At 35.8% G+C, this 57,671-nt stretch carries 60 protein-coding genes and 1 pseudogene (1 of these 61 only partly in view); 46 read left to right on the plus strand and 15 right to left on the minus strand.

Going from position 1 to position 57,671, the window contains the following annotated elements; translation table 11 throughout:
* The first annotated feature begins 109 nt into the window (after nt 1-109).
* Complete coding sequence (locus ABH960_RS08000; RefSeq protein ID WP_404444168.1) at nt 110-562, plus strand: hypothetical protein; 453 nt, start codon at nt 110-112, stop codon at nt 560-562.
* A gap of 76 nt (nt 563-638) precedes the next feature.
* Here the strand turns inward: ABH960_RS08000 and ABH960_RS08005 are convergent, their stop codons facing one another.
* Entirely contained in the window at nt 639-1,604 is a 966-nt protein-coding gene (locus tag ABH960_RS08005; RefSeq protein ID WP_404444171.1) for a quinone oxidoreductase family protein, read from the minus strand.
* A 123-nt stretch (nt 1,605-1,727) separates the two neighbouring features.
* On the opposite strand from ABH960_RS08005, the gene ABH960_RS08010 reads away from it, so the two are divergent.
* On the plus strand, nt 1,728-2,621 hold the full coding sequence (locus ABH960_RS08010; protein ID WP_404444174.1) for a LysR family transcriptional regulator: 894 nt from the start codon (nt 1,728-1,730) through the stop codon (nt 2,619-2,621).
* Between the two features lie 87 nt (nt 2,622-2,708).
* Here ABH960_RS08010 and ABH960_RS08015 read toward each other — a convergent pair whose 3' ends face one another.
* The gene (locus ABH960_RS08015; RefSeq protein WP_002190291.1) at nt 2,709-3,242 is read right to left on the minus strand and encodes a GNAT family N-acetyltransferase; all 534 of its coding nucleotides are present in this window, start codon (nt 3,240-3,242) and stop codon (nt 2,709-2,711) included.
* Nucleotides 3,243-3,815: 573 nt separating this feature from the next.
* Between ABH960_RS08015 and ABH960_RS08020 the strand changes: the two genes are divergently transcribed.
* Nucleotides 3,816-4,577, plus strand: coding sequence for a CPBP family intramembrane glutamic endopeptidase (locus tag ABH960_RS08020; protein WP_404444178.1), 762 nt, complete (start codon nt 3,816-3,818; stop codon nt 4,575-4,577).
* Between the two features lie 215 nt (nt 4,578-4,792).
* Here ABH960_RS08020 and ABH960_RS08025 read toward each other — a convergent pair whose 3' ends face one another.
* Nucleotides 4,793-5,281, minus strand: coding sequence for a DinB family protein (locus tag ABH960_RS08025; protein WP_404444181.1), 489 nt, complete (start codon nt 5,279-5,281; stop codon nt 4,793-4,795).
* 204 nt (nt 5,282-5,485) lie between these two features.
* Here ABH960_RS08025 and ABH960_RS08030 point away from each other — a divergent pair, with 204 nt between their 5' ends.
* Nucleotides 5,486-5,941 (plus strand): DinB family protein, encoded by a 456-nt coding sequence (locus ABH960_RS08030; RefSeq protein WP_404444184.1) that lies wholly within the window; start codon nt 5,486-5,488, stop codon nt 5,939-5,941.
* Nucleotides 5,942-6,310: 369 nt separating this feature from the next.
* A pseudogene (locus ABH960_RS08035) lies at nt 6,311-7,347 on the plus strand (DUF4003 domain-containing protein).
* Between the two features lie 190 nt (nt 7,348-7,537).
* On the opposite strand, the gene ABH960_RS08040 reads toward ABH960_RS08035, so the two are convergent.
* A complete protein-coding gene (locus ABH960_RS08040; protein WP_033708377.1) occupies nt 7,538-8,302 on the minus strand; it encodes a DUF817 domain-containing protein in 765 nt (254 codons plus the stop codon).
* Between the two features lie 276 nt (nt 8,303-8,578).
* Between ABH960_RS08040 and ABH960_RS08045 the strand changes: the two genes are divergently transcribed.
* The 6 genes from ABH960_RS08045 (at nt 8,579) to ABH960_RS08070 (ending at nt 13,542) form a co-directional block, all read left to right on the plus strand.
* On the plus strand, nt 8,579-9,613 hold the full coding sequence (locus ABH960_RS08045; RefSeq protein ID WP_404444188.1) for a FecCD family ABC transporter permease: 1,035 nt from the start codon (nt 8,579-8,581) through the stop codon (nt 9,611-9,613).
* The gene (locus tag ABH960_RS08050; protein ID WP_404444191.1) at nt 9,614-10,630 is read left to right on the plus strand and encodes a FecCD family ABC transporter permease; all 1,017 of its coding nucleotides are present in this window, start codon (nt 9,614-9,616) and stop codon (nt 10,628-10,630) included.
* Between the two features lie 21 nt (nt 10,631-10,651).
* A complete protein-coding gene (locus ABH960_RS08055; RefSeq protein WP_404444194.1) occupies nt 10,652-11,560 on the plus strand; it encodes an iron-hydroxamate ABC transporter substrate-binding protein in 909 nt (302 codons plus the stop codon).
* Nucleotides 11,561-11,937: 377 nt separating this feature from the next.
* Complete coding sequence (locus ABH960_RS08060) at nt 11,938-12,489, plus strand: GNAT family N-acetyltransferase (RefSeq protein WP_404444197.1); 552 nt, start codon at nt 11,938-11,940, stop codon at nt 12,487-12,489.
* Between the two features lie 79 nt (nt 12,490-12,568).
* Complete coding sequence (locus ABH960_RS08065; protein ID WP_002033457.1) at nt 12,569-12,928, plus strand: nuclear transport factor 2 family protein; 360 nt, start codon at nt 12,569-12,571, stop codon at nt 12,926-12,928.
* Nucleotides 12,929-13,314: 386 nt separating this feature from the next.
* Nucleotides 13,315-13,542 (plus strand): coiled-coil domain-containing protein, encoded by a 228-nt coding sequence (locus tag ABH960_RS08070; RefSeq protein WP_002033458.1) that lies wholly within the window; start codon nt 13,315-13,317, stop codon nt 13,540-13,542.
* A 71-nt stretch (nt 13,543-13,613) separates the two neighbouring features.
* Here ABH960_RS08070 and ABH960_RS08075 read toward each other — a convergent pair whose 3' ends face one another.
* The gene (locus tag ABH960_RS08075) at nt 13,614-14,939 is read right to left on the minus strand and encodes an ArsB/NhaD family transporter (protein ID WP_002142598.1); all 1,326 of its coding nucleotides are present in this window, start codon (nt 14,937-14,939) and stop codon (nt 13,614-13,616) included.
* A gap of 251 nt (nt 14,940-15,190) precedes the next feature.
* Here ABH960_RS08075 and ABH960_RS08080 point away from each other — a divergent pair, with 251 nt between their 5' ends.
* Nucleotides 15,191-15,541: a YojF family protein gene (locus ABH960_RS08080; RefSeq protein ID WP_000407045.1), complete on the plus strand. Its 351-nt coding sequence runs from the start codon at nt 15,191-15,193 to the stop codon at nt 15,539-15,541.
* A 15-nt stretch (nt 15,542-15,556) separates the two neighbouring features.
* Entirely contained in the window at nt 15,557-16,219 is a 663-nt protein-coding gene (gene bshB2, locus ABH960_RS08085; protein ID WP_404444204.1) for a bacillithiol biosynthesis deacetylase BshB2, read from the plus strand.
* Between the two features lie 85 nt (nt 16,220-16,304).
* On the opposite strand, the gene ABH960_RS08090 is transcribed toward bshB2, so the two are convergent.
* Nucleotides 16,305-17,537: a MerR family transcriptional regulator gene (locus tag ABH960_RS08090; protein ID WP_404444207.1), complete on the minus strand. Its 1,233-nt coding sequence runs from the start codon at nt 17,535-17,537 to the stop codon at nt 16,305-16,307.
* Nucleotides 17,538-17,725: 188 nt separating this feature from the next.
* On the opposite strand from ABH960_RS08090, the gene ABH960_RS08095 reads away from it, so the two are divergent.
* From ABH960_RS08095 to ABH960_RS08140, 10 genes are all read left to right on the plus strand, one after another.
* Entirely contained in the window at nt 17,726-19,012 is a 1,287-nt protein-coding gene (locus ABH960_RS08095; RefSeq protein WP_404444210.1) for an NAD(P)/FAD-dependent oxidoreductase, read from the plus strand.
* 13 nt (nt 19,013-19,025) lie between these two features.
* Entirely contained in the window at nt 19,026-20,498 is a 1,473-nt protein-coding gene (locus ABH960_RS08100; protein WP_404444213.1) for an aldehyde dehydrogenase family protein, read from the plus strand.
* Nucleotides 20,499-20,543: 45 nt separating this feature from the next.
* On the plus strand, nt 20,544-21,962 hold the full coding sequence (locus ABH960_RS08105; RefSeq protein ID WP_404444216.1) for an MATE family efflux transporter: 1,419 nt from the start codon (nt 20,544-20,546) through the stop codon (nt 21,960-21,962).
* A 44-nt stretch (nt 21,963-22,006) separates the two neighbouring features.
* A complete protein-coding gene (locus ABH960_RS08110) occupies nt 22,007-22,288 on the plus strand; it encodes a cupin domain-containing protein (RefSeq protein WP_404444219.1) in 282 nt (93 codons plus the stop codon).
* A gap of 185 nt (nt 22,289-22,473) precedes the next feature.
* Nucleotides 22,474-23,934 (plus strand): CoA-acylating methylmalonate-semialdehyde dehydrogenase, encoded by a 1,461-nt coding sequence (locus ABH960_RS08115; protein WP_404444222.1) that lies wholly within the window; start codon nt 22,474-22,476, stop codon nt 23,932-23,934.
* A gap of 30 nt (nt 23,935-23,964) precedes the next feature.
* Entirely contained in the window at nt 23,965-25,320 is a 1,356-nt protein-coding gene (locus ABH960_RS08120) for an aspartate aminotransferase family protein (protein WP_404444225.1), read from the plus strand.
* A 107-nt stretch (nt 25,321-25,427) separates the two neighbouring features.
* Complete coding sequence (locus tag ABH960_RS08125) at nt 25,428-27,047, plus strand: amidohydrolase (RefSeq protein ID WP_404444228.1); 1,620 nt, start codon at nt 25,428-25,430, stop codon at nt 27,045-27,047.
* A 357-nt stretch (nt 27,048-27,404) separates the two neighbouring features.
* A complete protein-coding gene (locus ABH960_RS08130; protein ID WP_404444231.1) occupies nt 27,405-28,604 on the plus strand; it encodes a multidrug effflux MFS transporter in 1,200 nt (399 codons plus the stop codon).
* 114 nt (nt 28,605-28,718) lie between these two features.
* On the plus strand, nt 28,719-29,654 hold the full coding sequence (locus tag ABH960_RS08135; protein WP_404444234.1) for a GNAT family N-acetyltransferase: 936 nt from the start codon (nt 28,719-28,721) through the stop codon (nt 29,652-29,654).
* Nucleotides 29,655-30,288: 634 nt separating this feature from the next.
* Nucleotides 30,289-31,680, plus strand: coding sequence for an amino acid permease (locus ABH960_RS08140; RefSeq protein WP_404444237.1), 1,392 nt, complete (start codon nt 30,289-30,291; stop codon nt 31,678-31,680).
* A gap of 47 nt (nt 31,681-31,727) precedes the next feature.
* Here ABH960_RS08140 and ABH960_RS08145 read toward each other — a convergent pair whose 3' ends face one another.
* A complete protein-coding gene (locus ABH960_RS08145; protein ID WP_404444240.1) occupies nt 31,728-32,747 on the minus strand; it encodes a zinc-binding alcohol dehydrogenase family protein in 1,020 nt (339 codons plus the stop codon).
* A 305-nt stretch (nt 32,748-33,052) separates the two neighbouring features.
* On the opposite strand from ABH960_RS08145, the gene ABH960_RS08150 reads away from it, so the two are divergent.
* The 4 genes from ABH960_RS08150 to aiiA all read left to right on the plus strand — a co-directional run bounded on the left by ABH960_RS08150 (nt 33,053) and on the right by aiiA (nt 35,785).
* The gene (locus ABH960_RS08150) at nt 33,053-33,382 is read left to right on the plus strand and encodes a PadR family transcriptional regulator (protein WP_002137567.1); all 330 of its coding nucleotides are present in this window, start codon (nt 33,053-33,055) and stop codon (nt 33,380-33,382) included.
* Nucleotides 33,369-33,932, plus strand: coding sequence for an HAAS signaling domain-containing protein (locus ABH960_RS08155; protein ID WP_404444243.1), 564 nt, complete (start codon nt 33,369-33,371; stop codon nt 33,930-33,932). The genes ABH960_RS08150 and ABH960_RS08155 overlap by 14 nt, the downstream gene beginning before the upstream one ends.
* Nucleotides 33,922-34,782, plus strand: a complete 861-nt coding sequence (locus ABH960_RS08160) for a DUF4097 family beta strand repeat-containing protein (protein ID WP_404444246.1) — start codon at nt 33,922-33,924, stop codon at nt 34,780-34,782. Before ABH960_RS08155 ends, ABH960_RS08160 begins: the two co-directional genes overlap by 11 nt.
* Before the next feature lie 250 nt (nt 34,783-35,032).
* The gene (gene aiiA, locus ABH960_RS08165; protein ID WP_404444249.1) at nt 35,033-35,785 is read left to right on the plus strand and encodes a quorum-quenching N-acyl homoserine lactonase AiiA; all 753 of its coding nucleotides are present in this window, start codon (nt 35,033-35,035) and stop codon (nt 35,783-35,785) included.
* Nucleotides 35,786-35,826: 41 nt separating this feature from the next.
* On the opposite strand, the gene ABH960_RS08170 is transcribed toward aiiA, so the two are convergent.
* The 3 genes from ABH960_RS08170 to ABH960_RS08180 form a co-directional block, all read right to left on the minus strand.
* Entirely contained in the window at nt 35,827-36,321 is a 495-nt protein-coding gene (locus ABH960_RS08170; RefSeq protein ID WP_404444333.1) for a hypothetical protein, read from the minus strand.
* An 89-nt stretch (nt 36,322-36,410) separates the two neighbouring features.
* On the minus strand, nt 36,411-36,875 hold the full coding sequence (locus ABH960_RS08175; protein WP_404444252.1) for a DMT family transporter: 465 nt from the start codon (nt 36,873-36,875) through the stop codon (nt 36,411-36,413).
* A 13-nt stretch (nt 36,876-36,888) separates the two neighbouring features.
* Nucleotides 36,889-37,335, minus strand: coding sequence for a DMT family transporter (locus tag ABH960_RS08180; protein ID WP_404444255.1), 447 nt, complete (start codon nt 37,333-37,335; stop codon nt 36,889-36,891).
* A gap of 107 nt (nt 37,336-37,442) precedes the next feature.
* On the opposite strand from ABH960_RS08180, the gene yeiL reads away from it, so the two are divergent.
* The 4 genes from yeiL (at nt 37,443) to ABH960_RS08200 (ending at nt 40,768) form a co-directional block, all read left to right on the plus strand.
* Complete coding sequence (yeiL, locus tag ABH960_RS08185) at nt 37,443-38,135, plus strand: transcriptional regulator YeiL (RefSeq protein ID WP_404444258.1); 693 nt, start codon at nt 37,443-37,445, stop codon at nt 38,133-38,135.
* Between the two features lie 36 nt (nt 38,136-38,171).
* Nucleotides 38,172-38,903 (plus strand): metallophosphoesterase family protein, encoded by a 732-nt coding sequence (locus tag ABH960_RS08190; RefSeq protein WP_404444261.1) that lies wholly within the window; start codon nt 38,172-38,174, stop codon nt 38,901-38,903.
* Between the two features lie 137 nt (nt 38,904-39,040).
* Nucleotides 39,041-40,075, plus strand: a complete 1,035-nt coding sequence (locus tag ABH960_RS08195) for a flavin-containing monooxygenase (RefSeq protein ID WP_404444264.1) — start codon at nt 39,041-39,043, stop codon at nt 40,073-40,075.
* Nucleotides 40,076-40,519: 444 nt separating this feature from the next.
* Nucleotides 40,520-40,768, plus strand: coding sequence for a hypothetical protein (locus ABH960_RS08200; RefSeq protein ID WP_002087603.1), 249 nt, complete (start codon nt 40,520-40,522; stop codon nt 40,766-40,768).
* Nucleotides 40,769-40,816: 48 nt separating this feature from the next.
* Here ABH960_RS08200 and ABH960_RS08205 read toward each other — a convergent pair whose 3' ends face one another.
* Together ABH960_RS08205 and ABH960_RS08210 are read right to left on the minus strand one after the other, a co-directional pair.
* Nucleotides 40,817-41,854 carry a serine hydrolase domain-containing protein gene (locus ABH960_RS08205; RefSeq protein WP_404444267.1) on the minus strand — a complete coding sequence of 346 codons (1,038 nt, stop codon included), beginning with the start codon at nt 41,852-41,854 and terminating at the stop codon, nt 40,817-40,819.
* Between the two features lie 110 nt (nt 41,855-41,964).
* Nucleotides 41,965-42,159 carry a hypothetical protein gene (locus ABH960_RS08210; RefSeq protein WP_002087600.1) on the minus strand — a complete coding sequence of 65 codons (195 nt, stop codon included), beginning with the start codon at nt 42,157-42,159 and terminating at the stop codon, nt 41,965-41,967.
* A gap of 182 nt (nt 42,160-42,341) precedes the next feature.
* On the opposite strand from ABH960_RS08210, the gene ABH960_RS08215 reads away from it, so the two are divergent.
* A complete protein-coding gene (locus ABH960_RS08215; RefSeq protein ID WP_404444270.1) occupies nt 42,342-42,623 on the plus strand; it encodes a hypothetical protein in 282 nt (93 codons plus the stop codon).
* Nucleotides 42,624-42,651: 28 nt separating this feature from the next.
* Here the strand turns inward: ABH960_RS08215 and ABH960_RS08220 are convergent, their stop codons facing one another.
* Nucleotides 42,652-42,942 (minus strand): DUF3784 domain-containing protein, encoded by a 291-nt coding sequence (locus ABH960_RS08220; protein ID WP_012261330.1) that lies wholly within the window; start codon nt 42,940-42,942, stop codon nt 42,652-42,654.
* Between the two features lie 122 nt (nt 42,943-43,064).
* On the opposite strand from ABH960_RS08220, the gene ABH960_RS08225 reads away from it, so the two are divergent.
* The 3 genes from ABH960_RS08225 to hcp all read left to right on the plus strand — a co-directional run bounded on the left by ABH960_RS08225 (nt 43,065) and on the right by hcp (nt 46,229).
* Nucleotides 43,065-43,346 carry a MazG nucleotide pyrophosphohydrolase domain-containing protein gene (locus tag ABH960_RS08225; protein WP_219303217.1) on the plus strand — a complete coding sequence of 94 codons (282 nt, stop codon included), beginning with the start codon at nt 43,065-43,067 and terminating at the stop codon, nt 43,344-43,346.
* A gap of 143 nt (nt 43,347-43,489) precedes the next feature.
* The gene (bla2, locus tag ABH960_RS08230; protein WP_404444273.1) at nt 43,490-44,263 is read left to right on the plus strand and encodes a BcII family subclass B1 metallo-beta-lactamase; all 774 of its coding nucleotides are present in this window, start codon (nt 43,490-43,492) and stop codon (nt 44,261-44,263) included.
* Between the two features lie 679 nt (nt 44,264-44,942).
* Entirely contained in the window at nt 44,943-46,229 is a 1,287-nt protein-coding gene (gene hcp / locus ABH960_RS08235; protein ID WP_404444276.1) for a hydroxylamine reductase, read from the plus strand.
* 290 nt (nt 46,230-46,519) lie between these two features.
* On the opposite strand, the gene ABH960_RS08240 is transcribed toward hcp, so the two are convergent.
* Nucleotides 46,520-46,966 carry an NUDIX hydrolase gene (locus ABH960_RS08240; protein WP_404444279.1) on the minus strand — a complete coding sequence of 149 codons (447 nt, stop codon included), beginning with the start codon at nt 46,964-46,966 and terminating at the stop codon, nt 46,520-46,522.
* A gap of 969 nt (nt 46,967-47,935) precedes the next feature.
* Between ABH960_RS08240 and ABH960_RS08245 the strand changes: the two genes are divergently transcribed.
* The 5 genes from ABH960_RS08245 to ABH960_RS08265 all read left to right on the plus strand — a co-directional run bounded on the left by ABH960_RS08245 (nt 47,936) and on the right by ABH960_RS08265 (nt 52,829).
* Nucleotides 47,936-48,256: a PadR family transcriptional regulator gene (locus ABH960_RS08245; protein WP_002128372.1), complete on the plus strand. Its 321-nt coding sequence runs from the start codon at nt 47,936-47,938 to the stop codon at nt 48,254-48,256.
* A gap of 75 nt (nt 48,257-48,331) precedes the next feature.
* Nucleotides 48,332-48,673 carry a DUF1048 domain-containing protein gene (locus tag ABH960_RS08250; protein WP_002014108.1) on the plus strand — a complete coding sequence of 114 codons (342 nt, stop codon included), beginning with the start codon at nt 48,332-48,334 and terminating at the stop codon, nt 48,671-48,673.
* Between the two features lie 168 nt (nt 48,674-48,841).
* The gene (locus tag ABH960_RS08255) at nt 48,842-49,603 is read left to right on the plus strand and encodes an ABC transporter ATP-binding protein (protein ID WP_404444283.1); all 762 of its coding nucleotides are present in this window, start codon (nt 48,842-48,844) and stop codon (nt 49,601-49,603) included.
* Nucleotides 49,604-50,353 carry an ABC transporter permease gene (locus ABH960_RS08260; protein ID WP_404444286.1) on the plus strand — a complete coding sequence of 250 codons (750 nt, stop codon included), beginning with the start codon at nt 49,604-49,606 and terminating at the stop codon, nt 50,351-50,353.
* A 1,156-nt stretch (nt 50,354-51,509) separates the two neighbouring features.
* Complete coding sequence (locus tag ABH960_RS08265; RefSeq protein ID WP_282914951.1) at nt 51,510-52,829, plus strand: aromatic amino acid transport family protein; 1,320 nt, start codon at nt 51,510-51,512, stop codon at nt 52,827-52,829.
* Nucleotides 52,830-53,123: 294 nt separating this feature from the next.
* Here the strand turns inward: ABH960_RS08265 and ABH960_RS08270 are convergent, their stop codons facing one another.
* Nucleotides 53,124-54,086: a helix-turn-helix transcriptional regulator gene (locus ABH960_RS08270; RefSeq protein ID WP_215551947.1), complete on the minus strand. Its 963-nt coding sequence runs from the start codon at nt 54,084-54,086 to the stop codon at nt 53,124-53,126.
* A gap of 110 nt (nt 54,087-54,196) precedes the next feature.
* Between ABH960_RS08270 and ABH960_RS08275 the strand changes: the two genes are divergently transcribed.
* From ABH960_RS08275 to ABH960_RS08300, 6 genes are all read left to right on the plus strand, one after another.
* Entirely contained in the window at nt 54,197-54,676 is a 480-nt protein-coding gene (locus tag ABH960_RS08275) for a GyrI-like domain-containing protein (protein WP_002033380.1), read from the plus strand.
* Nucleotides 54,663-55,172, plus strand: a complete 510-nt coding sequence (locus tag ABH960_RS08280; protein WP_078178994.1) for a phage tail protein — start codon at nt 54,663-54,665, stop codon at nt 55,170-55,172. The genes ABH960_RS08275 and ABH960_RS08280 overlap by 14 nt, the downstream gene beginning before the upstream one ends.
* 165 nt (nt 55,173-55,337) lie before the next feature.
* A complete protein-coding gene (locus ABH960_RS08285; protein WP_033709324.1) occupies nt 55,338-55,595 on the plus strand; it encodes a DUF3963 domain-containing protein in 258 nt (85 codons plus the stop codon).
* 192 nt (nt 55,596-55,787) lie between these two features.
* On the plus strand, nt 55,788-56,420 hold the full coding sequence (locus ABH960_RS08290) for a LysE family translocator (RefSeq protein WP_002066409.1): 633 nt from the start codon (nt 55,788-55,790) through the stop codon (nt 56,418-56,420).
* Between the two features lie 296 nt (nt 56,421-56,716).
* Nucleotides 56,717-57,316 carry a TetR/AcrR family transcriptional regulator gene (locus ABH960_RS08295; RefSeq protein WP_404444291.1) on the plus strand — a complete coding sequence of 200 codons (600 nt, stop codon included), beginning with the start codon at nt 56,717-56,719 and terminating at the stop codon, nt 57,314-57,316.
* A 4-nt stretch (nt 57,317-57,320) separates the two neighbouring features.
* On the plus strand, nt 57,321-57,671 hold the 5' portion of the coding sequence (locus ABH960_RS08300) for a hypothetical protein (RefSeq protein ID WP_404444294.1). Its footprint extends 195 nt past the window's final position; the window shows 351 of its 546 coding nt (coding positions 1-351); the start codon lies at nt 57,321-57,323; its stop codon lies off the right edge, out of view.

Below are 57,671 nucleotides of genomic sequence, written 5' to 3' on the forward strand. Positions count from 1 at the left end.
AATGATTTATGTTACAGTTGATTAGAATAGGTGTATAAAATCTTGTTTGAGCAGTAATGTAAAGAGACTCGCAACTGTTTCAGATAGATTTTCAAAATGGGGGGGAATAATGGATTTTCAAGATTTGATGGAATTTAAAGGATATATATATTTAAACAAATTGATTGAACCTGAAGGGAATTCACTGAGGGTACTTATTGATAGGTGCAAAGTTAACAAAACTAAGGGACTCATGAAAATTACAGGTGAGGTGGAAATAGAAGCATCATCCATTGATGTTGATAACAATCTGCCAATTGTGCAATTGGATTTTGAAACGTATGTTGCTTACTCCATTACTAATGAATCGTTTACTGTAATGGATGATTACGAAATTTCAGAAGGTAGAATTTTTAGGATTTACTCAAAATCAAGATATTTGGATTTCATTAAAACAGGAACAATTGCTGAATTTATATTTCCTGAAGAGCAGTTCGTTCACTATCAAATTCCTTGTTTGAACCATATAATCGACATTATTTCATATGATGAGCCGAAAATTACTGGAATAAAAAGAAACTAATAAAATTCCATAATAAAAGAGCATCGGAATCGATGCTCTTTTATATGCTTATCTTTTCTTTTTTTAAGTGGAACGATTACGGGATTAATAAAATCTTCCCAGTACTTTTACGGCTCTCTAATAATTCATGCGCAAGAGCACCATCTTGTAAAGCGAATGTAGTTGGACTCGCGATATTTAATTCTCCTGCAGTGATCCAATCAAATAATTGAGTAGAGCGCTGCTTGCGTTCTTCATACGTAGTAAGAACGTTCCAAAGGTCTCCGCCAGTTAAAGTTTTTGAAGTATCCATAAGCATACGTGGATCTACAGGTGCGGGATTACCGCCAGCCATTCCATAGAATACAACGGTACCACCAACTTTAGTAGCTTTAAAACTTTCTTCTAAAGTAGAACCTACTGATTCATACACAACATTTACTCCGGTACCATTAGTTATTTCAAGTACTTTCGTATGCCATGCTTCAGTATATAAAAATACGTGATTAGCACCAGCTAACGTAGCTACTTGTGCTTTTTCTTTTGATGATGTAAGACCGATTACTGTTCCGCCCAGTAGTTTAATCATTTGAACGAGAAGTTGGCCAACGCCACCAGCTGCAGCGTGTACTAAAGCTATATCACCTTGTTTTATTTGATAGCTATCTTTCGTTAAATAATGTGCTGTTAATCCTTGTAATAAGACAGAAGCGGCTGTTTCAAAAGAAATAGAATCTGGAAGCGTAATTGCTTTTTCAGATGGAACGGCAACTAATTCTGCATTTGAGAATGGAACGTCAGCAAATGCAATGTGGTCTCCGGGATTGATAGTAGTAACGTTAGCTCCTACTTTTTCAACAATACCAGCGCCTTCATAACCTAATATATAAGGCGGGTTACCAGCGAGATGATAATCGCCGCGGCGTCTATAAATATCAGCGAAATTTAAACCGATTGCTTGCATGCGAACAAGAATTTCATTTGGATTTATAATTGGATCAGGTATTTCTTTATATTGTAGTACATCAGCATTTCCGAACTGTTCGAAACAAAGTGCTTTCATATGGAATACCTCCATTTATATTGTTTGTAGATGTTCTTTATCATACAATACAACTATCAATAGAAAAAGAAGATTATTTCGATGGAATCAATCGGTAATATCGATTGAAAAGAGGGATGATAAATGGAGATAAAACAATTAATTACATTTAAAGTGGCTGCAGAAAGCTTAAATTTTACACAAACTGCGAAGAAATTGAATTTTGCTCAGTCGAGCGTGACAGCGCAAATTAAAACGTTAGAGGCTGAGCTCGGTACGCCGTTATTTGAGAGATTAGGAAAACGTCTTTTCTTAACTGAAGCAGGAAAGAAGTTTCAACTATATGCCGATAAGATGATTGCGCTTAGTAACGAAGCAAAAATGGCTGTGAAAGATGATGAGGAAATAGCGGGTACGTTAATAATCGGTGCACAAGAAAGTCAATGTACATATAGGCTTCCATCTATATTAAAGAAATTTAAAGCACAATTTCCTCAAATAAAACTTATATTTAAACCTGCGCATTCCAATAAAGATGCGAAAGAGCAATTGATGGAGGGGAAAGTAGATCTTGTATTTATTTTGGCCGAATGTAAAACAGAGGATGTTTTACATGTGGAGCCACTTATGAAAGAAGAATTAAAAGTAGTAGCTGCTCCTACGCATCGTTTACTTGAACAACCTTCCGTTTCTACAAAAGATTTAGAAAGCGAAACACTTTTACTAACAGAACTAGGTTGCTCGTATCGGACTTTATTTGAAGAGCTATTTCGCGCAGAAGATGTATACCCAGCAAATAAGATCGAATTTGTTAGTGTCGAGGCAATTAAACAATGTGTCATTGCCGATTTAGGTATAGCAATTTTGCCAGCAATAGTAGTAGAAAAAGATATACGAGAGGGAACGATAAAGGAATTAGTCTTAAAGAATACAATCACTCCGATCTATACGCAAATCGCTTGGCATAAAGATAAATGGATGACATCGCCGTTACAGCAATTTATTGAGGTAACGAGGGAGTCTTTTGCAAGGAATTAAGTGGAGAAATATTTGTTTTATATGTAAGAAAAAATGGCACTTTTGTATAGAGAGAACCGATACTTGGATGAAACAAGTATCGGTTCTTTATAGCATATTTTTATAATCATTTTTAAGTATTGCCATAATAATTTCATCCGAGTACGTATCATTATAAAATAAGGATTGACGTAAGGTTCCTTCTTTTACAAACCCAACCTTTTCATAAGCTCTAATTCCACGTAAATTATGGCTAAATACTTCTAACTGTAAACGATTGAATGTGAGTTGTTCAAAAACAAATCTTAAAACTATTTTCATAGCTTCAGTTCCGTAGCCTTTCCCTGTTAATGAAATAGAAAGCATAGATATTCTGAATCCAGCTCTTTGGTTCTCCTCATCGATATCTAAAATCGATAACTCTCCAATCATTTCGTCAGTACTGTTTAAACAAATAGCGAAATCATAGCGATTTGAATCATTATTTATATTATCTATATGTGCTTTAATTTGCTCCAATGAAAAAGTAGGCTTGGTTCCAGTCATATATCTTATTTCTTCATCCATTGTACTTTCTAATATAATGGGCGCATCTAGCTCACAAAGGGGCCTTAAATAAATTCTTTCACTCTCTAATCTCATTATAAATTTCTCCTTAAGGTTGGTGATAGAGTATATAAATATTTTTGATATACATTGAAGAAGAGTTTTATTTTGTGTATTGTTTGAAAAGTATGTATCTTACTTTGATGTTACATGAATTTTATAATGGTATGGTATACCTAAAACAAATAATAAAAGTTTTATACACAAAAAAATGTATCAACAAGTTTTTTGATAATACTATTATTATTGCTTTTCATTCCACTTTTAAATGAACATGAATTTTTTATAAATATTTTTAGTGGAAAATAAGCCTTTCCCACTAATTTGCACCGTAGTTAAACAAGACTTAAATAACGTTATTGTCACTTTACAAGAGCATGTTTTGATTGGTTCTCAAAACATGCTCCTTCTTTTTGTTTGTTTATCCCGTATTAACGGATAGTGAGACTCCAACTTCGAACCTTGACCGAAGCAAAGTAGGTAGGAGTCGGCCTATCCAGAAAAGCCTGATAGAGTAGGGAGGTTCCTTTAATGTTTTGGAATAATTTAGCATAAGTGATTTTCATATCTCTAAATTTATGCTCTAATTAAAATAAAGGAGGCAAGTAAATGGGGAATGAGATTAAACGATATGTAATACGCACTTTTATATTTACATGGATACTATGGGGGCTATTAATTAGCTTAATAAAATTAAACATTACGACATTTGGTACACCGTTAGCGATGATATTATTTGTTTTCGGAGGGATCATGCCATCAATCATTGCAATTAGTTTAAAGAAAAAATATGGATCAAAAGAAGAGTTCAGAGTGTTTATTAAAAATATTGTTAATCCTAGGTATTACTTTGTATGGTATGTTCTAATCGTTGTTCTAGCTTTTATTAGCTGTTATCTTCCAACGATATTTGGTGGAGCAACGATGCAAAAACCATTATACGTGGCATTACTTAGTTTTCCAATAATGATTATTGGTGGCGGTCTTGAAGAAATCGGATGGAGAGGGTTCTTACAACCTGCCCTTCAGAAAAGGTTTTCGGCATTTTTTAGTACGGTTATTGTGAGCGTTATATGGGCTATTTGGCACTGGCCGTTATGGTTTATTCCAGGTACGAATCAAACTCAAAGGGATTTTATAGCCTTTATAATTACGACAATTGCTGTATCTTTCTTATTAACTACAATTATTAACACAACTAAAAGTATTTTTATGTGTCTAATTTTTCATGCGCTTCTTAATTCTTTTTGGACTGTGTACGTGCCAAATGATAAAGTGTTACCAGCATTTTCAACTTTTATTTTCGGAATTTTCGTATTTATCGTGTATAAAGTCATAATAAAAAGAAAGAACCTCTTATTGATTAGGTAACTGAAATAATAAAAGGAAACATATTAATATATTTTTTATGGATATGAAACTAATTAATAAGAACACGACACAAACATAATTAAAATATAATACAAGTTTGTGCCGCAAAAAAATTTGCAAAACTATAAACAACATCAAAAAGAATGAAGAGCCTTTCAATATACATAAACAATGCTAAGGACAGTTATAGTAATTCATTTGTTAGAACAATTGAATTAACTAAGGTCTGTGTCAGGAGGAGTATATCCAAGGTGACGAGTCATTGATACAATTTGGCCTTTATGATGAAATTCATGTGTTTCCGCATGGGTTAAAAGCCATAGCGGAGTTGTGCTCCAAGGTTCTTTTTGCCATTTCACTTCATTTGCTATATTTTCGAGCCAACGGTCATTGTATGCATCTAAAAATCGTTGTACAGTTTCATCTACTAACTTAAATCTAGCACGAACTGTTTCGACATCTGCATGCTCAATTTCGTAGTCGCTAGCAAATGAAAAATCTGCTCGTTTTTGTTTAAATGCGAATGATCCAAGCCAGTATCGATAGCAATCGGCTACATGAATATGTGTTTTTATAATGCTGCCACTTCCGAAGTTAGGAACCGTACTGTGCAATTTTTCTTGTGGAATTTCTTCCAAAAATGTAAATAGATTTTCCCTTGTAGAACTAATAAGATTATATTGTTGTTTTAAAACATCTAACATGTAATTACACTCCTCTTTTGTTTACTGTAATATTTGTGCAGTAAGTATTTCTATATTTATGAGGAGTGGTCCTTTTTTATTGTTTTCAGTAAGCATATTAGATGTGTTTTTTAATTGTTTCTGATAGATTAAACAAGGTGAAACTTTAATAAGTAGAACATTCTTAGCTCATAATAAATTGTACATAAAAAAGGGGACGATAAAATGAATAGAATAATTGGTTTAAAACAATTTGAAATAACGCGTGGGGCATTACTTGAATTTATGGAGACGCTTGATGATAAAACTGCGGATACGCAGCCGGAGGGCTTTAACAATACAATTCGCTGGCATATCGGTCACGTGTTAACGGCAGCAGAAACTTTCATGTTTGGAAGAGAATTTAAACAATTACCAACTGAATATCCAGGTATGTTCGGGTATGGATCAAGACCATCTAAATGGAAAACAGAAGGACCATCATTAGAAGTGCTAACGGTTCAATTAAAAGAACAAGCGAAGCGCATTCAAGAAATTCCAGCAGAAGCATTTGAAAATAAACTTCCAGAGCCATTTTTAGGGTTGGAAACAGTTGGAGAGCTTTACGGTATGATGTTGTATCATGAAGCAGATCATATTGGGCAAATGAAGGCGATGGAACGAATTATTAAGGCTTTTTAGTTTTTGGTAAAGTTTAATTGCATATAAAAAACGAAATCACAGATGTTTTGTCAAAATTGAGGTGTAAGTAATTACAACCTTATTTTTCACAATACAGGTGTAATGTTAAATAATATATAGACAAAAAGGGTAGATAATTTATTATCTATCCTTTTTTGTTGTTGAACTTCTTGAAGGATTAAGGATTATGAACGCTAATCATCGTGATGCTGATGAAGAAGGAAAGAAAACCAACCAATTAGGATAAAGAAACATCTAAGTTTTATGGTAGTTATTATTTTTTTGTATTACTTAATAGAAAAATATTGAAAATAATACAGAAGAAAGTATAAGGTTGCAAAATCTGTATGAAATAGGGTATTCCTAAATATGGAATATACGTATAATAAAAGAGAGGAACTAGAAAATGGGGGAATACTATGATTACATTGGAACAAAAGTTGGAGCAATACACACATACATATGCACAGTTAAAGGGAGAACTAAAATGGAAAACAAGTGATTCTCGAACAGGTATGATGATTGCTGCTATGTATGCAGGTAGTGATAAACTGTTTGATCTCGGACGTTTTTTAGAAATTAGTAGTTATATTAAGAATCAGGTAGGGATGTTTTCATACTTAAAGTCTTATCATCGCTTTGTGGTGGCCGCAACATTAGATATTCACTTTACAGATTACAAGGAAGCTTTTCGGAGGTTTTTAGATTTATATGAACAATTGGTCGCTGGTGGCTTTAGCCGGAGTATATTTACTTATCTCGCAGCAGCTGTGCTTTTAACAGAAGAAAATGAACAGCATGGCACGTACATTCAGCGTTCGATGCAAGTATATAAACGGATGAAAGAGGATCATCTTTTTCTTACAGGTACAAATGATTATCCACTCGCGGTTTTACTAGCAGGACAATCAGAGAATGTAGAAACACTTATGGACCGGGTAGAACGTCTTTATCAGAAACTAGCGAAAGCTGGTTTGCGTAAAGGGAATGATCTTCAGTTTTTAAGTCATATCCTCTCACTAAAGAAGGATGTCCGTGAAGAAATGTTAGTTGCAACATGTACAAACATATGGAATTTGTTAAAACAAGAAAAGGTAAAAGTGAAACAGATGCATTATCCAGCTATCGGGCTACTAGCGTTACTTGAGGATGGAGAAAAAGAGATTCATTCTATTAAAGCGTTGATTGAAAAATTGCAAGGGGAGAAATTTTTCCGTTGGCATACAGATACGAATATTCTTATTGCTATTCAACTGTTCGTAAGTCAGAAAGGTGAGGAAAGTAAAGCTACCAACGCAGGTTTACAAACAATGATAGAAGTCCTCATACAAGCACAACAAGCAGCTATGATAGCAACGATTGCCGCTTCATCTGCAGCAACCTCTTCTGCTAGTACTAGTTCATAATGTGTAACTGCTTATGCGCTTGTAAATTATGATGAACCTATAACCTCTTTGATGAGAACGGTTTAAAAAATATTAATAAAAAAGGCCCATCACTCTCTAATGAGTGATGGGCTAACTGTTTTTACAGAGTGGATTTTTTTATTGGGTAAGGAAGATAAGTTGTTATTTTAATGTTTTTACATAATTAGCATTATCTTTTCGACTGCTTAAAATGTTTGAGTTGTGTAACAATCATAATGCTAATAACAACGAGTAAAAACCATGAGCTAATTTTGCTTAAGTGAACGAGGCTCCATGTTTCCCGTTGATTTGGATATTGCCATGCTCCGAAGAAGGTAGCGATGTTTTCTGCAATCCAAATAAAGAATCCGATAAGGAAAAATGAGAGTACGAGCGGCATTTTATATGTAACGCCTCGTAATGAAAATTCCACAAATGTGCGAAAGAAAACAATGAATAAAATTAAAGTTAATACCCATCTAAAGTCATATAGAAAATGATGTGTAAAAAAATTAAAGTAAATCATTGCTCCTAGAGGTATTGCAAAAATAGCTTTCGGCCAATGATGCATTTGTAAATGCAATCTTCTCCACGCTTGGCATATGTAACTTGCGACACTCGCATACATAAAACCGCTGTAAAGCGGAACTCCGAAAACTTTTGAATACGCCTCTTCAGGATAACTCCATGAACCGAAATGTACTTTATATATTTCTAGTAAAAGGCCGATGAGGTGGAAGACAGTAATTACTTTTAGTTCGTCTTTCGTTTCAAGACCAGTCTTGTACATAATCCACTGCATAAGAAGACATACGATGAGTATGAAATCATATCGGTACAGCCCTGGAATCGAAATGATTTTTGAAAGAGCAAGTGTTAAAAAAATAACGACAGGGAACAAACAGGATAATGCTTGTTCATAAGTAAAATAGAGTAGTTGTTTTACATAAAACATGTTTTCACCTTCAGGGTTTTTATTTGAAAAATCAAAATAATAACTTAGTATATTACAAATTTGAAAATAAAACAGTACGTCATTTTGCATGTATTTGGAAGTTTTAGAAGGGAATTGTAATAAGTATTTTGATAGTTTAACAAAGTAAAAAAATAGTTTGCTATTTAAAAAAAGTGGGGATATAATATCTAAATGAAAATGATAATTATTATCAATAATGATTATAAATAAAAAATAATTATAAAAAAGAACTGAATATAAAGGATGAAATGAAACATGTTACATAAGTCTACTGTACATGCTGGCAATAATCGCTGGATACATATTAAGTTCGTATGTTTCATGAGCTTAACAATTTTATGTTTAATCGGATCTATATTTTTAGCTATTGCATTCGGGGCAAAGGATATTCATTTGCAAACGGTGTGGGCAGCGGTTTTTGATTATAATCCGAAATTAACACAGCATCAAATTATTTATGAATTAAGGCTCCCAAGGGTAATTGGCGCAGCAGTTGTAGGAGCTGCTTTTGCAGTCGCTGGAGCTGTTATGCAAGGGGTAACACGAAATCCTTTAGCTGATGCAGGTGTACTCGGAATAAATGCAGGTGCGATGTTTGTAGTAGCACTTAGTTTTGCTTTTTTCCCGCATATGCCGTATTCCTATTTAATGATTGTCTCCTTTATTGGAGCAGTTTTAAGTACAGTACTCATTTTTATTATTGGATCAGCAACATCAGGCGGTTTAACGCCGATGAGGTTAACGATTGCAGGGGCAGTTATGGCCGCGCTTTTACATTCGTTAAGTTCAGGTGTCGCGATTTATTATGACTTAAGCCAAGATTTAGCATTTTGGTATGCTGGTGGTGTTGCGGGGGTTAAGTGGGAACACTTGAAATTTTTAGTGCCTATTATTCTCGTAACAATTGTTTTTGCGACAACGTTAGGGAGATCTATTTCACTCATATCGATGGGTGATGATGTTGCTACGAATTTAGGAGTAAAAACGAACCGAACGAGAATGCTTGGGATGATTATAGTAGTCATTCTTGCAGGTGTGTCTGTTTCAGCTGTTGGTTCCATTGGATTTGTAGGACTTGTCATTCCGCACATTGCTAGAAAATTAGTAGGTGTTAATTATCGGCTTATTATTCCTATGTCAGCATTATTAGGAGCTATGTTATTAGTTTTAGCTGATTTAGGAGCAAGAACAGTAAATCCTCCTAAAGAACTTGCGATAGGAATTATGGTAGCTCTTGTTGGAGTTCCGTTCTTCCTTTATATAGCACGTAAAGTTGGGAGGGAGTTATAAGTGAAGGATCTTTTTAGCACGGATAAAAAGAGAGCTATTACTGTAACTACAATTTTTGGATGTTTGAGTATCGCTGTAATTTTGATTAGCTTAAATACGGGGACGCTGAGCATTGCACCACTCAAAGTAATTCAAACGCTTTTTGGTTATGGTGATTTTGAGAGTGCGACAGTCCTGTACGATTATCGTATGCCAAGAATAATTATTACAATGTTAGCAGGTATTGGCCTTGGGGTTTCCGGTGCGATTTTGCAAGGGCTATCTCGTAATGCGCTCGCAGATCCTGGTATTCTCGGATTACATTCGGGTGCATCTTTCGGGCTTATTGTATTCGTTACTCTCTTTCATTCTATTAACGAGAGTGCATCGATTTTAATACCGTTATTTACATTTGGCGGAGGAGTGTTAGCTGCATTTCTTATTGTTTTGCTTGCGAGTGATCGGTCAAAAGGTTTACTTCCCATTAGACTTATTCTTGTTGGTATTGCAGTTTCAGCTGGTTTTAGTGCACTTTCGTTATTTTTCTCGCTCAAGTTAAATGATGAGACGTATACATTCGCTTCTAGATGGTTAGTTGGTAATGTGTGGGGAAGAGACTGGATTCATGTGCTAGCATTATTACCGTGGATTTTGATACTAACCCCGTATGCATGGCTGAAATCTAAAACATTAAATGCATTGTCACTAGGTGATAGTGTAGCAGCAGGACTTGGTGTTTCTGTTCAAAAAGAACGTTTACTGCTTTTAGCTACAGCGGTAGGATTGTCTTGTGCAAGTGTATCGATGGCAGGGGGAATTGGCTTTATCGGCTTAGTTTCTCCGCATATCGCAAGAAAGTTAGTAGGTAGTACATATCAACATTTCCTTCCGTTAGCTGGCATTATTGGAATGATTATTTTAGTACTCGCAGATACGATAGGGCGCTCTTTATTTGAGCCAAATTCTATTCCAGCGGGTGTAGTAGTAGCTGCTTTAGGAGCGCCGTATTTTCTTTATTTACTTACAAAAACAAAATAAATACTTCAAAGAGGAGAACATATGAAAAAGAAACTTTCCATTTTATTTAGCATTATGTGTATTTTAGTATTAGTAGCATGTGGTCAATCGAAACCTAATGAAGAGGCAACTAAAAAAACGGAAAAAAGTAATGACCCAAAAATTGCTTCAATGTCTATTCACTTAACAAATGATTTACTTGCATTAGGAATTACACCAGTAGGTTCTGTTATTGGTGGAGATTTAAAAGATTTCTTACCACACGCAAAAGAGCAGTTGAAAGATACGAAGAAACTGGGTGTTGTAACAGATCCAAATATGGAGGCATTACTTCAATTAAAGCCAACTGACATTTATGTTGATGAAAAATATGCTGGCAAAGATTTAGCGAAATACGAAAAAATTGCAACAACACATTCTTTCAATTTAGATGAAGGTACGTGGAGAGATCATTTAAAAGAAGTAGGTAAACTTGTAAACCGTGAGAAGGAAGCGGATAAATATATTCAAGACTATGAAGAACAATCAAAACGAGTGAAAAGTTTAATAGATAAAGAGCTAGGTAATAACGAAAAAGTAATGGCAATTCGCGTGACTGCAAAAGAATTGCGTGTCTTTAGTACGAAAAGACCGATGGGACCAATTTTATTCCAAGACTTAGGATTACAACCTGCAAATGGTGTAGAGAAAATTGATGGAAACCGTCCTTTCGAAGTCATTTCACAAGAAGTATTACCTGACTTTGATGCAGATGCGATTTTCGTTGTTGTAAACAGAGATGATAAGGCAAAAGCTGCATTTAAACAATTACAAGAAACACCAATTTGGAAAGACTTAAAAGCTGTTAAAGGTAAGCACGTATACATTATCAATGACCAACCATGGCTTGACTATTCTGCTTTAGGCAACAAAATGGCAATGGATGAAGCGGAGAAAATGTTTACGAAATAATACAGTTTTACTATTAGGAAAGGCCCTCTAAATTTGGAGGGCCTTTTTATTGTTGTTATTGTTAGAATAAATGAAAAATTATACAATGAAGTTAATTCAATGCAAGGGAGATGTGCCAATGTCAGCGCTTATTGTAAGTATCCCGTTAAAAAAACAGTTTATGGAACAAGGGGATAAAGTGAAACTTTAATCAGTGGGGGTTTTGTTCATCCCCCAGTGATTATTAGTTGAACCAATCGGGCGTTTACGGGCAGTTGATCTCCCACCTAACTTCTTCGCTCCAGCTGAATTTTGAGGTGGGAGTCTTACTGCCCGTTAATGCGGGATAAATAGGCTAAAATAATTATCCCCGCTATTTAATAAAGGGGGAGTTTGAAATGACGATGAATCTTTTTCAAAATAAAACTATTAAATTATCAGCTATTAGAGCCACAGATGCTGAAGTAATGGCTATGTGGCAAGAGGATAGTGAATATTTAAGAAATGTAGATACAGACTTAGCATTCCCGCAATCGTTACATGAAATAGCGAGTGATGGGCTATTAAAGGGACGGAGGTCGAATAGAGTTTCTTTCATGTTAAGAACAGTTCAAGATGATCGCTTAATTGGTTTTGTTGCAATTCACGGCATAGAGTGGAATAACAGAACAGGTCTATTAGCAATTGGTATAGGAGAGGCAAATGATAGAGGGAAGGGATATGGGAAAGAAGCGATACATATTATTCTAAAGTATGCGTTCTATGAAATGAATTTACACCGCGTCGGTCTCGATGTTATTTCTTATAATAAAGCAGCCATTGCGTTGTATAAAAAGATGGGTTTTCAGATGGAAGGGTGTATGAGAGAAGCAGTTCAGCGAGACGGAAAGTGTTTTGATCGTATGATTATGGGGATATTGCGGGATGAATGGATAGAGCTGCAGAACTAGCAAAAACATACAGAATAATTGTGTAGTGTAGAGTGAAAAGTTGTAATATTTGGGTAATGATGAGCGGAGGAGTGTACTAATGGAAGGTTTATCTTCATTAAGAGAGTGTTTATATCAGCTAGAGGAACGATTACTTAAACCAGGGGTTCGCACATCTCAAAAGGAGCTTAAAAAGATACTTGCCGCTGATTTTTTTGAGTTTGGGAGTTCTGGTAAAGTTTTATATAAAAATGAGGATATCGATAAAAGTGGAATTGGTGTGGTAAAAATGACTTTGAGTGATTTCGAAGTACATCCATTATCCAAAGATGTAGCATTAACTACTTATCGAATATTCAATGAAATAAATAATCAACACTCGTTACGTAGTTCGATATGGAAATTTAGAGAAGGAAGATGGCAAATGTATTTTCATCAAGGTACACCTGCTAAATTTTAGTGAAGCTTTTTGTATGAAAAAGAAACTATAAAGAATAGAATTGTTGAATATATTAGTCCTTTATATATATAAAGAACTAATGAAAGTTGTCTTTTTAAAATATCTAAATTTGTTCTTAAAAGGGTCTTGTTAATAAAGGTACATTCCATATTATATATGTAGTATGCAGGAGATATAACGATAATTGGCGAAATTTTACAGTGAACTGATTGAATTTATCCCGCATTAACGGGCAGTAAAATTCCCACCTCAAAATTCAGGTGGAGCGAAGAAGTTAGGTGTGAGATCAACTGCCCGTAAACGCCCGATTGGTTCAACTAATAATCAGTGGGGGATGAACAAAATCCCCACTGATTAAAGTTTCACTTTATAAGGAGTTATGCGAGATGAACTTAGAAAAAAGTAAGCCAGTAAACGAAGAGGTCGCTGAATTAAAAGAACTAATTAAAGAACTACACGGAAGTGTACATCAACTTCAAAGTGAAGTGCAACAACTAAGGCACGAAAGACCAGTTGTTGAAGTGAGAAAAGGTGTTCAACTATCACCAACAATCATCGGACAAATTGGTGGTATGATTTTAGGTGGATTAGCAATTATAGGTATATTTTGGTGATGAAAAAAGGTTTGTAGCATAGTGCTGCAAACCTTTTTTATTTGACGACATAATTTCATGCAATACAACTTCTACATTAAATAACGTAAATAAATGTAAGCATGTGATAACAATAGCGCAATGATCGTTAAGGGGAAACCGATTTTTAAGAAGTCCATATAAGAGAACCCATGTCCTTCACGTTTTGCAATACCAGCAACGACTACGTTTGCTGATGCTCCAATTAATGTTCCGTTGCCTCCTAGGCAAGCTCCAAGTGATAACGCCCACCATAGTACTTCAATTTGCGGAGAATCGACAGATAGTCCGAGTCCTGTAGCTAAATCTTGAATAAGTGGAATCATCGTTGCGACAAATGGGATGTTATCAATTGTCGCAGATGCGATGCCAGATACCCATAAGATAAGTATAGCAGCGAAACCGATATCGCCATTTGTTACGTCGAGTACTTCTTTTGCGAGTGAAGAAATAAGTCCGATATCAATTAATCCGCCAACGAGAACGAATAGTCCAGCGAAGAAGAAAATTGTTACCCATTCAACGTGGGCAAATACATCTTCAATATCATGTTCTTTCACACCGATTAACATAAGAAGTGTAGCACCTGTCATCGCAATAACGGCAGCGTCTACATGAATAATAGAATGAAGTACAAAGCCTAAAATAGTTAGTCCTAAAATCGTAATGGATTTTAAAAGGAGGCTCTGATCTTTAATATAATCTTTTTCATTTAATGCCATTAGCTTTTCGATTTGCTCAGGCGTTGTTTTTAGTTTGTTACGATACATGAAGTAAATAATGCCAAGTGTAACGATAGAAATAATGATTACGATTGGAGCTAAGTTTAATAAGAAGGCATTAAAGTCTAAATGCTTATTAGCTGATCCAATCATAATGTTCGGCGGGTCACCAATTAATGTTGCTGTTCCGCCTATATTTGAAAATAATACTTCTGAAATTAAATAAGGAACAGGGTTTACTTTTAAAATACGTGTAATGGATAGTGTAACAGGTACGATTAATAATACGGTTGTTACGTTGTCCAAAAATGCAGAACCGACAGCGGTTAATAGGGATAGTAATAATAAAATGCGGATTGGTTTTCCGCCAGCTGTTTTTGCTGCTTTAATGGCTACAAATTCAAATACGCCTGATTGACTCGTAATATGTACGAGAATCATCATCCCAATTAAAAGGGTGATTGTTTCCCATTGAATATGTGATGTGAAAGCAGTATGTAAATCTACAATTCCAAAAATAATCATAATAGCAGCACCGAATAGTGCGATTACAGCACGATTCAATTTCTCAGAAATAATAAAACCGTATGTGACTAAAAATACGGCAATCGCAAAATAATATTGCCAATTTGCTACTTCATGTGCTGAATGTTCCAAACATGTCACCTTCTTTAAAGTATGTATTCAATTGTAAAAATGCATCCCTCTGCGTAATTTATATTGTAGCAAATTCAAAAAAGAAAGAAAACTATTTAACAAAGTGAAGGAAAAAATATCAATTCTACATATGATATAAAAAAATATAGAAACACAGTGCAAATTATTAGGAAAAGTGAGCGTTGTCCTCTAATATAGAGATAGCAATTTACATTATTTTTGCGTAAAATGGTTTAAAGAGGTGAATTCCGATGGAAATAGTAAAAGATAGTTCTCTTATTCAAAATGAAATTGAACGTTTTGTAAATAAAGATGTATATATTCATTTAGAAACGACAAACGGAGCGTATGCATCACACATAAATGAAAAGATGATGACAGTTGGAGCATTCATTCGAAATGCAATTATCCGTTTTGAGCGCGGGAAAATAACTGGAACAAACCCATACCGAGTTGGTCTAAAAATGGATCATGGCTGGGTATATGCTGAAGGTATTACGCATTGGGAAGTAGATGATCAAGAGCGTTTATTATTAGCTGGACATGATAATCTAGGCCGACTAGCAGTTGCGCTTGAGTTAAGCTTAACGCCATTTAAGTAAGAAGGAGGGAAACTTATGGAGAGACATGTACTTGTTGTATTTCCGCATCCAGATGATGAAGCATTTGCTGCGGGAGGAACAATTCGCTTATTAACAGATCAAGGAGTACCTGTAACGTATGCATGTGGTACTCTTGGACAAATGGGACGTAACATGGGGAAAAATGTATTCGCTAACCGTGAAACGATTCCAAATATCCGTGAAAAAGAATTAAAAGATGCATGTGAAGCGATGGGAATTCAAGATTTAAGAAAGCTTGGTTTCCATGATAAAACGTTAGAGTTTGAAGATGTTGATTTCGTTGCAGACAAAATTGAAGCAATCATTCAAGAAGTAAATCCATCTCGAATTATTACATTTTATCCTGAGCATGGCGTACATCCAGACCATAATGCATTTGGCCGTGCTGTCGTTCGCGCTGTATCACGTATGCCAAAAGAAGAACGTCCAGTCATTCATGCGGTTGCAATTACGAAAAATCGCGAAGCTGTACTAGGGGAGCCGGATGTTGTAAATAATATTAGTGAAGTATTTGAACATAAATTAGCTGCACTAGGTGCGCATCGTTCACAAACAGAAGCAATGCTTGAAGAAACGCATGCAAAAATAAAAAACAAAGATGCAGCAACATTAAAATGGCTGCAACTTGAACAATTTTGGACTTATAAATGGGAGTAGGCTAGAAGGATACCTTCTAGTAGCTCTTACATAGAAAAAGCGCCGTCACTTGTGATGGCGCTTTTTTGGGGTGAAGTGTGGTGTGCTATTTTTTCGTACTAGCCAAATACATGAGCATGTGGAATTTTTCGTCTCTTACATGATAATCGAAATAAGGTCCTGGATCTGTACAGTAACCAATATTTTCATTTTGAATGATTTGAAATCCGTTAACTGATAAATTTTCTTCTAAGTATTTTGGATATAAAATATGTTCGTGAGAATTTGGATATAAGGCTGAAATGTTTTTCAGGGATTTGGCCGATCTATCATAATACGAGTATCCGCCGACAATTGTTGAACTGTTATGTAAATAGTTTTTTAGAACGTGAATGGGGAACTGCGGATTGAGCAGTGAAAAATCAGTTACTGTAAAACTATCCACAAAAACATCGATGCTAAGCGGTTTCAATGGCAGATTTAAATCGGAATTCAAAATATAAAGGACGCGTGGCTTCGGATTCATACGCTCAATTCTGTTTCTAACTTTCTTGAGCATCGCAAGCGAATAGCCACTGAATACATAGGACGCGCTAGTTTCAAGAACATCAATATATTTCGGTAGTGACACAAAAGCGTCAACGTTTGTTTCCACGATTAATTTGTTTTTCAAATCTATATTTTGTAGAACTTTTTGAAATCGAAAATTACTTTTTTCAAATAAGTTAATCATTTTGGGATTAATCTCTTTAATCGTTTCTTTATCGTAAAAATAAGATGGATAAGGAGACGTCTCGTACAAGTTCGCGGTAATAATAATACCATCATCGATAGTTGCCTCGTATCCACAGGTACAAGTTAAACTCCCCGTGTGAATGTAGACTTTTTTGATCGTTACATCTTTCATTTCAAGTGGAATGCGGCACTTCGGACAATAGAGCAGATTTACAAAGTCAAGCGGGATTCCTGTAATATTCTCTTCTTTTGTTGAAGGTGAGCTTGTTTGAACCGCTTTTTCAATCAATTGGATAGCTTTTGATATATCTTCTTTTTTCTTAGTCAGCTCATTCTTTTTATCATTGAGCAAATTGTTGTAGTAGTCGATATCCTCATGATCCGAGAAGTTTGTGACACGCCGATACGATAAAATTCGTTGGATTTCTATCAATGAAAAATGAAATTTTTTCAGCTCAGTAATAAAAGCCATGTCGTCTAAACACAATTGGTTCATTTGATACTGGGTGTTTTTTTTGTCTGGTATTAATAATCCTAGTTCAATGTAATAACGTACGGTATCAGTTGTAACATGGAAAAGCTTCGCAAATGTACCAATTTTCATAGATGTCCCCTCCAATAAAAAAAGTGGTGTTACTCCACTTTTTTCGCAAAAATGAATGCAAAAACCTCTCAAATGGCTATTGACTTGGAGGAAGCTCCAAGTCATATGATAATCATAATAAGTTTGAATATTTAGAATATTTTTGACTGTATTGTAACATACATGTCACGAAAGGAGAAGGATTAGCTATGGATAAGATGGATCGAATGGATACTCTCTCATTGTGGACAGCGACTGCAAACAGATATGACAAAGGAAAACCTCTTGAAGGAAATGAAGAGGCGGATGTTGTCATTATTGGCGCAGGTTTCACAGGTCTTTCTTCTGCATATCATTTGCAAAAATTAGGGAAGAGTGTCATCGTCCTTGAGCAGGAAACAATTGGGTATGGCGCAAGCGGTCGCAACGGTGGGATGGTATTGCCGGGCTATAAGTCAACGATGCAGGAGCTTGCCAAGAAGTATGGTGCCGAAGAGGCGAGGCAGCTTAACGATCTTTCTCTGCTTAGTGTTGAATTAGTTAAAAACATTATCGACGAGCATCAAATCAACTGTAACTTCAGAAAGACAGGTCACATTGTGGCGGCTTACAAAGCCAAGCATTTTGAAGGGTTGAAACTTGAAAGTGAATACTTAAACAAAAATTTTGGATATGAATGTAGCGTGCTTAATCGAAGTCAGTTGCATCAAGAAATTGATTCCCCGCAATATTATGGTTGCTTAGTCGATGACTCGAGTTACTCGTTCCAACCACTGAACTATGCAATTGGTTTGGGAGAAGCAGCTAAATCAATCGGTGCAAAAATCTTTGAGCATTCGAAAGCACTATCTATTGAGTACGGCCGAAATAGTGTGAAAGTTATTACAGAAAAAGGTACTGTTACAGCGAAAGACATTATTGTGGCTACAGATGGTTACTCCGGAAAAATTATGGCTGAATTGAATAAAGGCGTACTGCCAATTTCGGCACGTATTATTGGTACTGAACAGCTTCCAGAATCACTGGTGAATGCCGTCATTCCTAAAGATCGCATGGTTTTTGATACAAGCAGTTTCCTTTACTATTTCAGGCGTACACCAGATAATCGGATCATATTTGGCGGTGGCGATATTCGTCCGAACTTAGGTGATGCTGTTTATCAAAATGTTTACGATGCTATGGTTAAAATAATGCCAAAACTAGAAGGAAGCAAGATTGATTACAGGTGGGGTGGATTTATCGGGGTTACAATTGATACGTTCCCAGTTATCGGTAGATCCAAAGAAGGCGCATATTTCGCAACGGGTTATACGGGCCATGGCGCGTCTCTCTCGACATTGTTTGGTAAGTTATTGGCACAATGGATTGTTACGGGGAGTGCAGGTGGATACCGATTTGAAAAGGAACGCCTCAAATCATTCCCATTCTATAATCAGAAAACGATGCTGGTCAATATAGCACATATTGGTTTCAAACTGGTAGATATTATCGCGTAAAGGAGAAGTGTTTATGAAAATTAACATGTTCATTGACGGGAAATGGGTAGAAGCATTATCGGGTGCTAGACGAAATATTATCAATCCAGCAACCGGAGAGGTTATCGCAACGTCAGCTCATGGATCGGCAGACGATGCGAAGATAGCAATCAAGGCGGCTCGTAAAGCGTTTGACAGCGGGATCTGGTCGGATTTATCGGCTGATGAAAGAGCTGACTATCTATATAAGATTGCAGACCGTCTTGAAGAGAAGACAGCTGAAATTGCCCGTTTGGAAACTGCAAATAACGGTAAGGTTATCCGTGCAACAACCCATGTAGATATTCCTGTATCGATTCAATGTTTCCGCTATTATGCTGACTTGATCAAAGGCATGAAAAAGGAATCTTACACTCGTGCTGATTCTTCGGAAACAATTATTATTCATGAACCGATTGGTGTTTGTGGACTTATTGTACCTTGGAACTTTCCGCTTATGTTAGCTGTTTGGCAAATTGCTCCTGCACTTGCCGCAGGGAATACAATTGTAATTAAGCCTGCTGACGTCACTCCTGTAAGTGTATTCAAATTATTCGGAATTATCGAAGAGGTTGGACTTCCGGACGGAGTGGCAAACTTGGTATTGGGACCTGGCTCAAAGGTTGGAAATGAGCTTGCAGAGAGCCATGATGTTGACAAAGTTGCCTTTACTGGTGGAACAAAAACAGGTCAAAGTATTATGCGCGCAGCTGCGGGCAATATGAAAAAAATCACACTTGAACTAGGTGGTAAATCTCCACTTATTGTGTTCGACGATGTGGACTTTGAAACCGCAGTCGATAATGCGATGTTTGGCATTTTCCACAATGCTGGGCAAGTTTGTTCAGCTGCATCCCGTTTGCTTGTACAAGAGACTATTTACGATAAGTTTGTTGAAAGATTGGCCGAGCGTGCGAGCAAAATTGTAGTTGGAAACGGGGAAAGCGAGAACATTGAAATGGGAGCCCTAACAAACGAGACTCATATGAATGAAGTTTTACATTATATCAATAGCGGAATCGAAGAAGGTGCAAGATTAGTTTGTGGTGGTAATCGCTTAACAGAAAATGGGCTTGATCGAGGTTTTTTTATTGCACCAACAATCTTCGCTGATGTAAATGCGAATATGCGTATTGTTAAGGAAGAGATTTTTGGTCCAGTCCTTGTTGTACAGAAATTTAAAGATGAGGAAGATGCCATCCAAAAAGCGAATGATTCCATTTATGGATTAGCCGGTGCTGTATTTACTGAAGATATGGACCGGGCAAAACGTGTCATAAGTAAATTGCGTGCTGGAATCACTTGGATTAATAGTTATCATCTCGCTTATGTTGAAGGTCCTTGGGGCGGATATAAGCAAAGTGGAATCGGCAGAGCGTTAGGTGTTGCCGGACTGGAGCACTTTATGGAAACGAAGCAAATCAATATCCACCAGCATGCAAATCCGGTAGGGTGGTATGCGAATTAATTGAGCAAAACGTGCTATATAAATTATTTATAAGGGGATATGCTCATGAAAATAGTGGACAACGGTCCGTCATCAAAAATAGAGCAACCAGAGGTAATGAATAAGCCGGTGGATGATTCAGTGCTAGGAACCAAAAGTATTCCGTTACTATATTTACGGTTTGCTTTGGCGGGAATTATGGCTAACGTAATTCTAGGAGTTGTATCGGTTGTTGATGGCTATTTCGTCAGTGGCTTTCAGGAGCTGGAAGTCGAAGGGATCGGAATTGGATTTACGGTCATGGTTATTACCCGTATGATTGGTGTTCTTTTAGGTGTGGGAGCAGGAGCGGTCATTTCACTTCGACTTGGAAAAGGGAAGTTAGAGGAAGCTAGAAGTATTATGGGACAAACTTTATGGTTTACGCTGTTCCTTTCCACTTTGTTAGCTATACTTGGATTGCTCTTTGAAAATGATATTATGATTTTATTCGGAGCAAGTGATGAAGCGCTTCCATATGCGGTGCAATATAGCCGACTGCTATGGATTTCGTTGCCATTAACGATATTGGCCGTTGTATTAAGTATTTTAGCTAATATCGATGAAAAACCTATATTATCAATGAACAGTTGGTTAGTCGCAGCGGTGGTTGCTGGGACTATGGAATGGATTATGGTAGTGAAGTATGACATGGGGATGATGGGTTCTTCATGGGCTAATACGATTTCGCAATCGATTCCTGCTCTCCTAATCTTTTATTTCTGGTTTGGTAAAACAAAACTTAAGCCGAAAATGAAAGATATGATGATTAATCTCAAGAAGATTGTTGAAGTGGTTTGGACGGGCTTTGCATCTTTCTCGAGTCAGTTCATGATGTTTATTGCAATTATTTTCACCAACAACTTACTGCAAAGCTACGGTGGCGGTCTACACGTTGCAGCTTTCACGATTCAAAACGGGTACATTACAAATCTCCTCGCCTTAGCAGCGCTCGGTGGGATGACAGGGCTTCAACCGATTATTAGTTATAATTACGGTGCGGGCAACCTTGATCGTGTGAAACAAGCGATTAAGATGGGACTCATTTTTACAGTTTCCTTCTTTGTGATCGTGACAGCCATACTAATCATTTTTGCAGATCCAATTGTGTCATTTTTTTCCGGTGGTAATCCTGAATTACAGAAACTGGGTATTTGGACGACAGTTATATTCAATTGTTTGTTTACGCTTAGTGCAGTTAGTTTGCTTATCTCTGGTTATTTTGAATCACAAGAAAGAAACTGGTCCGCAACGTTTATTAGTGTAAGCAAAATATTGTTGTTCATGTTACCGTTTCTATTTATTTTCCCGAAATACTGGGGTGTAGAAGGTGTATGGTACGCTGCTCCTGCTGCAGAAATTCCAGGTGTTCTCATTGCCATATACTTTATGAAAAAAGAGTTTAAACGTTTAAAAAATACAAATGTTAAGGCAGTAGATTTATAGAATTATTCCTTCAAAATTACGAATACGAAAGAGAGAGGATCATCATGTTTTTTGCGAAAAAACTTACAGCAGAAGAAGCAGAGCAACTAGGTGCCAACACATGGGAACCGTGGGTAGGCGAACCGAATAAAGGAACGTGGCATGTAGAAGAGCAGGAAGTTTTCTATGTGACAGATGGTGAAGTGTTTATTACTGTTGATGGGGAAAAGTATCATATTACAAAGGACTGGATCGTTTCCTTGGCTAAGGACCTTGTTTGTGAATGGGATTGCCCAGTATTTCTGAAAAAGAATTATAAGATGAACCATGAGATCCATCTGAAATAATGTGAGCTGGGGAGTAGACAAATGCTGAGCAGATGACTGCTCCTGTGTATTCAATGGATAAGATTAAGATTAGTAATGTTGAAGAAATGTATGCCAATAAGTTTACATACCGTCAAATGAATGCGCTTTCTTTTGCGAGTGTAATAAATACATAGGACGGTTATCTTAAAATAGGAGGCTTCACCATGGTAGTAATGAAAAATGTACAAACGTTGAAAAATTATATTGGCGGACAATGGATAGAATCCACAAGTAAGCAAGTTGAAGATGTACCAAATCCAGCAACAGGAGAGATTATTGCTCGTGTGCCTCTTTCGACTAAAGAAGATTTAGATAGAGCTGTAGCAACTGCGAAAGAAGCATTCAAAACATGGAGAAAGATCGCTGTACCTCGGCGTGCACGGATTCTATTTCGCTATCAACAGCTATTGATTGAAAACTGGGAAGAGTTAGCTAAACTCGTAACCTTGGAAAACGGAAAAAGTTATAAGGAAGCATACGGTGAAGTGCAGCGGGGGATTGAATGTGTTGAATTTGCCGCAGGCGCACCCACTTTAATGATGGGAGAGCAACTTCCCGATATTGCTACTGGTGTTGAATCAGGGATGTATCGTTACCCGATCGGAGTAATCGCAGGAATAACGCCATTTAACTTTCCGATGATGGTACCATGCTGGATGTTTCCACTCGCGATTGCATGCGGGAATACGTTTGTATTAAAACCATCTGAAAGAACACCGCTATTGGCTAATCGCATAGCTGAACTGTTTAAAGAAGCAGGTCTTCCAGATGGAGTACTAAATATTGTGCATGGTGCACATGACGTCGTTAACGGCATTCTTGACAATGAGGATGTGAAAGCTGTATCTTTCGTTGGCTCTCAACCTGTGGCTGAGTATATATATAAAACAGCAGCAGCTAACGGTAAACGTGTACAAGCTCTTGCAGGGGCAAAAAATCATTCGATCGTATTAAAAGATGCGGACCTTAGTTCTACAGTGAAAGAAATTACAAGTGCTGCCTTCGGTTTAGCTGGTGAACGATGCATGGCAGCGGCTGTTGTTGTTGTGGAAGAAGACGTTGCAGATGAGCTCGTTAAGAGACTGCTTCAAGAGGCTAATGCAATTACGATTGGTAATGGTCTGGAAGAAGGTATTTTCCTTGGTCCCGTTATTCGTGAAGGACATAAAGAGCGGACACTCGGATACATTCAATCCGGTGTAGAGCAGGGAGCGACACTTATTCGTGATGGACGTGAAGACGATGTAGCAAACAGCCAAGGTTATTTTGTTGGCCCAACGATTTTTGACAATGTGACACAGGAAATGAAAATCTGGCAAGATGAAATCTTCGCACCGGTTCTTTCTATTGTACGCGTAAAAGACTTGATGGAAGCGATTCATGTTGCTAATGCATCACCATTCGCAAATGGTGCATGTCTGTACACAAATAGCGCGAAAGCTATTCGTGAATTCCGTGAAGAAATTGATGCAGGTATGCTTGGGGTTAATCTTGGAGTTCCTGCTCCAATGGCATTCTTCCCGTTCTCAGGTTATAAGAAATCTTTCTATGGTGATCTCCATGCAAATGGAAAAGATGGCGTAGAATTCTATACTCGCAAGAAAATGCTTACGACTCGTTATTGAAAGCGTGATGTAAAACCATAAAAAGATAGAATGGAGCTGGTAATTGTGCAAGCGACAGAGAAAACACAAAGTTTGAAAAAAACAGATGAAAAATACCTTTGGCATGCAATGAGAGGAGCAGCCCCTAGTCCAACGAATTTAATTATCACAAAAGCAGAAGGGGCATGGGTGACGGATATTGATGGAAACCGTTATTTAGACGGTATGTCTGGTCTTTGGTGTGTGAATGTTGGATACGGCCGAAAAGAGCTTGCAAGAGCGGCGTTTGAACAGCTTGAAGAAATGCCATATTTCCCTCTGACACAAAGTCATGTTCCTGCTATTAAATTAGCAGAAAAATTGAATGAATGGCTTGATGATGAATACGTCATTTTCTTTTCTAACAGTGGATCGGAAGCGAATGAAACAGCATTTAAAATTGCTCGTCAATATCATCAACAAAAAGGTGATCATGGACGCTATAAGTTTATTTCCCGCTACCGTGCCTATCACGGTAACACAATGGGGGCTCTTGCAGCAACAGGGCAAGCACAGCGAAAGTATAAATATGAACCACTCGGGCAAGGATTCCTGCATGTAGCACCGCCGGATACGTATCGAAATCTAGATGATGTTCATACACTGGCAAGTGCTAATGAAATCGATCGTGTCATGACATGGGAGTTAAGCCAAACAGTAGCCGGTGTGATTATGGAGCCAATTATTACAGGGGGCGGAATTTTAATGCCTCCTGATGGATATATGGAAAAAGTAAAAGAAATTTGCGAGAAGCACGGTGCGTTGCTCATTTGTGATGAAGTTATATGTGGATTTGGACGAACAGGGAAGCCATTTGGATTTATGAATTATGGCGTCAAACCAGATATCATTACAATGGCAAAAGGTATTACAAGTGGGTATCTTCCTTTGTCAGCAACAGCAGTTAGACGAGAGGTTTATGAGGCATTCGTAGGTAGTGATGATTATGATCGCTTCCGCCATGTAAATACGTTCGGAGGAAATCCTGCTGCTTGCGCTTTAGCTTTGAAGAATTTAGAAATTATGGAGAATGAGAAACTCATTGAACGTTCCAAAGAATTGGGTGAACGACTGTTATATGAGCTAGAGGATGTAAAAGAGCATCCAAACGTAGGTGATGTTCGCGGAAAGGGTCTTCTTTTAGGCATTGAACTAGTGGAAGATAAGCAAACGAAAGAACCGGCTTCCATTGAAAAGATGAACAAAGTCATCAATGCTTGTAAAGAAAAAGGTCTAATTATTGGTAAAAATGGTGACACTGTTGCAGGTTACAATAATATTTTACAGCTTGCACCTCCATTAAGCATCACAGAGGAAGACTTTACTTTTATCGTTAAAACAATGAAAGAATGTTTAGCTCAACTTTAATTAATTATTGATAAATCTTGTTAAAAAGCGGATGAGCCTATTAGGAGATATAACTTTAAATACTGAATGAATTACTCAAAAAGAGTAATTCCGAAAGGGTTGAGTTTATGAAAGCTGATGTTGTATTGATAAATGGAGAAGTTATTACAGTAGACCAAAAGAATGCAGTAGTCGAAGCTGTAGCAATAAAAGATAATCATATCGTAGTTGTTGGCTCAAATCAGGAGGTTAAGAGTTTTATAGGAGAAAATACGGATGTAATTGACCTGCAAGGGAAAACGCTTCTTCCTGGATTCATTGATTCCCATCTTCACATCATTTCTCATGGACTAAATCAGTTGGCTGTCAGTTGTAAAGCTGAACATATTGATTCTATCGATGCTTTGTTAGATGATCTGAAAAAGAAGGCCTTAGAAACGCCAAAAGGTGAATGGATACGTGCCTGGGGCTTTAATGAAACCGCTGTGAAGGAAAAGCGTTATCCAACAATTACTGAGTTGGATGAAATTTCAGTTGAACACCCTATTATTATAACTCGTACTTGTCACCACATAAGCGTGGTGAACAGTAAAGCATTAGAAATTGCGCAAATTAACGAGAACACACCGGATACGAATGGGGGAGTTATTGAAAAGAATCAGGCAGGAAGGCTTACAGGAAAGTTAATTGAAGCAGCAAATATGAGTATGAGCGAGGTTGCAAGTTATACAGAAAGTGAAATGATGAAGGCTGTGAAAATTGCATCAGATCATTTCGTTGCAGCTGGCATAACAAGTATACATGACGCAGGTGGAGATGGACCGGAGAGTTTTCGTTTACTACAACGAGCTGTGAAGAGTAGGGATATTCGTGTCCGAATATATGCAATGATATGTCAAATAAATAACTCCCATGAATTTGTTAATAAAATGGTCGAAGCTGGTGTGGTAACTGGTACCGGAGATGAGAGATTCAAAGTTGGACCAGCTAAATTGTTTACAGATGGAAGTAGCACTGGGCCTACAATTGCAACCCGTAAGTCGTACTCGAGTGACCCTACCAATTATGGCATTCTTTATTATAGTGAGGAAGAAATTTATCGGGTTTTAGGTGAATCGCATAAAAAAGGTTATCAAATCACTGTACATGCACAAGGCGATAAAGCTATTGAAATGTATTTAAATTGTGTAGAAAGGGCGCTAGAAGAATCACCAAGAAAAAATCACCGTCATCGAATCGAGCACGCGGGAATTTCTTCACCAGATTTACAAGAGAGAATGAAAAAACTTGAGATGATTCCAATTCCAAATCCTCCATTTCCATATGAATTCGGAGAGATATATGTAGAACACTATGGTGATCGTGTGAATCACATGTACGCTGCTCGTGATTTTATTGATCGTGGCATCATTGCAGCAGGTGGCTCGGACGCACCAGTTACTGACTATAATCCTTTATTAGGAATTCATGTTGCTGTCAATAGAAAAACTAAGTCTGGAATGGAGGTTGGTGCTAATCAATCTATAAGCGTAATGGAAGCTATTAAACTATACACATGGAATGGTGCTTATGCGAGTTTTGAGGAAGAGATAAAAGGAAGCATAGAGGCCGGAAAGTTGGCGGATTTAGTTATATTAAATGACAGCATTTTAAGTGTCGATCCAAATCAAATTAAAGATTTAAAGGTAGAAACAACAATTATTGATGGTGAAATTATCTATCAAAAAGAACAATCAGTGAAAATGTAGCAATAAAAAAACGCCCCTTCAATTGTGAGAATGATTTTAACAATTGAAGGGGCGTTTCAGTTGTTTAGTTGCGCTTTTCAAATCGTATTAATTTTCCAAGAGAATTGAAAGGACATTCGTGTACTAACAAATATTAAGATTATGAACACTAGAAAACGAACACAACCTATCATATAATTGAAAGACTATATTTTAAAATCAATGTTAATATTACCCTCCTATAAGTATTAACATGCGTAATTGAGGTGTTTTCTTTGTTGTTTTATGATCGAATTTCTATAATGGCCCCTCCTGTTCCATAGCTAAGGAAAGTCTATTCATTTCTGAGATTTTCAAAGTTATAGGAGGGTATTAAAAGTGAAAAAAGTCTCAGTACCATCACTTTGGTTAATGATTATTCTTGTGGCATTTCCGCAAATTAGTGAAACAATTTACACACCGTCTTTACCGGATATTTCAAAGGCGTTGCACGTAAGTAATAATGAGGTACAGTTAACGCTTAGTGTTTATTTTGCTGGATTTGCTTTAGGTGTATTTTTTATTGGATGGTTATCAGATATAATTGGTCGTCGCCCAGCAATGTTATTTGGAATTGTAGTATATGGCGCTGGAAGTTTCTTATGCTATATTGCCAATTCTATTGAATTTTTATTGTTTAGTCGTTTTATTCAAGCATTTGGAGCAAGTGCTGGTTCAGTTGTGACACAAACGATTCTTCGTGAAAGTGTAGAGGGGCATAAACGTCATGTTATGTTTGCTCAAATTTCGGCAGTCATTGCTTTTACACCAGCGGTAGGGCCGTTAATTGGTGGCTTTCTTGATCAAATGTTTGGGTTTAAAATGGTGTTTTTAAGTTTAGTAGTTATGAGTGTTGGGATCTTGCTGTATACGTTTGTTTCTCTTCCGGAAACAAAAACGGGCGCAGTAACGGATAAAATAAATGTTTTCTCAGTGTTAAAAAGATTAATTGCAAATCCGAAAGTAGTAACATATGGGTTATTAATTGGAGGAGCAAATGGTGTTTTATTTAGCTATTATGCAGAAGCGCCGTTTATCTTTATTGAATACTTTCAGTTATCACCTAGTATGTACGGGTTTTTAGGAATTGTTGTTGCTTCCGCTTCTATTATTGGGGCGAAAGTTTCAAAACGATTACTTACTACTTACAAACCAGAGGAAATTATATATATCGGTTGTCTTGTAATGACAGGGGGAGCTATCCTTTTAACTGTTATTACTTCAGTTGGATCAAATCCCAACATAATATATATGATTGGATTTTTAGTAGCTATGTTTATATTGCTATTAGGAATTGGGGTAGTGTTACCGAATTGTCTTAGCTTAGCTTTAGTAGATTTTCAGGACGTCATTGGTACAGCAGGAGCATTGTTTAGCTTAGGGTACTATATAATAGTGACGGTGACAATTTGGAGAATGAGCCAGCTGCATACAGGTTCATTAATGGTGATGCCTCTGTATTTTCTTGTTATTGTAGTTATCATGTTAGTGTTTACTAAGGTGTTTATTGTGGGTAAACGAGTTGAAAAAGCAGGTTAATTATGTAATAGGAAAAGAGTCTCATTGGAAAATGAGACTCTTTTTTATTCTTTGTTAACTAATTATTCGAATAGTGTTAAAATTTAATTAACTTAAAAAAGAAGAAGGTACAATATGAACGGTCTAAAGGTTAAAGCAACTTCACAAGAAGATTTACAACAAATTTTAAAACTATGTACGACTTATGATCAAGCCATTTACGGTGAAATTGATACAACGGTAGAAGATATTACTAATTCATGGAAAGGGATTGATGTTAGTAAAAGTTCTTGCTCTGTTATGAATGAAGAAGAAATAATTGCTTATGGAATTCTGACAGGAAATGAAAGGCAGTTCCCATCTGCCGTATTTGTAAATCCTAATTGTATCAATCAAGGGATTGAACAAGTAATATGGTCAAAGCTTGAAGAACGTGCTAAGGAGCTTGTTGGTAATTCATCATGCCTACAGGGTGCGATTGTAACACAAGCAAATAATTACTATGAGGAAAAAGTATTAGAAGAAGCTGGTTTTATTCCAACTCGTATTTGGTGGGGAATGGGGATTGAATTGAAGGGGAACGTTTCAACACCAATATGGCCAAATGGTGTTACTGTGCGACATTACATATCTGGTGTGGATGACGAGGGATTACATCGAGCTTTTAATGAAGCCTTTGCGGACCACTGGAATTCGCAGCCTTCTACGTTAGAAGAGTTTTTGCAACGTACTGAAAGAGATGGGTTTCATCCTACATTATGGTCACTAGCAATGTTTGAGGGTGACGTAATTGGTTTTATCTTTAGTAAAAAGGGTACTGACAATAAAGCTGAAATTACTCACTTAGGTGTAAGGCGCTCTAAGCGGAAAGAAGGATTAGGATTAGCGCTGTTACAGTATGCATTTGGTCAATTTTACGAAGAGGGGATTTCAAAAGTTCATCTAAATGTAGATTCTGAAAATATTACAGGCGCACCTCGTGTATACGAAGCAGCTGGAATGGAAGTACAGAGTAAATTTGTTCGCTTTGATAAGGAAGTTTTGTTGGAAAATAAAGAAGAAGTCCAGTGATGAATTGCTGGGCTTCTTTGCTTTTGTACTATTAAGGATCACTTTTCAGAAATGAGAATTGATTGATTAAGCATGGAAGAATGCATTTGGTATGCAAAGGTAGGTAATTTTACTAATATATTAAATCCTTTGGTGGGTGTGTGCGCAGAACGAATAGAAAAGGTGAAAGTAAGATTTTAGATGATGATAGAAATAGAAAAGAATTTCATTTAAATGGTGGAAAAGTGTATTATAAACAATACACATTAATGTGTATGTGATAAATAACCGAGGTGGATATTTTCTCCTCGGTTATTTATATTGTAATAATATTAATACTAGAATCATATTGAATAGATGTATTTTATTGTTAATTTAGTTAAAAATTAATCAAACTAATATATAATAATTTACTGAAAAAATAATTGAACTTTTCAGATAAATGAATTAATATGAAGTAAGCAATTTTAAGTTTTATAGAAAATAGGAAGATGAGAGGTTTTGGGGATTTTATAAGAGGCAGAATAAGATTTTAGGATAGCTTTAAAGTTAGTCTAAAATGACGTTTGTTTCATCATTTTCAAGCCAAAGAGGAATTAGGGGAAAACATCTTACTTTAAATGTGGCTATGAATCATCTAAGAGGGGGAAATGAAGTGGCAAACAAAGAATTGAAACGAGGTTTAGAAGCACGTCATATTCAAATGATTGCTTTAGGCGGAACAATTGGTGTTGGTTTGTTTATGGGGTCAGCCAGCACGATTAAATGGACAGGTCCGTCAGTAATGCTTGCTTATGCAATTGCAGGTATTTTTATCTTCTTCATTATGCGTGCCATGGGAGAAATGTTGTATATGGAGCCAAGCACAGGTTCATTTGCGACATTTGGCCACAAGTATATTCATCCGCTAGCTGGTTATATGACGGCCTGGAGTAACTGGTTCCAGTGGGTTATCGTTGGGATGTCAGAGATTATCGCAGTTGGGGCATATATGAAATATTGGTTCCCGGATTTACCAGCTTGGATACCTGGTATTATCGCAATGGTTATTCTTGGTGCTGCTAACTTAATTTCGGTTAAGTCATTTGGTGAATTTGAATTTTGGTTTGCAATGATTAAAATCGTTACGATTTTATTAATGATTATTGCCGGATTCGGTCTCATTTTCTTCGGAATTGGGAACGGAGGAGAAGCAATTGGTATATCTAATCTATGGAAAAATGGTGGTTTCTTCACAGGTGGTTTTTCAGGATTTTTCTTTGCGCTATCACTTGTAGTTGGGGCATATCAAGGTGTGGAATTAATCGGGATTACTGCTGGTGAAGCGAAAGATCCGAAGAAGACACTTACAAGAGCAATTCAAAGTACAATTTGGCGTATTCTAATTTTCTATATTGGTGCTATTTTCGTAATTGTAACTGTTTATCCTTGGGATCAATTAAGTTCAATTGGTAGCCCGTTCGTAGCGACTTTTGCGAAGGTCGGTATTACGGCAGCTGCTGGACTTATTAACTTCGTTGTTATTACAGCCGCAATGTCTGGTTGTAACAGTGGTATTTATAGTGCTGGACGTATGCTTTATACATTAGGTGTAAATGGACAAGCACCGAAATATTTTGCAAAAATTTCTAAAAATGGTGTACCTTTATTCGGTACAGTTGGCGTAATTATCGGTTTAGCGGTGGGTGTTGTTTTAAGCTACATTGCACCGAAAAACTTATTCGTATATGTATATAGTGCAAGTGTACTTCCTGGTATGGTACCATGGTTTGTCATTTTAATTAGTCAAATCCGTTTTAGAAAAGAAAAGGGAGCAGAGATGAAAGATCATCCATTCAAAATGCCATTTGCTCCTGTTACAAACTATTTAACAATTGCCTTTTTAATTATGGTATTAATCGGAATGTGGTTTAACGATGATACTCGTATTTCACTAATTGTAGGTATTGTTTTCTTAGCTATCGTAACAATTAGTTTCTATGCTTTCGGAATAGGGAAGCGTGTTCCGTTAGACGTTCAAAATGATCAAGAGATTTCAAGTAAATAAAGGTAATAAAAAAGTCCGATTTCTTATTTAGAAATCGGACTTTTTTATTAAAATTTTTCTAATACAATCTTCCCAATTGTACGTCCACCCTCAAGTAATGCATGTGCCTTTCTAAGGTTTTCTGCATTAATCGGTGTTAACGTATCGTTTAAAGTTGTATGAAGGATACCTTCATCTAATAATTCGCTCACTTTGTTTAATAATTCGTGCTGCGTAATCATATCACCCGTTTCATACATCGCTTTTGTAAACATAAACTCCCAAACGAGTGTGGCACTTTTACTTTTTAAAACCCCCATCTCAAGAGGATGCTCATTTTCTACAATAGAGCAAATTTTCCCTTGTGGTTTAATGAGGTCACACATTGCATGCCAATGTTGATCTGTATTGTTTAAGCAGAAGATATAATCTACATCTTTTAGCCCAAACTCTAATATTTGATCTTTTAAAGGTTGGTGATGATTAACGATATAATCGGCACCGAATTTTTCAACCCAGTGTATGGTTTCGTTGCGGGATGCGGTTGCGATTACGTTTAGTCCAGCCCATTTAGCTAACTGAATAGCAATCGAGCCAACACCACCAGCTCCGCCGATAATTAAAATATTTTCAAATGAGTTCGTATCTTTTTTATTATAATCAATGCCTAAACGTTCGAATAAACCTTCCCATGCGGTAATGGCTGTTAAAGGAAGTGCTGCAGCTTCAGCATCACTCAACGTTTTTGGTTTTTTACCAACGACTCTTTCATCAACTAGATGGTATTCACTGTATGTACCTTGTCTCGTAATGCTTCCAGCGTAAAACACTTCATCGCCTTCTTTAAATAATGTACAACCTTCGCCAGTTTGCATAACAACACCACTAGCATCCCAGCCAAGTATTTTCGCTGCATCTTCTTTTTTATCCTTCGGGGATCGGACTTTTGTATCAACTGGATTAACGGAAATTGCGTTAATTTTAACGAGTATATCTCTTCCTGTGGCAACAGGTCTTTCAACTTCAATATCAATTAAACTGTTTTCTTCTTCAATAGGTAAGTATTCATGTAAACCAATTGCTTTCATTTGTATTCCCTCCATTAAAGTAAGAGTTTTTCTCTTTTATTATAGTAGGTAAAGTGTCATTATGTAAAAAAGTTGAGTCCTTTCCATTTTGTTAAAGGCTTGTTTCAGCCTAATTTAGAACTTTGTAACTGGAGAGGAGCCATCGTTTTGATTTTATAGGCGTCGGATGAAAGGTATACTTATTTTTCCAGTGTACCTTGCAATGAACAATACCGAGTGTTATATTATAGATGTAGTTACTTATTATAAAACAGTACTAAACAATAAACAGTAGTAGATGCCAATTAGAATAGGGTGAATGAACATTGAATGTACAATTTAAAAAAGGAGTTTTAGAACTCTGTGTTCTTGTCTTACTTGATAAGCAAGACCGTTATGGGTATGAATTAGTTCGAAGTATTTCCAATCAAATTGAAATATCAGAAGGGTCTGTTTATCCGCTACTTCGTAGATTAACTAAAGAAGAATATTTTACAACGTATTTACAGGAGTCTTCAGAAGGGCCTTCAAGGAAGTATTATAAACTGACGGATAAAGGTAGAACGTATTTGTATCAACTTTTGGAGGAATGGAATGAGTTTTCACAAGGTGTCAATCAATTAATAAAAGAAGGTGTACGTAATGACGAAAAATAAATTTTTACAACAATTAAATGCATCTCTAAAAAGATTATCTGAAAAAGAGCGTGCAGATATTTTAAAAGATTATGAAGAACATTTTACTTTCGGATTAGAGGAAGGGAAAAGTGAAGAAGAAATTGTAGCCTCATTAGGTTCTCCAGCTCAAATCGCCAAAGAGTTATTAGCAGATTATCATATTGAGAAAGTAACAGCAAGTACAACAACAGGAAATGTTTTTCGGGCAATTTGGGCAGTAATTGGATTAGGTTTTTTCAATTTGTTAATCGTGCTTGGACCTGCAATTACATTAGCGGCATTGATTTTTTCAGGATGGGTTCTAGGAATCTCATTTTTAGGTTCACCATTACTTGTTCTAGTTGATACTATTATACATCCAAATACATTCTTGCTATTTAATCTTTTCGTTTCTTTAGCACTTTGTGGACTTGGATATTTCATTGTAATTGCTATGTTATTTTTAACGAAGCTAGCAAAGAATGGATTTGTTCGTTATTTAAAGTTTAATATAGCACTAGTAAAAGGTGGTTTGAAGCATGATAAATAAAAAGAGTCTTTCAATCATTGCAGGTATTATTTTCATTATTGGTATTATAGGAAGTCTACTCACTTTTCGTTCAATTGCTGCAGTACCAATTTCAGAAGAAAAGGTCATTAACAATAATAATGTGTCAAGCGTCATTATCGATACGAATAATGTTCGTGTTAACATCAATTCTACAACAGATAGTAACATGAAAGTAAAATTAGATGGCGAAGTTAATCCTAACGTAAAAAGAACATTAGCTACGGATGAGAAAGATTCGACGCTTCTTATTTCATACAAAGAAAAACAACAGAGATGGTTTAACTTCGACATTTCCGAAGTATTGGCGCCATTAACATTAAATGTTTATTTGCCTGAAAAGCAATATGATTCATTAAAAGTTTCCAATAATAATGGCTATGTTTCTGCCAAAAAACTAAACGTAACACATTTTAATATCAATACAAGCAATGGGCGTGTTGAATTAAGAGAGATCAATTCGCAAAAAGTTATTGCGGAAGCAAACAATGGAATTATGGACTTTAAAGATATAATGGCGCAAAATATTCATGTGAAATCGAATAATGGACGAATAATGCTAGATCATGTTGAAGGTGAAATAGAGGGGCAATCTAAGAATGGAAGTCTTACTCTTAAAACAAATGAACTTGATCGAAATCTCAATTTTACGACTCACAATGGCAAGATTAATATTGAAACTGAAAAAGAACCAACTAATGTTCAATTTAATGTCTCTGTCGACAATGGAAAAGCGAATATCCTGAATAAATATAATGGAAATGCCGTTATTGGGAAGGGAGAAAATCAAATTAAATTAAACACACATAACGGAAGTATTACAGTGAAATAAAATAGTATATTATCTTTTATAATCCTTGCTCGCCGCATATAAGAGCCTGTAAATGAATAATAAACAAGAAAAATAGCCGACTCCTTTTCTCGACATGTAGGTAGTCGGTTATTTTATGCCCAAAATTCGTTGTGAACAATTGAAAAGATAATAGTTGAAACAATGAAAAGTGAGAAGGGATTTATTTCTAACAAGAGGAATTCTTTACTGTATTGTTTTATTCAAAACTAAATGTAAAGGTGGATACATAATGACAGTAAAGAAGCTTTATTTCGTCCCAGCAGGTCGTTGTATGTTAGATCATTCTTCTGTTAATAGTACGCTCACACCAGGAAATTTATTGAATTTACCTGTATGGTGCTATTTGTTGGAGACAGAAGAGGGGCCTATTTTAGTAGATACAGGTATGCCAGAAAGTGCGGTTAATAACGAAGGTCTTTTTAACGGTACATTTGTTGAAGGCCAGATTTTACCGAAAATGACGGAAGAAGATAGAATCGTGAATATTTTAAAACGCGTTGGATATGAGCCGGACGACCTTCTTTATATTATTAGCTCTCATTTGCATTTTGATCATGCGGGAGGAAATGGCGCTTTTACAAATACACCAATCATTGTGCAGCGTGCTGAATATGAGGCGGCGCAGCATAGGGAAGAATATTTGAAAGAGTGTATATTGCCGCATTTGAACTATAAAATCGTTGAAGGCGATTATGAAGTCGTACCAGGAGTTCAATTATTGTCTACACCGGGCCATACTCCAGGGCATCAGTCGCTATTAATTGAGACTGAAAAATCCGGTCCTGTGTTATTAACGATTGATGCATCTTATACGAAAGAAAATTTTGAAGATGAAGTGCCGTTCGCTGGATTTGATTCGGAATTAGCTTTATCTTCAATTAAACGTTTAAAAGAAGTTGTGATGAAAGAGAACCCCATTGTTTTCTTTGGTCATGATATGGAGCAGGAAAAGAGCTGTAAAGTGTTTCCAGAATATATATAAGTAGAAAAAGTCATGGGCCTATTAGCTCATGACTTTTTCTATTAAATAACCTTTTTAAATAAGTTATATACTTTTTTCGAATTACCTTCATTTAATTGATAATAAGTAAGATCTACGTCATCAGGAGAGTTTTGCTGGGCAATCATGACTTCACTACTGTTGTTATCTACTATCCAAATTAAATATTGTTTATAAGTTCCATCTTGGAAAGTAATCCACATGTTACAATCTACTAAATCAGAACCTTCTTCATCTAGCGTTAAATCGCCTTTTTTTGCTGTATCCATACTGTTAATGAATGTTTTTAATTCATCTGTTTTTGTAAGGAAGATAGATTTTTTTGTTTTAATTGACTCTACATGTATATCTTTTATTTCCTGTTTTCCTAAAAAGACAGGAGGTGCATTTGGGTCTCTTTGAGTTGAAATAATAGTAGCTTTCTTCTTTGGTTTGCTTGCTGTATAGAAATCTTGAATAGATTTTCCAGAGTTTAAAAACCATATGATTCCAAAAAAAATGAATGCGCTACCTAGCAGTAAAATGACTTTTTTAATAGGATATTCTCCTCTCTATTACTTCATGTGAAGAGCTTTTCTATTAATATATGATAGGTAAGCGTAAAGTATTATAGTTGAACGTGATTATGCTTCACGGTTTTTATAGGACGATCAACGAGTAAATTGTAAGTAAGCCCAATTAATACGAAAATACCACCGATAATTTTGCCGATTGAGAGTTCGTTTGACAGGAAGAAATCAATGATAGCCCCCGCAAATAATTGTCCGATAAAGATGAGTAATGTTAAATAAAATGCAGATATTTTAGGAGTAATATAGTTTGATAATGGAATGACGATAACGCCTACTAATCCGCCTAAGTATACAGCGATAGGAATGGATTGCAACGTATGAATTGGAATATAAAATGAATCTGAACTGAAAATTAAAAATAGCGCGGAGAAAAATAATCCAGTAATATAATTGAAAAATGTACCTTCCCAATTGCCAATTTCCTTTGCTAAATTCGCGTTAATAATTCTAGCGACAACGATAGAAACACCAGTTAAAATAGCGATACAAATATATAACATTTTCTTGCCTCCATTAATAAATTGTCATGACTATAATTCCAGAAGAAATGAACAATAATCCAATTAGTTTTTTCTTTTCAAACTTTGCAACTTTCATTCCTAATAAACCGAAATGATCAATAATAATAGAAGCAATGGATTGACCGAGTAGGCTTAATGCAATGGTAATAGAAGCACCAAGAGCGGAGAAGCTTATATTGCTAAAAAGTACTGTGAAAACTCCAATGGCTCCGGCACTATATAAATAAAGTGGAATACCTTTATCAAAATGGATTTTATTTTTGTTAATGATTAAAACGAAAATGACTGCTATTAAACCGACAAGATGAATGATAACACTCGCTGTATAATTGCCAGTCGACTCAGATAAAATCCCATTCAATGGGAGCATAATGGCAATAAGCATACCAATAAAGACAGAAAGAAAGTTATACAATGTAATATCCCCTTTATATTTCATGTTTGTAATGACTGTATCATGCTGAAATTGTGTATTACTATGACATATGTCATAGTGGAAGAAGGAAATTTTGATTACAATGGGAGTAGTTGTAAAGGTGGGGGACTATGAAGAAAGTATGTAATTCTAATAAATTAGCAGAGTATATGAAACAAAATAATATTGATTCATTTTTTAGTAGTGATATGAGACCATATATGGAACTTATATTTTTTAAAAAGAATGAGTTCATTTGCAGAGAAAACGAAGAGATAGACTATTTATATTTTTTTGTTGAAGGAAAAGCGAAAGCGTTTAATACGTTAAGTAACGGGAAATCCGTATTATTATGTTTTTATGATAGTTTGCAGTTACTAGGAGATGTTGAGTTAATCCATTCTCAAAAGATTGCTTCAAACGTACAAGTCATGGCAGATTCTTATTGTGTTGGTTTGCCTTTAGGGAAAGTGAGAAACCAATTATTTCATGATGCGAAATTTTTAAGATGTATTTGCGGTTCTTTAGCCCATAAATTAAATCGTCTTTCAAAAAATAGTACAATTAATTTACTATATCCACTTGAAAATAGACTCGCGAGTTACATATTAGCAGCAGGAGAACGCGCTGTTCAGCACGGGAATCGAATTGTATTTAGTGGGAATTTAACGGAAACAGCTGAATTGTTAGGAACGAGTTATCGGCATTTATTACGTACATTGAATACCTTTTGTGATAAAGAGATAATCAAGAAAAGTAATGGTTGTTTTGAAGTTGTGAATGTAGAAGTTTTGAGGGAATTGGCTGCGGATGTTTATAAATAGGAGAGATATAAATAATATATTAAAGTGGGGATTTAGATGAAAATAGCGATAATTTCAGATATTCATGGGAATAGTCACGCTTTAAAATCGGTATTAAAAGATATTACACGTCGTAAGGTCGAAATGATAATAAATTCAGGTGATAGTGTGTATGGGCCGTTAGATCCTTTAGGGGCAATTGAAATATTAATGAGTAACGAGATGATACATATTAAGGGTAATTGTGATCGCATGCTTTGGGAACCTATACAAGAGCAGTCTGCTACACTAACTTTTGTCCAAAATCAATTAACAAAAAATCATATAGATTGGTTAAAACAACATCCTTCCCAATTTATTGTAGACGATATTTTATTTTGTCATGGTACGCCAACTTCAGATGAGGTGTATTTATTAGAAGAGATGGACGAGAATGGTGCAGTATTAAAGAGTGAAAAAAATATAATGGATCAACTCCAAAATATAGAACAAAAAATAATAGTATGTGGTCATACGCATATTCCTAGAGTTGTTTATTTAGCGAACGGAAAAATCATTATAAATCCAGGGAGTGTAGGACTTCCTGCATACAAAGATGAATTACCCGTTTTGCATAAAATGGAGTCAGGAACTCCGCACGCAAAATATGTAGTGATAGAAAAAAATTTGGGAGAATGGATAATTGAACAAATTTCAGTTCCTTATAATTGGGAAGAAGCAGCTGGGTTAGCTGTTCAACAGGAAAGGCAGGACTGGGCACAAGCGCTAAAGACTGGAAAGGTAGAATGAAGAGGAGTTTTACTTTATAGTAAACTCCTCTTTTTATTTTATGTAGATGTTGAATTATAGAAAAATAAAATGTTATGGTTATGGAAACATATGAATGTGTGAACATGTATTCATATATAAGAGGAGGAGGGATTAGAGTGAAAGACCTAATTATTATTGGAGCTGGTCAAGCTGGATTAACAATAGGATACTACTTGAAGCAGGGAGGATATAGTTTCTTATTACTTGAGGCGGGAAACCGAATTGGCGATTCTTGGAGAGACCGCTATGATTCTTTGCAGCTCTTCACACCAAGGGAATATAGTAGTTTACCAGGTATGATATTAAAAGGAGAAGGGAGTGGATTTCCATGTAAAGATGAAATTGCAATTTATTTAGAAGAATATGCAAGGTATTTTCAATTGCCGGTACAATTACAGACTCAAGTTTTAAAAATAAGAAAAGAGAAAGAAATATTTGAATTACACACTCCTACAGAAATTTTACAATCGAAAAAAGTTATTATCGCATCAGGTGGTTTTCAGCAACCATTCATCCCCTCATTTTCACAACATCTTTCATCACATATTTTTCAAATACATTCATCACAATATAAATCACCATTACAAATTTCTAAGGGGAAAGTACTAGTAGTAGGTGGCGGGAATTCAGGAATGCAAATCGCAGTAGAACTTGCAAAAATTCATGAAGTAAAAATGTCTATCAGTCATCCATTAACATTTTTACCGTTACATCTTTTTAGAAAAAGCATTTTTAATTGGTTAGAAAAATTAGGTTTATTGTATGCTGAAGTAAATACCAAGAGGGGAAAATGGTTTCAGAAGCGAAAGGATCCCATTTTTGGTTTTGAAGGTAAGGAACTTATTCGTAGTGGAGCAATAAAACTACAGGGAAAAGTGGTAAGTGCATCAGGAAATAATATTATGTTTCAGAATGGTGGCACGTATAGTGCACAAAGTATTATATGGTCAACTGGTTTTGTTCAAGATTATAAATGGATTGAAATAGAAAAGGCAGTGAATATGAATGGATTTCCTAATCATACAAAGGGAATGAGTCCAGTAAGAGGATTGTATTATATTGGACTGCCGTGGCAATCTCAAAGGGGTTCTGCGCTTATTTGTGGTGTAGGAAAGGATGCGGTGTATTTGCTTTCTGAAATCAAAAAATAGATCAGTAGCAACAGCTACTGATCATCCATATGTACATGAATTAGGAGAGGTCAAACATTTCAAACGTTTATTAGCTTTAGTATAATAGATTTTCATGAAATAAAAAACTGAAAATTATATTTTTTTGTTGAGAAAGTTTTTTGTATCGAAATATATAAAAAAACGGGGATTTCTATTGAAAGAAAATATGATATTTATCCCGCATTAACGGGCAGTAAGATCCCCCACCTCAAAATTCGGCACATGCGAGGAAGTTAGGTGAGAGATCAACTGCCCGTAAAAGCTCGATTGGTGAGGGCTAATAATCAGAGGGACAAAAGTCCCTCTGATTAAAGTTTCACTTTATATTTTAGTAAAGTATGATATAGTCTATATAAGATTGATTTCCTTAAAATATCTTTTTTGTATAGTAATTACATTCACAGTTGGGAAGGGGAACAGATTGTGAAGTTTGATGATCAACGTCTACTAGGAATACGATTAGGTTCTGTACTCATAACAGAAGAAAATCAATATTTAGTAATTAAGAAGAAAGATCATTATGCACTATTAAACATACATAATTTAGAATGCACACATGTCGAAGTGCAGTTAGAACATATTGAAGAACTGCTGCATGAAGATTTCCAAGAAAGTATAACGGAAATTATCGCACCAGAACATATTAAAATTGTGGTGAAAAATGTTATATAAAGAAAGAAGCTGGGAGAATCAGCTTCTTTCTTTGTTTTACTTCGTTAATTATAAGGATAACAATTTTAAAATCTCACCAATAATCCCATCCTTTTGATGAACACCTAAATCCGAGTTCGTCATAATAACAGCGCTATTACCTCGGTATGGATTACATACCATCATACATTGAAATCCAACACCCCAGCCAAGTGAATGAATTTGTAAGTCTTCATTAGAATACTCTAGAAAAACACCTAACCCAGTCCAGTTGGTGCATCCTTGAGGAGAAATCATATCTTGTACAGTTTTTTGAGAAAGTTTCAGTTTGCTATTTCCCTGTAAGGACTGAATGATCTCAATAATTAAAGTTGATAAGTCAGTTGGTGTTGTCCAAACGCCTGAAGCTGCTGCGAATGGATAAAATGGATACTTCTCATTTGTTACAGTTCCATCTTTATTATGCCCGCAAGCAAAAGCATCGGTTTTATCTATGTCTTCGGGAGAGAAGAGTGTACTATTTTTCATTTGTAGTGGCTGAAAAATAAATTCTTCAAGTAAAAGGTTGAACGATTTCCCAGTAATATTTTCAAGTAGTTGTTCGATAATACAAAAATTTGCGTCAGAGTAGTGGAATTGGCTTTCTGGTGCATAAGTTACTTCTATAGGTACTGGGCAATATAATGTTTTACCAGCAAGGAGCTCATCCATTTTAGGTAGTTCTTGTGCAAGTGTATAATGTTCAAAACTATTGGGAGGATCAATGATTCCAGATTGGTGACTTAATAAGTTTCGCAGCGTTACTTTTTTCTGTGAAGTAAATAGATTGGTAGGGATGTTCCAAGATGTGAGTCTATCATTTACGTCTTCATCTAAATGTACGATTCCTTGATCTGATAACGTTAGTACAAGCATTGAAGTGATGAATTTGCTAATAGAACAAGAATTGAATATGGAATTCGTAGTGACAGTTCTAGTTGTTCCAGATTCAAGTGTTCCGAAAGCAGTAGCTTCATCAAGTTTACCGTCACGTATAACGGCAAAGCTTAACCCTGCAACAGAATATTGGTTCATTTTCTCATAGATATTGTTACTTTTTAAGTTCATAGTGACTCCTTTCTTTTAAAGACAGAATATTAATTTTATTATACAGTAGTAAATAGAGAGAAAAGGAAAACACTTCATCTTTTATCGATGAAGTGTTTTCTTAGTTTAAGTTAATTCGAAGTAAATGCTTTAAAAAATTTATCTCTGTACATGTACATAAGCCATGAGGCTGTTATAAAGGAAATAAAGATTTGTTTGTTTTTAATTGGCGCATTGAAAACAAGCCAGCCAACGATATCAAATAACAAATGTAGTGCAATTGAAAGAACTACAAATTGTAGTAACGTCTTAAAAAATCTTTTCATAAAGTGTCCCCCTAAAATAAAAGGTTTTATCCCGCATTAACGGGCAGTAAAACTCCCACTGATTAAAGTTTCACTTTATCAATAGTGTTGTATATTACTATTATACATTAAATGTGTCCTGTGGTAAAATTTACATAAGTTACTTAAATAAAACATATGAAAGCTAGTGAGGAGGAATAGTCATGGAATTTTGGATGATCATACCGATAGCGGTCTTTGGGCTTATTTATATCGTTGAAAAATTAAATAAAATCGAAAAGAAAACGGATGCGTGTTTAAAGCGGATGGAAGATAGATTACAGCTAATTACGAAAGAAATGGGAATTATAGATAGAGAACCCGAAATTAATAAAGAGTTGCGGCAGCTTATGGAAGAAGGGAAAACAGTTACGGCAGTTAAGAGAGTAAGAGAAGCATTTGGTTTTTCAATACTAGAAGCGAAGCAATATGTTGATAAGTTATAAAAAGGTCATCCATTTGGGTGATCTTTTTTCACTGCACCATACGTGTATTTACATAAGCAGCTATTATAACGTGGCCAATTATAATGATAGGAAATACGATTTTTGCATTAGGGGTAGTGAAGACACTACCAATTGTGGCGATAACACCAGCGGTTAAATTATAAAGACCAACTATCTTCGATAACTTAACTTTATCTGACACACGGCGTTCATTGAATCCTGATAAGAGCCAAGTGTATTGTTTTACTCCGATGAAATAAGCTAATGCAAATGAAATGATTGCTAGTATGAATAATGATGGAGAAGCGAAGAGAGTCATTGAGAACACCTCCGTTAATGGACTATAAATAAATTATAGTATGAATGTTATAATTTAACAAAATACATTTTTGATTTTAAGTTTATTAAAAATGAGATATTTACGATGAAGGGAGATTACATATGAATATTTCGGAATTCCAGCAATATGTATCGAGTTTCAGTAAAGAAAAAGGATTTCAAGATACAACAATTGAAGAGCGTACGATGTATGCGATGGCGGAATTAGGTGAATTAGCGGAAGTTATATTAAGGCGTGATAAAATACAAGATTCGAAAAGAGAGATTGGTTTAGAAATGTTTGATGTAATTTGGAATGTATGTGATTTAGCAAACAAGTTAGAAATTGATTTAGAGAAGGCATTCGAAGAAAAAATGATGATCAATAAAAAACGTGAATGGTAAAAGGAAAGTTAAAAAGCGCACAAAATTTTGTGCGCTTTTTATTAATGGTATGAAAAATATGTAAAAAAAGATGGAACAAACATTTGAGATGAACTGTCTAATATAGGTAATAACTATTTAGTTTGAAAGAAAGGGTGGAGAAAATGAAAAAGAATACATTATTAAAATTAGGGGTATGTGTTAGTTTGCTAGGAACAACTCAATTTGTTAGCACAATTTCTTCTGTGAAAGCGGAACAAAAGCTAGAGCAAAAAGTAATAAAGAATGAGACAGGAACTATTTCAATTTCTCAGTTAAATAAAAATGTATGGGCTCATACTGAGCTAGGTTATTTTAATGGAGTAGCAGTTCCTTCGAGTGGTCTAGTTCTTACTACTTCTAATGGGTTAGTACTTGTCGATTCTTCTTGGGATGATAAGTTAACGAAGGAACTAATAGAGATGGTAGAAAAGAAATTTAAGAAGCGCGTAACGGATGTTATTATTACACATGCGCATGCTGATCGAATTGGCGGAATTAAAACGTTGAAAGAAAGAGGCATTAAAGCGCATAGTACAGCATTAACTGCGGAACTAGCAAAGAAAAATGGATATGAAGAGCCACTTGGAGACTTACAAACAATTACGAATATGAAGTTTGGAAATATAAAAGTAGAAACGTTCTATCCAGGGAAAGGGCATACAGAAGATAATATTGTCGTATGGTTACCGCAATACAACATTTTAGCTGGAGGCTGTTTAGTGAAATCTGCGGAAGCTAAAGATTTAGGGAATGTTGCTGATGCATATGTAAATGAATGGTCCACATCGATTGAGAATGTGTTGAACCGATATGGAAATATGAACTTAGTAGTGCCTGGTCATGGAGAAGTAGGGGACAGAGGATTACTTTTACATACATTGGATTTGTTGAAATAAGAAACTGTGGGAATATAAAAGCGAGGAGAAATAATTTTCTCCTCGCTTTCTTCTAACTATATTTAAATGCGAAGCTATCAATTATGCCTGCATAAGTTACTGAGATTTTAATTCCAAGTATACAAATACCAGTACCGTCATAATTGCTATAACAACGTAAGTAACATCAAGCATTATAAGTGTCTTTAAAGTTTCAGTCATCCTAATTCACCCCTGGTATGAAAATGTAACATAATCTCTTATCAATCAGTTAAGAGATTATAAAGATAACGATGTACATGAAATTTCTTAAGTAGTTTCTATATAAATATATCATATAAATAATGTAAAAAATGTTAAGATGGTGTAAATGTATTGTAAATAAAGAGGTTTCCTATAAAATCTTTAATCAAAAAATTGATAGTTCTTCAAAATGAAAAAACGCTATTCTTTCTGTTGAATGATAGAAAGAATAGCGTTTTTGTATGCTTATTAGTTGCTAATAGTTCTCTAAATCAATCATCTAGCTATTTGAAAGTATTAACAAAGGTGTCCGTTTTTTAGCGCCAATAAAAATATTATGTCAACAATATGAACTGTCACAAATTTATATATATTATTGTGATTCATATCACATCCTTTTTTCCTAATGGGTATTATGCTTGATTTGTAAGGAATGATTGGGAGAGGGTGGGATGATATGTTTTGTTATCAATGTGAACAAACGCCAACAGGTGGATGTAAAGTGATGGGGGTTTGCGGTAAGAATGAAACCATTGCAAGTTTACAAGATACGATTGTGTTTGGATTAAAAGGAATTGCTGCTTATCGTACTCATGCTGCTCAGCTAGGGTATACAGATGCATTTGTAGATGCTACAACTCAAGAAGCGCTATATATGACATTAACAAATTCTAACTTTAATGAACAAGAACATATTGATATGGCTATGAAAGTAGGGAAATCGGCTTTACGAGTAATGGAGTTATTAGATGAGGCACATACGAATCACTTTGGTGTTCCGGAGCCTGTTCAAATTACGCAGAACCATGTAGAAGGTAAGGCAATTGTAGTTACTGGTCATAATTTATTTGCATTAGAAGAGTTATTAAAGCAAACAGAAGGAAAAGAAATTAATATTTATACTCATTCTGAAATGCTACCAGCACACGGATATCCACAACTGAAAAAATATAAACATTTAAAAGGAAACATCGGTAAGGCATGGTATGATCAACGACGCCTTTTCGAAAAATTTACAGGTGCCATATTAGCTACAACGAACTGTGTTATGCCAATTAAAGGATCATACTCTGATCGATTCTTTTTATATGATATTGCAGGCTTAGAGGGCGTACAAAAAATTGAAAATGATGATTTTGCACCATTGATTCAAAAAGCGCTTGAACTTCCCGAAGTACATATGGAGTCGGATGAGCAGTTAGTAACAGGGTTTCATCATAATACAGTATTATCATTAGCTCCAGAAATTATTGAGGCAGTAAAGGAAGGGAAAATAAAGCGTTTCTTTGTCATCGCAGGTTGTGATGCACCAGGAAAAGGCGGGGAATACTATCGTGAATTAGCAACGTCGCTTCCGCCAGAAACGGTTATTTTGACAACTTCTTGCGGGAAATTCCGCTTTAATGATGTGAATTATGGGGTTGTACCTGGTACGGAGATTCCGCGTTATATTGACTTAGGGCAATGTAATAACTCAATTTCTACAGTGAAAATAGCGGAAGCTTTAGCAGATGCTTTTCAATGTGAAGTAAATGAATTGCCAGTAAGTATTGTCTTATCATGGTTTGAACAAAAAGCGGTTGCTATTTTACTTGGGCTATTTAGTCTTGGAATTCAAGATATTCGCATTGGTCCAAAGGCGCCTGAATTTATTTCACCTGGTGTGCTTGATGTATTACAAGAGACATTTGGTTTAAAATTGATTACAACTGCAGCAGAAGATATGAATATGATGTTATCGTAACAAAAAGGGTGTCCTATATGTAGAGTTGGCTTTATAAAAAATTTGTATGTATTCGAAAACTTATGTATTAGATTCGCAGGTGCGTTAGTAGAAGATGTGGCTTTAAAATAAAGTTTGATCAAATTAATGAGAATGCCACTGATAAAAGACAAATAGAAAGAGCATGTTTTGAAAAAAGATTAATCAAAACATGCTCTTATTTCATCTAATTGCTCAAATGTTTTATAAAAAAGTTTGATCGTTTCAATGAGCCTTCCTCAACTAAAGCACCCGTTAATTCAATAACCATCTCACATAATTTTTTTCAATAACCTTACCATAAATGGTGTCTTTAATGTCTCTTTTATTAGTGAATTTTTGTGTTTCATAAAATTACTGATCTGTTTTCGTCTATTTGGAACCATTAACAAAGGTAATCTACTAGGATTAAACCACCCAATTTTTGCAGTTTCAGGCCCATTATTTATTGGTTCCCCCCCTAGTAATTTCCCTGAAAATATATGTTGCATATCATCGTATTGAGGTTGGTGATATTCTCCTATTTTACGCTCAATAGCAATTATATAGCCCGTTTCTTCTTTAGTTTCTCTTATAGCACACTTATCTAACTGTTCATTTTCTTCTAGTCTTCCCCCAGGCAAATCCCAGATAGGATAATCATTTCGTTTAACTAACAATATTTTGCCTTCATTATTATCAACAATAGTAAAGCACCCTGTGGTTTTTGTAGTATTCATTATAAATATGATCTCCTTAACTTACGCAATTGCCAATCAACTTATATTTCTCTTTGTCTAATAAATTTTCCTTCTTACTGAATTAAATGGACCTTTAGTTGAGTAATTTTATTGCTACTCAACATTTCCTTAATCCGCCTTTCAATTCAGATCTTCTTTTCATTTTTTATTATAAAAACACCCATTTAGATAAACAGATCCAAAGGGGCAAAACGGTACGACTTTATTTCAAAACCACAGAAGAACACAAAACGAATCTTTCTTATTAATAAAGGGAATCTGCAACATCCATCAACTTCAAAATTTTATCCCGCTATTTGCGGGCAGTAAAACTCCCACCTCAAAATTCAGCTGGAGCAAAGAAGTTAGGGGGGAGCCCTGCTGCCCGTAAACGCCCCACTGATTAAAGTTTCACTTTATAAAGAATTTGTATGTATTCGCAAGCTTATGTATTAGATGCACAGGTGCATTAGTAGAAGAACAAAAAAATGATCCGTCTTCTTAATAAAGAGAGCTAGCCACATTCATTAACTTCGGAATATTATAACGCCCCAAAACAAAAATGTGGAATTTTTGTTTTGGGGTATTTCCTTTTCTTAGCTGGATAGGTATGTGGTGAGATTTCTTAAGAAGAAAATAGGCAGTATCCAATAGATAATAGCGGATTTAAGAAAAAATTTAAAAATCGAGTTGACATTCTATCTACATAGTCATACAATGTAGTGGTAATGAGTAATACTGAATAGCGTAGTTTTTAAAAATATATTCAGTATCCAATAGGCAAAAGCGGATTTAAGAAAAAATTTAAAAATCGAGTTGACATTACATCTACATAGTCATACAATGTAGTTGTAATAAGTAATACTGAATAGTGAGGTTTCTCAAAAGCTATTCAGTAAAAATTAGCCTTAGTACTCTGTGATACTGAATATAAGTCAGACAGAATAGGGGGTAAAGGAGGATCAGAATATGGAAAATTTAACTGAAATGTTGAAAGGTTCGCTGGAAGGATGTGTTCTGGAAATCATTAGCCGCCGTGAAACTTATGGCTATGAGATTACCCGCCACCTGAATGAGCTTGGGTTTACTGAAGTCGTGGAAGGAACGGTCTATACCATCCTTGTGCGATTAGAGAAGAAAAAACTTGTGAATATTGAAAAGAAACCGTCAGACATGGGGCCGCCTCGCAAGTTTTATTCACTAAATGAGGATGGCCGTCAGGAGCTTGAATTGTTTTGGAGAAAATGGGATTTTGTATCATCAAAAATTAACGTCTTGAAGTCAAACTAGCCTCATAAGATTAAATATTCGGCCGATATTTTGGGAGTTTCTTGTTCTGCTTTATAAAAAAGGAGGAAAAATAATATGTTGGAAATGTTCAAAAAATTAATTGGTGATAAAAAAGAGTACAAAATGATGATGGCACGTGTTGGAGCTCTGCCAGAGGACTATCAGTTTGTGTTTAAGAAAATTCAAAACTACATGTGGAATTTCTCAGCTGGTAACGGGATGGATATGCTACACATACAGTATGAACTAATCGATTTGTTTGAAGCCGGTGCGGCGGAAGGCAGACAAGTGCTAGAAATCACTGGGGAGGACGTGGCATCCTTTGCTGACGAACTAGTGGCAAACGCTAAAACTTATGTTTCCAAGTATCGTGAAGATTTGAATGAAAGTATCATGAAGCAATTGAGAAAAAAATAAATGCAACAGGTAATACCGACTGATTAGCTGGTTACAAATGTGAATTGACGCCATTGCTATTCAGTTATATTTTTAAATCAGTACTAAGTAATACAGATTATCAGTAATACTAAATAGAGGGTGTAGGCAGTCTATCTTTACAAAACATTTTTTAAGGAGGAAAAAAGCATGACCAATACAGCGATTTCTGTAAAAGGATTAAAAAAATCCTTTAAAGATAAAGAAGTGTTAAAAGGGGTAGATTTTGAAGTGCAGCGTGGCGAAATTTTCGCATTGCTGGGCTCAAATGGAGCGGGCAAGACGACGATAGTCAATATCCTCTCGACGCTGATGAAGCAAGATGGCGGCGAAGTAGGTATTTGTGGTTTTGACGTTCAGCGTCAACCGGATCATGTTCGTCAAAGTATCAGTCTGACAGGGCAGTTTGCAGCTTTAGACGGTATGCTCACGGGGAGAGAAAACTTGATAATGATTGCCAATTTGCGTGGAGTTTCTATTCCTGCTCAAGTCGCTGATAATTTGCTTGCAAGATTCAGCCTGACTGATGCAGCCAACCAGAGGGCAGACCAGTACTCAGGTGGGATGAAGCGCCGGCTTGATATCGCCATGAGCTTGATTGGGACGCCAGCAGTCATTTTTCTCGATGAACCGACGACAGGGCTTGACCCCGAAGCGCGGATTGAAGTGTGGGATACCGTCAAGGAACTTGCCGGCGGCGGCACAACCATCTTGCTCACGACCCAGTACCTCGAGGAAGCCGAACAACTGGCGGACCGTATCGCTATCTTGCATGGCGGAAAAATTATTAAGACTGGTACTCTTACAGAACTTAAAGAGATGTTCCCGCCAACAAAAGTGGAGTATATCGAGAAGCAGCCGACATTGGAAGAAATTTTCCTTGCGATTATTGGCAAAAAGGAGGAGATGTAAATGAAGAGCAAAACAGGGGTATTATTAGGGCGCTTAATGCGCAACATCATGCGCAGTCCAGATACAATTATTACGGTAGCGATTACGCCGATTATGATGATGCTGTTGTTTGTCTACGTATTTGGCGGCGCCATAAAGACAGGAACGGATAACTACGTCAATTATTTATTGCCGGGAATCTTGCTGATGGCTATCGCATCCGGTGTCGCTTACACTTCCGTACGGTTGTTTACGGATGTAAAGAGCGGGCTGATGGCACGTTTCATTACTATGCCTATCAAGCGTTCGTCGGTATTATGGGCTCACGTATTAACATCACTTGTTGCTAATGTGCTTACTATCGTGGTGGTTATTCTTGTTGCGCTCTTAATGGGCTTCCGTTCCAGTGCTAATATTCTGGATTGGCTCGCGGTAGCTGGAATACTCGGGATGTTTACGCTGGCGCTGACATGGTTGGCTATCATTCCTGGGTTGACAGCGAAGTCTATGGAAGGGGCGACAGCCTACTCGTACCCACTAATTTTTCTGCCCTTTATTAGTTCGGCCTTTGTTCCTACCGAAACTATGCCAGAAATTGTTCGTGCGTTCGCTGAAAACCAGCCTGTGACTTCAATCGTGAATGCGATTCGTGCCCTCTTATATGAAGGGACTGTTGGCAACGATATTTGGATTGCACTTGCTTGGTGTGTGGGCATTATGGTTATCGCTTACTTCTTCGCCGGCAAAGCATTTAAACGTCAGTTAGGGTAACACCACCAGTTCGGTGCACAATGGCAACTAAACCTTCTGGAATAATATATATATGGGAAAATGGATTTAAATCACATTAATCTTAGTTATTGCTATAATTGTTAGTATTCTTACTGGTTATGCAGTTGGTACGTAAGTAGGCTCAGACGTTGAGAAAAAGCAGACTGAGAGAGTTAAAAGGGAAGAGATAATATTTTGACCTCAATTCTAATTGCCATATAATAAATGCAATTTTTATACATGAAAAGCCCACCTATTTCCGTAGGTGGGCTATATCTTTACTACACAATTCGAAAGTATACTCTCTTTTTCTAAATATGTAATTATGCATATTTAGAAAAAACTACACTTAATAAATATTACATATAGTAAATGGAAACTTATGGTGTAATTCTTTTAATAGGCTCAACATGATAACCATTATATAAGGTGCGTAGGCTCCTTTGGAAAAGTTCTTCTTTTCTGAAAAATGAATATTAATTCGTTATATGTAATAAAAATTCATGAGAATAATTTTATGTTTTCTAAATTTATTCCTTTACATCAATGTGTATTATTTATTACAACAGCTTCATGTCAAAGATAAGATGTGAAAGCAAAGGGAAATATAAGTATCTTTATAACGAGTTCCTAATATAATCAATGTGTTAATGAAAGGAACTCTGTATTATGTTTACTTTTCTATTAACTAATACAGCTTCAAAAAATAGACACAATTGCTACATACCAATTGTAATTTATTATCTATTCATAATTCTGTTTATTCTGTCTTTCTAAAAATAAAAAAATATTAGACTCGCAAATATAAACGTTATAATGAGGGCGTCGAGAGGTAACCGATTACCTACGAAGAAAATATCAAACATTTTAAAATTGGACAGACTGAAACGATTACTTACAGAAAGGTGTGTGACCAGAAGGGGAATTTCTTCAAAATAGTTTAGCAGCAGCGGACATCGTATTAGCTGGTGTAAACAATATCATCAATGGTAAGTATAGGGTTGGAGGATAAATGCCTCGCACATTAAGAGAGACAGCTTTAGGTGGAATCGTTTACAATATGGCGCATCTAGTAAGCGGTTCATTTTTTAAGAATGGTCTATATTCTTAAGCCTAAAAAGAGACGTAAGAATAGGATACAAGGGGGATTTATTATATGAATGGGAATACTGCAAAAAAAATAGAATTTCAAGCTGAAAACACTGCAGTGAAAAATGAGAAATATCCAGATCCTAAAAAGTGGCATAAACAAGATACTACCTGGGCATTGAGCCTTTTTGGAACAGCAATTGGAGCAGGAGTACTCTTTTTACCGATTAATGCAGGTTCAGGTGGTTTATTATCATTACTGTTAATTACGATACTTGCATTTCCTGTTATGTATTACTCACATAGGGCACTTGCTAAAATGATATACGCTTCCAATTCTGCTGATGAGGGGATTACAGGCACAATAAGAGAGTATTTTGGCAATAAGGCAAGTATAATTTTTAACATAGTATATTTCGTCTCAATTTATACGATCGTACTGATGTATTCGGTTGCACTTACAAATACTGCAAGTAGTTTTATCGTGCATCAATTGCACATGCCGGAGCCTCCAAGGGCCATTTTATCACTTGTATTAGTACTCGGTCTTATCGCTATACTAAATTTCGGTCAAGATATCACTGTAAAGATAATGAGCATGCTAGTATATCCTTTCATAGCTTCTTTACTGTTTATCTCAATATCTTTAATTCCACAGTGGAATACGTCAATGCTTAGTTTCTCAAGTGCGTCTACTGCTTCAACAGGAACAGGGTATTTTGGAGTGATATTGATGATACTACCAATCATCGTATTCTCGTTCAATCATTCTCCTATGATTTCGTCATTCGTTATGAAACAGAGAGCTACGTATGGAATAGAAGCTACTGATGCCAAGTGTGCTCAAATACAAAAAGTTTGCTATATCATGACATTCGCTGTTGTTATGTTCTTTGTTTGGAGCAGTACTTTAAGTTTGACTCCAGATGATCTTAAGATGGCAAAAGAACAGAACTTGTCAATCCTATCATATCTTGCTAATGAGCTTAATTCGCCTGTAATCACTATTGCAGCTCCTATCATTGCTTTTGTGGCTATTACAAAGTCTTTCCTTGGCCATTATGTAGGAGCGTATGAGGTAATGCGTGACATGATTATGAAGTCCGGTAAAAAACGCGGGAAAGATATAGGAGAAAAAACAGTTCAGACAATGATTCTTACTTTTGTCGTATTAACATGCTGGTATGTTGCTTATGCAAATCCAAGTATTCTTGGAATCATTGATGCTCTTAGCGGTCCATTAGTTGCTGCGATCTTATGTCTATTACCAATGTATGCGATTCGTAAAGTACCAGTACTGGCTAAATACAGAGGGAAAATGAGCAATGTGTTTGTCATTGTTGTAGGTATACTTACTGTCCTAGCAAGTATTAAGTCATTATTCTAATTCGCTATTGTTAGTTCAAGTGCTAAAATAGTGGGATATGAAAAAAGAATGAAAGAGATTATGGATAAGATACGTCCATATTCGAATTTTAAACAAGCTGTTTTATGAGGGTTAAACTCTAATATAAAAAGACATGAACAAAGATTAGTTCATGTCTTTTTTTTGTGTTGGCGTTATTCTTAGAAGAGCGTTTCAAGTAGCGGTAGCGAATAAAATGTTTTTACTAGGTATTTAAATAGAGGTAACTGGCATCTAGTCAAACTCAATATTATTTTGGGTTTAACTGGCCACTGCTTATGGGCAGTATAAACATAATCTCTCTTTTAAACCTTCTAACACTTCTTCAGGAACTTCCCTGATTTTGATATCTTTACCTAGGAAAAGTAGCCAATTTGTTATTTCTATCAATTCATCGAGATTGTTAACATTGATAAAAGTTTTTAGAATGGCTGTGGATTGGTAAGGATTTGTATAGGAAATAGAAATTTTTATAGGATGATATTTTTTGAACTGGGTAATCGCTTTTGGACCAAGTTCAAGTACAAGGTTGATTGCTTCGTCCCTCTTACTTAGTTTTTCTGAAATTTTTTTCTTACTTAATCTGTTTTTCGGCGTATAGGTTTCGACATTAATGAGATGATCAACGAGAAACATCTTCTTTTTTTCTTCTTTTATGTCAAAGCCTTCAATTATCCAATGGCTTTTTTCTTGATAAAGGTGCAGTAGATAAATTGGATAAAACTTGGTTTCCTCCTCTTCTTTTACTGTAATCAATAAATGGCTATCTAAAAGAAGGGTTTGGATGAGTTTTTCTAACATAGGATGGGGGAGGTCAGAAAGCTCAAGTAGGTCAGGATTATGAGGGTTAGTCCCTTCAAAAAGCAAGATTTGATTTAAAAGAACAAGGTCATCCTGCTGGATTTCTGAGATGAGTCCTAGTAGTTTTTCGGCTAAAGACTGACGACTCTTTAGATAGGGAAGTTGTTGATTTCTTGTGGCCATAAAGGCAATAAAAAGAGCTTTGACCTCATTATCAGTAAAGCGAACAACGGGCAAGATAGAGTTATGCATGACAAAATATCCTCCATCCCTGCCAACTTCAGCGACGAGCGGCATCCCCATGGCTTCAATTTCTCTAATGTCTCTAATAGCTGTCGATCGTGAGATGTTAAATTCTCGTATGATTTCAGAAATTGTAAAGTGGGAGCGGTTGTTAATATAGCGCATGATCGTATTAATCCGTTCAACTTTTTTCATGTTGGTCTCCTAAACAGTATCATTTTTTGACATGATTTAAAGATATTATAAACTCATCAAGTGAAAAGATAAATCGTTTGATCAATTTAAAAGTGAGGAAGGTTTTAAATATGAAAAATTATACAATAGAAGAAAAAGATAGCTTTATCGTGTTAGGTATTGGAACTGAACTTAAGAGCCACTATACAGACTTTGCGGGCATAAACAAGGAAAAGGCAGACTTTTGGCTGGCTGTCGAACAAGATGGAAGGTTGGACACTTTAAAAGCTTTAGCTACAAATGATTACATTTTTTCGGTGAGTGAAGCGGTGAATAACAAGATGATGTATTACGCTGGTGTCATGACAGAGGCAACGATACAAGAAGAATCTAGAGTTATCCAGTTTCCGAGGGGAGAATACCTAGTAGTTAAAGGGGAAGGCGATACAGCTGAGGAGCTAAGTAATAAGCTTACTGGTATTGCATTTGGTCAAGCATTAGCAGAAGTAAAAGATTTTTCCTATGTTGGTGGGCCAAATACAACAGTTGAGATGGGGCAGCGAAACGGCTTAGTATTTGGTGAAATATGGATTCCAGTTGTTAGGAAGTAAAGTGTTAAAAGGAGAGATGGAATTGTCCAATATAGTTGATTTTAAAAACGTAACTACAGCTGGCATGGAGTCTTCACCTGTAGCAGAAGCACTTGCTGGTTTACGTGCCCATGAAGCACGTTACTTTATGAATAAATACAAGCATGAATTTACGGTTGTACCAGCTAGTGAAAGCGAGAAGACTCTTGATTATGTGAACCGCATTTTGAAAGAAGAACGTGATATTGAGTTTGCGGCAAAACCTTTAGAAACATCGTGTTTTCAAGTGGAAAATATTAAATTTGCCTATGTTTTCTATGAGGATGGTCTTGCAGTCAACGTCATGTATACGTTGGATAACCCAAAGAAGCGGGCCGTTGGATTTAAGCTTTCTGAGGGAATGGAGATACCAACGGAGTTAGTAGAGAAGTTTAAGTTTGCTAGACAGAAGTCTAAACTTGCTGGAACAATTCGAGGTTCGTTTTTTGTAATAAAAGGAGAATATAGTGTAAGTTGAAGAATCATTCATTTGTTATATTGAGTTATTTTTTAAAAGGCGCGATTAAGGCTAACAATCTTAAATTGTTAGCCTTTTTTTACATAAGTATAATATTCATAGTCTGCTACACACTATGTTCAGATAAAATAAAACGAAAGGAAATTACTGTAGGGTGGTGGTGGCGTGAGCAAAAAAAGGCTATTTGAGTTATTCTTAGTAACTTTTGCTTTACTATTCCTTCATGTAAGCACATTTACTAATGAAAAATTGAATGATAAATTTGGTAACTTTACCTTCTTTGTTGTATTTCTCATGTTTTATATCAACGTTGCATTTATAAAGCGGTATTTTGATGATATACAAAAGTGGATTAGAAATATCACATTTCTTCTTGCCCTGTTAGTAGTAACTTTAATATCACTATGGATAGGTTACTTTTAAAGCCTTGTGATCAAGAAAGTCCCCCAGTTTAAAAAAATGGAGGACTTTTCATAGTCTTCTAAATACAGTGAACCCCGATAATAATAGGCTATGTTAACCTTATATGAATAGGCATACATTAATCTTTTTTCTCCTCAATCATGATAAAATGGACGATAAGAAATTTATGTAAGATAAAGGTGTGGAAGATTCATGGTCAGTTTTAGCACTTTGCTAGCTTTTGCAATTGTTTCACTTAGTATGGTTTGTTCACCTGGGCCTAACATGATTTATCTCATTTCTCGCTCGATTACGCAGGGGCGTATGGCAGGATTCATTTCTCTTTTGGGTATCATGCTTGGCTTCATAATTTATATAATCGCAACAATGTTCGGACTTACAGCCCTTTTCCTAGCTGTTCCGTCTCTCTATGAAGCAGTTAAGTGGGCAGGTGCTGCTTACTTACTCTGGCTCGCATGGAATTCGATTAAGCCCGGTGCTACATCTATTATGGAACCTCGTACTATTGCTATTGAGCCGCCACGGAAATTATTTTTAATGGGACTTATGACGAATCTGCTGAATCCTAAGATTGCTATTTTGTATGTGTCACTTCTACCTCAATTTGAAGATCCTGAGAAAGGATCGTTGCTTCTACAAGGTGCAGTTCTGGGCTTTACACAAATAACGGTTAGCTTTATAGTCAACCTCCTAATTGTATTTACAGCAAGTAGAGTTGCCAAATGGTTTGGCACACGCCCAACGTGGCTGCGAGTGCAACGTTGGCTTATGGCAAGCGTCTTGACAGGTCTTGCTGTACGTCTTGCTTTTGAACGTCGACAGTAAGAGTCTTCTTGGGGAAAGTTACTATCTTTTTGGAACGATTGTAGGGGGAATAAGAATGATATTAAAAATAAAGCCAGCTACTGTATGTTCTTACTTTTACCTAACGTTTTTTCAAAAATGCTAGTAGATGCTGTTTCTTTTTTTAGGGGATACGGTAGGAATACCGTATTTTTTATTATAGGGGAATTTTGTTTTGTTAGCTTGAGAGCAATGTGAAACCTAAAATAATATGATCATATTATTTTAGGTACTTTTTTTATAATATGATCGTATTATAAAAAGGGAGGAGGATATGAGTGCCTAAAATTGTTGATCAAATACAAAGGAAGAATCAGATAGCCACTGCTACTTGGCGTGTAATATTAGAAAAAGGTATTGATAAAGCTTCTATACAGCAAATCGCTGACGAGGCAAACATTTCGGTTGGACTTGTTCAGCATCATTTTTCGTCTAAAAATGAATTAATTCATTATGCAATGAATTTAGTATTGAATCGAATGGAAGAACGGGCAAACAATCGTACAAGTGAATTTAAGGGAACGAAAGAAGAAGCACTTAGAAGATTAATGAAATTTATTATTCCTTCTAATAAAGAAGAAATGTTGGAAGGGAAGGTTTGGATTACATTTCTGGGTATATCCTTTAGTTCTCCAGAACTTATTGAACTTCGGAAGAAAATGGATGACCATACGAGGTATCTTATGGGAATAATTCTAGATTTAATGAGGGATCTAGGATACGTCACACCAGGTCACAATAGAGAATTTGAATTAGAGATACTGTACGGATTTATTGATGGGCTAGTAATTCATGTCCTTCAAACACCAGAATCATATCCAGAAGAAAAAGTAAATCAACTTATTGAGTATTATTTAAAAGAAAAAAAGAGGGATTAATCGCATGAATAAAGTTTTCATTATTATTCTTGTAGTCGTTATTGTATTGATTATTAGGCAGCTTATCCCGAAGAAAGTAGATAGCTTCGATCTTCTTGGTATACCAATCATGGCTATAATCAGAACTTATATGGGTCTTCCAAATAGATTGGACTATATTATTACAATTGAATTAATTAGCTTGCTTATATTAGGAGCGATAGTTGGTTATTGGCAAGCTAAGAGGGTGAAAGTTTTTCATCATAATAATCAATTATGTAGTGTTGGAGGCTATACGTATATTATCGGATGGATTATTATGCTTTTGGGCAGGATTGTTATTTTATTGTTGTTCAATCTCAACTCGCTCGTATTG

The sequence above is a fragment of the Bacillus sp. RC252 genome, assembly GCF_044909215.1.
Lineage (GTDB): Bacteria > Bacillota > Bacilli > Bacillales > Bacillaceae_G > Bacillus_A > Bacillus_A mycoides.

What these genes read in the sequence shown, in the direction of transcription:
- ABH960_RS08000 (WP_404444168.1), top strand. Translation starts at nt 110, where the DNA reads ATGGATTTTCAAGATTTGATGGAATTTAAAGGATATATATATTTAAAC.
- ABH960_RS08005 (WP_404444171.1), bottom strand. Translation starts at nt 1,604, where the DNA reads ATGAAAGCACTTTGTTTCGAACAGTTCGGAAATGCTGATGTACTACAA.
- ABH960_RS08010 (WP_404444174.1), top strand. Translation starts at nt 1,728, where the DNA reads ATGGAGATAAAACAATTAATTACATTTAAAGTGGCTGCAGAAAGCTTA.
- ABH960_RS08015 (WP_002190291.1), bottom strand. Translation starts at nt 3,242, where the DNA reads ATGAGATTAGAGAGTGAAAGAATTTATTTAAGGCCCCTTTGTGAGCTA.
- ABH960_RS08020 (WP_404444178.1), top strand. Translation starts at nt 3,816, where the DNA reads ATGGGGAATGAGATTAAACGATATGTAATACGCACTTTTATATTTACA.
- ABH960_RS08025 (WP_404444181.1), bottom strand. Translation starts at nt 5,281, where the DNA reads ATGTTAGATGTTTTAAAACAACAATATAATCTTATTAGTTCTACAAGG.
- ABH960_RS08030 (WP_404444184.1), top strand. Translation starts at nt 5,486, where the DNA reads ATGAATAGAATAATTGGTTTAAAACAATTTGAAATAACGCGTGGGGCA.
- ABH960_RS08040 (WP_033708377.1), bottom strand. Translation starts at nt 8,302, where the DNA reads ATGTTTTATGTAAAACAACTACTCTATTTTACTTATGAACAAGCATTA.
- ABH960_RS08045 (WP_404444188.1), top strand. Translation starts at nt 8,579, where the DNA reads ATGTTACATAAGTCTACTGTACATGCTGGCAATAATCGCTGGATACAT.
- ABH960_RS08055 (WP_404444194.1), top strand. Translation starts at nt 10,652, where the DNA reads ATGAAAAAGAAACTTTCCATTTTATTTAGCATTATGTGTATTTTAGTA.
- ABH960_RS08060 (WP_404444197.1), top strand. Translation starts at nt 11,938, where the DNA reads ATGACGATGAATCTTTTTCAAAATAAAACTATTAAATTATCAGCTATT.
- ABH960_RS08065 (WP_002033457.1), top strand. Translation starts at nt 12,569, where the DNA reads ATGGAAGGTTTATCTTCATTAAGAGAGTGTTTATATCAGCTAGAGGAA.
- ABH960_RS08070 (WP_002033458.1), top strand. Translation starts at nt 13,315, where the DNA reads ATGAACTTAGAAAAAAGTAAGCCAGTAAACGAAGAGGTCGCTGAATTA.
- ABH960_RS08080 (WP_000407045.1), top strand. Translation starts at nt 15,191, where the DNA reads ATGGAAATAGTAAAAGATAGTTCTCTTATTCAAAATGAAATTGAACGT.
- bshB2 (WP_404444204.1), top strand. Translation starts at nt 15,557, where the DNA reads ATGGAGAGACATGTACTTGTTGTATTTCCGCATCCAGATGATGAAGCA.
- ABH960_RS08090 (WP_404444207.1), bottom strand. Translation starts at nt 17,537, where the DNA reads ATGAAAATTGGTACATTTGCGAAGCTTTTCCATGTTACAACTGATACC.
- ABH960_RS08095 (WP_404444210.1), top strand. Translation starts at nt 17,726, where the DNA reads ATGGATAAGATGGATCGAATGGATACTCTCTCATTGTGGACAGCGACT.
- ABH960_RS08100 (WP_404444213.1), top strand. Translation starts at nt 19,026, where the DNA reads ATGAAAATTAACATGTTCATTGACGGGAAATGGGTAGAAGCATTATCG.
- ABH960_RS08105 (WP_404444216.1), top strand. Translation starts at nt 20,544, where the DNA reads ATGAAAATAGTGGACAACGGTCCGTCATCAAAAATAGAGCAACCAGAG.
- ABH960_RS08110 (WP_404444219.1), top strand. Translation starts at nt 22,007, where the DNA reads ATGTTTTTTGCGAAAAAACTTACAGCAGAAGAAGCAGAGCAACTAGGT.
- ABH960_RS08115 (WP_404444222.1), top strand. Translation starts at nt 22,474, where the DNA reads ATGGTAGTAATGAAAAATGTACAAACGTTGAAAAATTATATTGGCGGA.
- ABH960_RS08120 (WP_404444225.1), top strand. Translation starts at nt 23,965, where the DNA reads ATGGAGCTGGTAATTGTGCAAGCGACAGAGAAAACACAAAGTTTGAAA.
- ABH960_RS08125 (WP_404444228.1), top strand. Translation starts at nt 25,428, where the DNA reads ATGAAAGCTGATGTTGTATTGATAAATGGAGAAGTTATTACAGTAGAC.
- ABH960_RS08135 (WP_404444234.1), top strand. Translation starts at nt 28,719, where the DNA reads ATGAACGGTCTAAAGGTTAAAGCAACTTCACAAGAAGATTTACAACAA.
- ABH960_RS08145 (WP_404444240.1), bottom strand. Translation starts at nt 32,747, where the DNA reads ATGAAAGCAATTGGTTTACATGAATACTTACCTATTGAAGAAGAAAAC.
- ABH960_RS08155 (WP_404444243.1), top strand. Translation starts at nt 33,369, where the DNA reads ATGACGAAAAATAAATTTTTACAACAATTAAATGCATCTCTAAAAAGA.
- ABH960_RS08160 (WP_404444246.1), top strand. Translation starts at nt 33,922, where the DNA reads ATGATAAATAAAAAGAGTCTTTCAATCATTGCAGGTATTATTTTCATT.
- aiiA (WP_404444249.1), top strand. Translation starts at nt 35,033, where the DNA reads ATGACAGTAAAGAAGCTTTATTTCGTCCCAGCAGGTCGTTGTATGTTA.
- ABH960_RS08175 (WP_404444252.1), bottom strand. Translation starts at nt 36,875, where the DNA reads ATGTTATATATTTGTATCGCTATTTTAACTGGTGTTTCTATCGTTGTC.
- ABH960_RS08180 (WP_404444255.1), bottom strand. Translation starts at nt 37,335, where the DNA reads ATGAAATATAAAGGGGATATTACATTGTATAACTTTCTTTCTGTCTTT.
- yeiL (WP_404444258.1), top strand. Translation starts at nt 37,443, where the DNA reads ATGAAGAAAGTATGTAATTCTAATAAATTAGCAGAGTATATGAAACAA.
- ABH960_RS08190 (WP_404444261.1), top strand. Translation starts at nt 38,172, where the DNA reads ATGAAAATAGCGATAATTTCAGATATTCATGGGAATAGTCACGCTTTA.
- ABH960_RS08205 (WP_404444267.1), bottom strand. Translation starts at nt 41,854, where the DNA reads ATGAACTTAAAAAGTAACAATATCTATGAGAAAATGAACCAATATTCT.
- ABH960_RS08210 (WP_002087600.1), bottom strand. Translation starts at nt 42,159, where the DNA reads ATGAAAAGATTTTTTAAGACGTTACTACAATTTGTAGTTCTTTCAATT.
- ABH960_RS08215 (WP_404444270.1), top strand. Translation starts at nt 42,342, where the DNA reads ATGGAATTTTGGATGATCATACCGATAGCGGTCTTTGGGCTTATTTAT.
- ABH960_RS08220 (WP_012261330.1), bottom strand. Translation starts at nt 42,942, where the DNA reads ATGACTCTCTTCGCTTCTCCATCATTATTCATACTAGCAATCATTTCA.
- ABH960_RS08225 (WP_219303217.1), top strand. Translation starts at nt 43,065, where the DNA reads ATGAATATTTCGGAATTCCAGCAATATGTATCGAGTTTCAGTAAAGAA.
- bla2 (WP_404444273.1), top strand. Translation starts at nt 43,490, where the DNA reads ATGAAAAAGAATACATTATTAAAATTAGGGGTATGTGTTAGTTTGCTA.
- hcp (WP_404444276.1), top strand. Translation starts at nt 44,943, where the DNA reads ATGTTTTGTTATCAATGTGAACAAACGCCAACAGGTGGATGTAAAGTG.
- ABH960_RS08240 (WP_404444279.1), bottom strand. Translation starts at nt 46,966, where the DNA reads ATGAATACTACAAAAACCACAGGGTGCTTTACTATTGTTGATAATAAT.
- ABH960_RS08245 (WP_002128372.1), top strand. Translation starts at nt 47,936, where the DNA reads ATGGAAAATTTAACTGAAATGTTGAAAGGTTCGCTGGAAGGATGTGTT.
- ABH960_RS08250 (WP_002014108.1), top strand. Translation starts at nt 48,332, where the DNA reads ATGTTGGAAATGTTCAAAAAATTAATTGGTGATAAAAAAGAGTACAAA.
- ABH960_RS08255 (WP_404444283.1), top strand. Translation starts at nt 48,842, where the DNA reads ATGACCAATACAGCGATTTCTGTAAAAGGATTAAAAAAATCCTTTAAA.
- ABH960_RS08260 (WP_404444286.1), top strand. Translation starts at nt 49,604, where the DNA reads ATGAAGAGCAAAACAGGGGTATTATTAGGGCGCTTAATGCGCAACATC.
- ABH960_RS08265 (WP_282914951.1), top strand. Translation starts at nt 51,510, where the DNA reads ATGAATGGGAATACTGCAAAAAAAATAGAATTTCAAGCTGAAAACACT.
- ABH960_RS08270 (WP_215551947.1), bottom strand. Translation starts at nt 54,086, where the DNA reads ATGAAAAAAGTTGAACGGATTAATACGATCATGCGCTATATTAACAAC.
- ABH960_RS08275 (WP_002033380.1), top strand. Translation starts at nt 54,197, where the DNA reads ATGAAAAATTATACAATAGAAGAAAAAGATAGCTTTATCGTGTTAGGT.
- ABH960_RS08290 (WP_002066409.1), top strand. Translation starts at nt 55,788, where the DNA reads ATGGTCAGTTTTAGCACTTTGCTAGCTTTTGCAATTGTTTCACTTAGT.